This is a genomic window from Nocardia mexicana NBRC 108244, from assembly GCF_001613165.1.
GTDB lineage: Bacteria > Actinomycetota > Actinomycetes > Mycobacteriales > Mycobacteriaceae > Nocardia > Nocardia mexicana.
In genome coordinates, this window is record NZ_BDBV01000032.1 from 56,745 (window position 1) to 101,180 (window position 44,436).

Here is a 44,436-nt window from a genome sequence, read left to right on the forward strand (position 1 = left end):
GCCGTCGGCCATCGGCGGCACGGCCGTGGTGGTGATCGTGCCGCGGGACCTGATCACCCGCGCGGACGGGGTCGATCGGACCTCCGATCGGACGCTGGCGGCAGGCCCGCCCGCCTCGATCACCACACCCGCCTTCGAGACTCGCGAACTGCCGGTCGCGAATTCGGACGGCACGGCGAGCTTCGGCCGCGACGATGCGGCGTTCTTCGGCCGCGACGGCGACGAGTCCTCCGGCCGGGCTGCGATCTCGCGCGATGTTGCGGCAGCCGACGACACGGCAGCGGACAGCAGGGCGGGGCGGCACCGCGGCGCACCCGCGATCATGGAATCGCGACTGCCGAAACGCCGCCGCGGTAGCACGCTCGCCGCGGTACATCCCGAGGGTGTGCCCGCCGCGAACGGCGCGGCGCCTGCCGCCGCGCCTGTCACACCGGCAGTGTCGCCGCCGACGGCGTCGGCGATGGGCGCCTTCCAGCGCGCCGTCACGGGCCGCGACCCGGTCGACGAGCAGCCCGAGACCGGGCAAGCCGCGACCGGGAACGCCGTGGCCGCGCAACGAACAACCGAGCCAGCCGGGACCGACAACGCTCCCGCCGGCGGAGTGGAGAACGATCGATGACAACGTCCGCGCCGGCGCAGCTGGGCTGGCTGCTCGAGCAACTGCTGACCCGCACCCCGCAGACCCGGCACGCCCTGCTGCTGTCCAGCGACGGGCTGAAGATCTGCCACACCCAGGAGCTGTCGGTCGACCGGGCCGATCAGCTGGCCGCCATCGCCGCGGGCATCCAGAGCCTCTCGCACGGCGCGTCCGTCGAATTCGGTTCGGGGCGTAGCGGTGTGCGGCAGTGCATGACCGAGTTCTACGGCGGCATCCTGTTCATCGTCGAGGCCGGGATGGGCGCGCATATCGCCGTCATCGCCGCCGAGGAGGCCGACGCCGGGCTCGTCGGGCACAACATGCGCGAGCTGGTGGAACAACTGGGCGAGTATCTCGCGGCCGCCCCGCGTGGTCGGGGAACGCTATGAGCGAGCTTGCGAGTGAATCAAGAGGCCAGCGTGCATTACGAATGGCGGAGCCGAGCGCCAGCGAGGTGCAGCCATGAGTAGATCGGTCCGGGACGAGAGCCCGGACCGGCTGTACACGCTGACCGGAGGCCGCGCCAAGCCCGATTCGGACGCGTTCGATCTGGTCACTCTCGTTGTCAGCGAATGCGATCCGACCCCGGGCATGCAGTCGGAGCTGGTGGCCATCCTGGATATGTGCCGCGCCCCGACCGCCGTGGTCGAGATCGCCGCGGAGCTGCGCGTGCCGGTCGGCATCGCGACCGTGCTGCTGGCCGACCTGCTGCACGCGGGCCGGATCACCGTGCGCCATCCGCATACGGGTGTGCCCGGGAACCGCGGTGACACAGCGCATTCCGGTGACACATGGGTTTCGGTAACAGACGCCGCCACTTTGGAGAAGGTGCTCGTTGGACTCCGTCAGCTTTGATCAGCCACCGGCCCGGGCCGACGCGCCGCTGGACAGCACCGTCAGCCAGGGGCTGAAGATCGTCATCGTGGGCGGATTCGGCGTCGGGAAGACGACGATGGTCCGCTCGGTCAGCGAGATCCGTCCCCTCGACACCGAGGCGACGATGACGAATGTCGGTGTCGGCGTGGACGATCCGATCGGGGCGCCGGGCAAGTCGACCACCACGGTCGCCTTCGACTTCGGCCGCATCACCCTCGACGCCGAGAATGTGCTGTACCTGTTCGGCGCGCCGGGCCAGGAGCGGTTCTGGTTCCTGTGGGACCGCCTGTTCGGCGGCGCCCTCGGCGCCATCGTGCTGGTCGACCCCCGCCGCATCACCGACTGCTGGTACGCCATCGACCGGCTGGAACATCAGGGCACCCGATTCGTGGTGGCGTGCAACGACTTCGGCGGTCAGATATTTCATCCGGACGAGATCCGCGAGGCCCTGGACCTCGATCCGCAGGTGCCGCTGCTCGACTGCGACGCCCGCTCCCGGAACTCGTGCAAGCGCGTGCTGATCACCCTGGTCGAACATCTCCATACCGCCGCCCGCAATGCCGCCGCCCGCATCCCGGAGACCGCGTCATGACCACGCCCCGCCTCGATCCCGACGGTGTCGCTCGTTGCCCGGTGCCGCCCGAATCCCGGATGGTGCCGCTGAGCGGCCCGCGCTTCCACACCGACCCGCAGCACCTGTACGCCGAGATGCGTCGCGAGCACGGCCCGGTGGTGGCGGTGGAGCTGCCCGGCGGCTTCCCGGCCTGGCTGGTCATCGGCTACCGCGAACTGCACCAGGTGACCAGCGATCCGGAACTGTTCCCGCGCAACGTCGCCCTGTGGAACCAGTGGCCGAAGATCCCCGACGACTGGCCGCTGCTGCCGATGGTGGGGCGGCCCATGCCCTCGATCTATTTCACCGCGGGTACCGAGCACCGCCGGCACGTGGCCATGGTGGAACCGGCGCTGGAGTCGGTGGATCCGTTCGAGCTGCGGCGCACCTGTGAGGATCTGGCCGATCGGCTGATCGACGCCTTCTGCGGCCGCGGCGAGGCCGACCTGATGGCCGAATTCGCCGAGCCGCTACCGGTTCTCGCGCTGGCCACCATCCTCGGCTTCCCCGACGAGGAGGCGCCGGAGCTGGCGTGGGCCATGAAGAAGCTGGCCGACGGCGGCGCCGACGCGCAGGCGGCGTTCCAGCGCTTCAACGAGATGATGCGCCACATGGTGGCGACCAAGAAGGCCGCGCTGGCCAAGGGGCTGCCGGGCTCGGATCTGGTGTCGGTGATGCTGCGGCATCCGCAGCCGTTCACCGACGAGGAGTACGCGCTCGACCTGCAGGCCGTCATCGCGGCCGGTCATCTCCCCACCGCCGACTGGCTGGTGAACTCGCTGCGGCTGATGCTCACCGACGAGCGGTTCGCGGCGGCGTTCGGCGGCGGCCGCCGCAGCGTCGGCCAGGCCATGAACGAGGCGCTGTGGGAGGACACGCCCACCCAGATCCTGGCCGGGCGCTGGGCCGCGCGCGATGCCCGCTTGGCGGACAAGGTGATTCGCGCGGGCGACCTGCTGCTGCTCGGCCTGGCCGCGGCCAACGCCGATCCGCACGTGCGCCAGCATCTCGGCGACGCCGCCGAACCGGCGCACACCGGCAACAGCGCGCATTTCGCCTTCAGCCACGGCGAGTACCGCTGCCCGTTCCCGGCCCAGCAGATCGCGGAGATCATCGCGCGCACCGGGATCGAGGTGCTGCTGGACCGGCTGCCCGATATCGACCTGGCCGTGCCCGCCGCGAGCCTGGTCCGGCGGCCGTCGCCGTTCCTGCGCGGAATGACCTCTCTCCCAGTTCAATTCACTCCCGTTCGCGCGGTCGGAGGTATCCGGTGAAGTCGCAGTGCCCATTCGTCGTCGATCCGATGATCGGCGATCTCGCCGGGGAGACCGCGCACCTGCGCGACAGCGGCCCGATCACGCGGATCGAACTGCTCGGGGTGCCCGCCTGGACGATCACCGACCATGCGGTCGCCCGTCGGCTGCTCGTCGACCCGCGGCTGGTCAAGGATCTGGATGCCTGGTCGCTGTGGACCTCCGGGACGGTGACCCGGCAGTGGCCGCTGATCGGCATGATCGACGCCGGGCGGTCCATGTTCACCGTCGACGGCGCCGAGCATCGGCGATTACGGATCAAGACCACCCAGGCGCTCACCCCGCGGCGGCTGGAGGCGTTGCGGCCCATGATCGAACGGTTCACCGCGGAACTGCTCGACGATCTCGCCGCCGCGGGCGCCGGGGGCGACACGGTGGATCTGAAGGCGGTCTTCGCGTATCCGCTGCCGATGCGGGTGATCAGCGAGCTGATGGGGGTGCCGCGGTCCGACCACCCGATGCTGCTGGAGTCGTACAAGAAGTTCTTCTCCGTGCTGACCCCGCAGGACGAGCGGCTGCGGGTGATCGCGGACCTGGACGTGTACTACCGCGACATGGTGCGGGAGAAGACGGCCCGGCTGCGCGACGGTTCCCCCTCCGACGATCTCACCACCGCGCTCATCCAGGCCGACGAGGGCGGCGAGCCGCTCACCGAGGAGGAGGTGACGGGGAACCTGAAGGCGCTGGTCGCGGCCGGGCACGAGACCACCGTCAGCCTCCTGCTGTGCGCGGTGCGGGCCCTGCTGACCCACCCCGAGCAGTTCGACCGGGTCCGCGGCGGCGATATCGAGTGGAAGCAGGTGATCGAGGAGACCCTGCGCTGGGACGGCCCGGTGATCCACCTGCTGATGCGGTTCGCCACCGAGGACATCGCCGTGGGCGACACCGTGATCGAGAAGGGCGAGGGGGTCGTGATGTCGTACCGCGCGATCGGCCGCGACACCGCCGTGCACGGCGCCGACGCCGACGACTTCGACGCCACCCGCCCGACCGCGGGCCGCAACATCTCCTTCGGATACGGCCCGCACGTCTGCCCCGGCGCCGCGCTGGCCCGCCTGGAGGCGGCCGTCGCCCTCCCCGCCCTGTTCGCGCGCTTCCCCGAACTGCGGCTCGCGATCCCGGCGGGCGACCTGACGAACCTCCCGGTGCTCACCCAGAACGATATGGCGGCCTTCCCCGCGAAATTGACCTGAGTCACGGTCTGTGATCCCATCCCATACGGGCGATTCATGACAGACTTGCCCGCGTGAGTGGGCTTGCTGATTCTGCTGCCGGTGCGAACGACACGGGTGCGCCGCCGCCTCCGGATCGAGGGACGCTGATCGGGCGGGGCACGCTCTGGCTGGCGAAGTGGGCGGTGTGCATCGTCGCGATCGCGGCGGGCGGCTGGGTGCTGCAGATTCTCCTGGCCAAATTGTGGGTAGTGGTGCTGCCGGTGCTGCTGGCGATCGTGGTCGCCACGGTGCTGTGGCCGCCCACGCGCTTCCTGACCAAGCACGGCCTCCCGCCCGCCGCGGCCGCGTCGATCACCGTGCTCGGCTTCCTCGCGCTGTTCGCCGGTGTGGTGGCGTTGATCGTGCCCTCGGTGGTGGATCAGGCGCCGGAGCTGGCCGACCGGTCGACCGACGGCATCCACAAGGTGCGCGACTGGCTGCAGGGTCCGCCGCTGAAAATCGGTGACGAGCAACTGAATTCGGGCGTGGACGCGATCGTGTCCCGGTTGCAGTCCAGCTCCGAGCGGATCGCGACCGGGGTGTTCAGCGGGGTCAGCGCGGCGACCTCGGCGATCATCACGATGCTGCTGGTGCTGGTGCTGTCGTTCTTCTTCATCAAGGACGGCCCGAAGTTCCTGCCGTGGCTGCACGCCCTGTTCGGCAACCGCAGCGGGCGGCATTTCGAGGAGGTGCTGAACCGGGTCTGGGCCACGCTCGGCGGCTTCATCCGGACCCAGGCGCTGGTGAGCCTGATCGACGCCGTGTTCATCGGCGCGGGTCTGTTCATCCTGCACGTGCCGCTGGCGATGGTGCTGGCGGTGATCACCTTCATCGGCGGCTTCATCCCGATGGTCGGCGCGTTCGTGGCGGGGGCGCTGGCGGTGCTCGTCGCGCTGGTAGGCAACGGCGTCACCACGGCGCTGATCGTGCTCGGCATCATCATCGCGGTGCAGCAGCTGGAAGGCAATGTGCTGCAGCCGGTCCTGCAGAGCCGCAGCATGAAGTTGCACGCGGTGGTGGTGCTGCTCGCCGTCACCGCGGGCGGCTCGCTGTACGGGATCGTCGGCGCGTTCCTCGCGGTCCCCGTCGCCGCGGTCGGCGCGGTGGTGTTCCGGTACGTGGGCGAGCAGATGGACGTGATCGCCACGCCGTCACCGGATGCGGCGGACGAGGCAACGGCAGACGAGAGGACAGCGGACAAGGCGGTGCAGGATGGAGGCACGGCGATTACCGAGTAGGCCTCGCCCATACCCACGACACGGCTCGCCAGCGGTGTGGTCTCCCGTCATTCCCGCAAATTCCAGGATCATGACGCGAGACCGCCTCGTAACTACCCACCCGCGTGCGTGCGTGCGGAATGGGCTACCGGCCGGTCTCGCCGTCCTCTTCTTTGATGCGCCGCGAAATCGCTTGTACTGTCTTGTCTTTCAGTACTCGTTGCGGCCACACGATCGCCGTGATGAGCACGAGCAGTGGTATCCCGATGGCAATGGCCAGTCCGGCAGTCGTATTACTCATCCGTTGTCCCAGGCGAACACTCGCCATATCGGAGCATCTGATGGAAACCCGTTGCCCGGTGCGACGGATTTGACTTCGATGCGGTAGCGCGGCGTCCGTTGCTTCAGTGCGGCAACGAATCTCACGATCGCGTCGGCTCGGTCCGTGTACACGAGAGTGGGATGTTTCCGGCGCGGGCCGAAATCTACGTGCACGACCCCTTGCGACAGTCTGAGTGTGGCGGTCATCGTGGCCTCTTCTCGTTTGGTGTGGAAGGCAGATCGGGTCCGGGATTGCACTGCGACACCCGGTGGGCCGCCTGCCCTCACGTAGGGCGGGGCCAGGTGGCAACCACCGCACCCGAGCGCCATCTGTGACGCTAGAAGCCGCTGACTACGCGGCACATCGAAATTGCGGATGATTGCGAACAGCTTCAGAACAAGGCGCTGCAATAGCCGGTATTCGCTGGGAGCATTGCGGTGTCAGTTCCGATTCCGCAAGGAGAGCCCTCATGACCACCACACCCGTCCCATTACGGCTGCTCGGCTCCGGATCGAAAGACGGCGGCTGCCCTGCCCTGTACGCCGAAGACGACATCGACGCACTGATCGTGCAGGGCATCGCCGCCCGCAATGGCGGAGCCGTTCTCGTGCCACACGCTCTACTCGACTGGGCTGAACCCGGATCGCGCCTCACTGTCGAAACCACCGACACCCCCGGCACGGTGCTCGTCACCGGGATGCCGGTCACCGGCAATGTGAAGGCCCGGCTTACCTTGGACCCGGACGAAACCGCAGTGGAGGTACCCCGATGCGCGCTATAACCGGCGAACTTGCCGGAGAAGGCATCTACGCCGAGTACTTCCGCGCTGCATTTTCCAGCGCCGTCCACGTGGAAGTGCAGGACAACTACGGCGTGCCCGACGAATACGAGCCGCTTGCCCGCTGGCGCGACACCGGCGAGATCGTGGAAACGGACGGCGGACGCCAATGGGCTGCGCTGGTCGCCGAGACGACCGCACGCGGGGTCACGGTGGCGCGGGTGCGAGTCGTGACCGTGCCGCACAGTGAATACACGGGTTGGCTGCTGGCCGCCAGTGCTCCCAATGCTGCGGCGGGAGAGCAGATTCGCTGGCTACCTCGCCACTTGGCCGATACGCCACCGGCTGATGACTATTGGCTGTTCGATGAGTCCACGGTCGCGTTCAATACCGTCGACGGCGACGGCGACACCGTAGGACTGGCCGTGACCACCGATCCCGCAATCGCCGAACTCTGTGTCGCCGCATGGAATCGTTTGTGGAGCAAGGGAATCGACCACACCACCTATCTCGAGTCGGAGTACGCCACCCGGTGAATACGAGTGTCGGACAGGCCAGGGCGGCCCTCGGAGCGCGGTTGCGTGAGCTCCGCAGGGACGCCCACCTGTCCGGCAAAGCCCTTGCCACAGCGTGCGATTGGCACCCGGCGAAGACTTCACGAATCGAACTCGGTAAGCAACAGCCCAGCGAGGACGATCTACTTGCGTGGTGCCGCGCCACGGCGTCGATGCTGGTCTATGACGACCTCGTCGCCACACTTCGCAACATCCAATCGGCGTATTTGGAATGGCGGCGCGTCGTCGCGTCCGGCCGGGCGCACCGGCAACGCCAGTCCCTCGAGATCGAAGGCCGAGCCCGGCATATCCGGTGGTTCGAGAACTGGGTGGTTCCCGGCCTCCTCCAGACTCCGGCGTACGCGAAAGCGATACTCACCGAGTGCCGGGCGTTGGTGCCCGGCGGGCGCGACGACCTGGACGAAGCGGTCACGATCCGCATGGCCCGGCAACGTATCCTCCAGTCGGGCACGCGACGGTTCGCGTTCGTCATCGGTGAGGCCGCCCTGTGGCAGACGGTGGGAACTCGGACCGTCATGGTCGAACAGATGCACACCCTCATCCAGCACGCCGACAACCCCCGCGTTGATCTCGCCGTGGTCCCGCTATCGGCGAACGCGCCTGTCGGTTCTCATGGGTTCTCGATATTCGACCGAGTCCGGGTGATGGTGGAGACCATCTCCGCCGAGCTGACGGTCACCCGGCCGTCAGAGATCGCGGTGTACGACGATGCGTTCCGGATCATGCACGGCATGGCCCTGCACGGCGAGGCGGCAACCGAACTCATAGCGAAGATCGCCGAGTGGCACGAAAAGCACTGAACGCCCGCCTGAACGGCACGCAGTCGCGTCCGTCGGTGTTTGCCACTCAACACACCAATTACTACCCCGGTCATTCCGGCACGCATTGGCCGGGATCACAAGATATTGCCGTCGGCAACGGATGTCCGAATGAATTCTCAACTGGCGCAGATCATTCAGCGACGAGACAAGGACTCTGCGGCTTACACTCGCGGCGTGAGCATTCCCACAGAACCCATCGGCAGCATTCCGCGGCCCGCTGATCTGCTGGCGGCCATGACATCACACGGGGCGGGCGAGGTGGACGACGCCGCGCTCGCCGCGATCCAGGAGCGCGCGGTCTCGGACACCCTCGCGGCACTGACCTCCCTCGGCTCGCCGGTCGTCACCGACGGCGAACAGTCCAAGCCGAGCTTCGCCACCTACCCGATCGCCGGGCTGCCGGGCCTGGCGCCCGACGGCGCGGTCATCCCGTTCGCGGACGGGCATCAGCGCCAACTGCCGCGGCTCACCGCCGGGCCGTTCCGGTACCAGGTGTACGCGGAGAGCTACCTCCGTGCGGCACAACAGCATTCGCAGGTGCCGGTGAAACAGGCGGTGATCGCGCCGTCCGCGCTGAGCCTGCTGTACCCGGCCGACGGTATCGACGGGTACAGCCGCGAGCAGTTCCTGGCGGATCTGGCCGACGAGGCGGAGAAGGACATCCGCGGCTGTCTCGACGCGGGCGCGCACATGGTGCAGCTGGACTTCACCGAGGGCCGGTTGTCGCTGAAGCTGGACCCCAGCGGGGGAGTGCTCGACAGCTTCATCGAGCTGAACAACACGGTGCTGGAACGCTTCTCGGAGGCCGAGCGGGCGCGGATTGGCGTGCACACCTGCCCCGGCGGGGATCAGGACTCCACGCACAGCCTCGACGTCGACTACACGGCACTGCTGCCGAAACTGTTGCAGCTGAAGGCCGGTGCGTTCTACGTGCAGCTCGCGAGCGAGCCGGAGCCGGACAAGATCCTGGCGGTCATCGCCGAGCATCTGCCCGCCGCGGCGCGCATCTTCGTGGGCGTGACCGACCCCATCGATCCGCGGGTGGAGACCCCGGAGGAGGTTCGCGACCGGGTAGTGAACGCCGCCCGCTACCTGCCCGCCGACCGCCTGGGCACCTGCGACGACTGCGGTTTCGCGCCGTTCGCCGACGACGTGTCGACATCACGGGAGATCGCCTTCGCCAAGATCCGCGCCCGGGTCGCCGGAACCGCCCTGGCCGCAACGGAATTGGGGATCTGACGGTCCCGGCGTTCGCCGGGACGACGGAGATTCGCAGCGGGATGCGAGGTCCCGCTGCGATTGCTCCGTCGTGGTCAGTCCGTCGGCGCGGTGAGACTGACCGGGAGTGCGGTGAGGCCGCGGATCAACAGGCTCTTACGCCAGGACAATTCGCCGAATTCGCCGTCCAGCGCGATGTCCGGGAACCGGTCCAGCAGCCGCGTGAGCGCGACGGTGGCCTCCATCCTGGCCAGTGCGGCGCCGACGCAGAAGTGGATCCCGTGCCCGAAGGCCACGTGCCGGTTGTCCTCGCGACCGGCATGGATCCGGTCCGGTTCGGCGAAACGCTCCGGATCGCGGTTGACGGCCGCGAGGGAGATCATGATGAACTCGCCCGCGTCGATGTGCTGGTCGCCCAGCGTGATCGGCGCGGTGGTGTAGCGGGCCGTGGCCAGGTGGACCGGGCCCTGGCAGCGCAGCAGCTCCTCGAGGTAGGCGGGGATCTCGTCGGGATGCGCCCGCAGCCGCGCGGCCGTCGGCGGATCGCGCAGCAGTTCGAGCACCGCGTTGCCGATCAGGTTCACGGTGGTCTCGTGACCCGCCGCCAGCAGCAGCAACATCAGTGAGATGAGCTCCTGCTGATCGAGCCGGTCGTCGTCGTCCTTCGCGACGATGAGTTCCGAGAGCAGGTCGGCGCCGGGGTTCTCGCGGCGCGCGGCGATCAGCTCGGTCAGGTAGGTGAAGAACGCGATCCCGGCGGTGGTGCGCTCCTCGATGCTGGCCGAGTCGTTGACGATAACGGCTGTCCAGGAACGGAAGTCGTCCTTGTCGTCGTCGGGCACGCCCAGCAGTTCGCAGATCACCGCGATCGGCAGCGGAAAGGCGTAGCTGTCGAGCAGGTCCACGCCGTCCCGCTCGCCCATGGCGTCGAGCAGGTCATCGGCGATCGCGGTGATGCGCGGACCGAGGTCGCGGATCGCGCGCCCGGCGAACGCCGGGGCCACCAGCCGCCGCAGCCGCGTGTGCTGCGGCGGGTCCGCGAACAGCATGTTGTCGTTGATGGCGCCGTTGATCATCTCGGCCGCACCGTTTTTCGCCAGGACGGCCTGGCCCTCCGCGGACCCGACGTTCTTGCTGATGTTCGGCTCCACGAAGGCCTGCTTGGCCACATCGTGGTCCACGACCAGCCAGCCGAGCACGCCGTCCAGCTTGATCCGGTGGATGGGCCCGCGCTGCCGCAGTGTCCGGTAGACCGCATGCGGGTCCTGGTAGAACTCGTCGGTCAGCTCGAGGACCTCGGTGGCGGCCGTCACGAGCGGCTGCCGGTCGTCGCGGCGCCGGACGGGGCTGAATGAGAAGTAGATGTGCGGGGAATCGGGTTGTGCACTTGCCTCAATCCTTTCGATAATCGAACGGTTCGGCGTACGCGAGGGTCGAGCGGTTTTCGATCGCTACCTTGAACGGAGACCGCGAAAAATCGGACTTGCTACGCGTTCGGGACGCCCAATGTCCGCGTGCCCGAGCACTTTCCGCGCCGGGATTATTACACAGCAACCTCCTGGCTTCCCAAATCGCCTGGTGCCGTGCGGCGTCCGCCGGGCGATCAGGTTCGGGAAGGTGCAGGCCGGGAGGTCGGCACGGTCACCGGCGGGTCGACAGGAGCTTCCGGTGGGGGAGTGCGCCGCAGCCAGGACGGTGCCCACCAGCAGGCGTCGCCGAGCAGCTTCATGGTGGCGGGGACGAGCAGCATCCGCAGGATCACGGCGTCGATGAACAGTGCCGCGACCATGCCGACCGCGATGTACTGCATCATCACCAGATCGGAGAGGGCGAACGCGCCGGTGACCACCAGCAGGATCAGCGCGGCCGCCGTGATGATCCGGCCGGTGCGGGCGATGCCGGTGCGGACCGCCTCGGCGGTGGTGGCGCCCGCCGCCCGTGCCTCGACGATGCGAGCCAGCAGGAACACCTCGTAATCGGTGGACAGGCCGTAGATCACGGAGATGATGAGCACGAGGATCAGCGACATGATCGGCTGCGGGGTGAATCCCAGCAGCCCGGCGCCGTGGCCCTCGATGAAGATCCAGGTCAGTATGCCGAGCGTCGATCCGAGCCCGAGCAGATTCAGCAGGCCCGCCTTGAGCGGCAGCACCAGCGAGCCGAAGGTCAGTACCAGCAGCGCGGTGGTGGCGAGAAATACCAGCGCGATCATGAACGGCATCCGGTGCACGAGCGCGTCGATACTGTCCTTCTCCACCGCCGGTTGGCCGCCGACCATGACCGTCGTGCCGTTCGGCAGCGGCATCGAGCGCAGATAGTCGATGGTGGCCTCGGCGTCGGCTCCGGGCGCGAGCACGGTATTGGTGGTGAAGACGCTCGGTTGCGCCGGGCGCTTGAAGGGTTCGGGGAATGCCGCGGCCAGGCCGGGAGCCCGATTGGCCTGTGCCAGAACCGTTTCGGTGGTGGCGGAGTTGTAGGTGACGATGACGAGGTCGACCGGATCGATCTGCCGCAGGGGGAAGATCTCGTCGAAATGCTGCTGCGCCAGCCGAGTCGGATGCTCCGGGGGCAGGAAGCGTTCGCTGATGCTGCCGAAGACGATGTGCTGCACCGGGGCGATCAGGAGCAGCAACCCCGCGGTGACCGAAACCGTCACGGCCACCGGTCGTTTCATCACCCATCCGGCCACCCGGCCCCAGACGTTGTCCCGCTCCTCGCCGCGTGTCCCGATCCGGCGGAACCAGGGGATCCCCAGCCAGTCCACCCGGCGGCCGAGCACGGCGAGCATGGCGGGCAGCAGCGTGACGGAGGTCAGCGCGGCCAGCGCGACGGTGACCATGGAGCCGTAGGCGAACGAGCGCAGGAAGCCCTGCGGAAACACCAGAATGCCGCCCGCGGCGACCACGACGATGGTGGCGGAGAACAGGACGGTGCGGCCCGCGGTCGACACCGAACGCCGCACCGCCGTCGGCACCTCGCTGCCGTCGGCGAGCTCCTCGCGGAAGCGGCTCAGGATGAACAGCCCGTAGTCGATGGCCAGTCCCAAACCGATCATCGAAACGACCGGTGAGACAAACGAATTCACCTCGGTGACGGTGGTGAGCGCGCGAATGATCCCCCAGGCGCCGAGCACGGTGAGCCCGCCCACGATCAGCGGGAGGGCCGCGGCGACGACGCCCCCGAAGAGGAAGAACAGCAGCACCGCGACCGCCGGAACGGCGAACAGCTCCATCCGGCGCTGGTCGTGGGTCATGGTGTCGTTCAGCGCGCCCGCGACCGGCTGGCCACCCGCGATCTCCATATCGATGCCCGGAATGGCCAGGGCATCGGCGATTTTGCGGTAATTGCGCATCTGCGCGGTGTCGTCGGCGCCCTTGACTCCCAGCGAGGCGAAGGCGTGGTTACGGTCCGCGGAGCCGAAGAGATCGGGCAGGGCCATACCGGTTTCGGTCTGCCAGTACGCGGCGTTGATCCGGTCGATCTGGTCCGGAAAACGCTGCGGCAGCCTGTCGAGACTCTGCACGATCGTGCGGCTGAAGTCGGGGTCGTCGACGGTCTTGCCCGGCGGCGCGTGGAAAAGCAGGATCACATCGGCACTGTGATCGGTCCCGAAGACCTGATCCCTCAACTGCGCCACCCGCACCGATTCCGACGAGGGATCGTCCCAGCCGCTGGAGCTCAGGCGGTCGCCGAGGCCGAGCCCGTACGCGCCGAGCGCGAGGAGTCCGAGCACGGTCACGCCGATTACCGTGAATCGCCGCCGTACCACGGTATCTGCCCAGTACCTGAACTCGGCGAACAACCGTCGCCTCCCTCACTGCCGATGCGCGGATCGGCTCGCAACCTACCAACCCCGGCGGTGGCGCCAGGAGGGAAAACCCGAGTATTCCGAACCAGCACAATGAAAGCCCGATGCCATTGTGAAATTCACCGAAATAATCATCGGTGAATGATGCCTTTCCCTGGTCGGCAGGTGTCGACTAGGTCGTATCACAGTCGGGGACAGGTGATTTCGGCAGACTTTACAAAATGCCCGGCGAACCGTGTCGGCATTGTTATGTGTGGACCATGCTTGGCCTCATCGGCCAGCTCGCTGGGCCTCTATCGAGCACGTCGCAGGACAGAGCGGCGATCGGAAAACCGGAAGCACGGAGGGATGTGCGTGTCGGATATCGCAATTGTGGGTATCGGCTGTCGATTTGCGGGTGGAATCGATTCGCCCGACACGTTCTGGGACTTCGTCGTGGACAAACGCGACGGCGTCGTCGAGATTCCAGCGGACAGGTGGGACTACCGCCGCTACTACGACCCGGAACCACGCACCCCGGGCCGCATGTACACCAAGCGCGGCGCGTTCATGACGGTCGACCCGTGGGAGTTCGACCCGGACTTCTTCGGGATCTCACCCCGCGAGGCCACGGTGCTGGATCCGCAGCAGCGGCTGATGCTCGAGGTGACCTGGGAGGCGCTCGACGACGCGGGGATCGCGGGGCGCACGGCCGGTGAGTCGGTCGGTGTCTACGTCGGCGGGTTCGTGGTGGACCAGTCGGTGATCGGCGTGGTGGGCCCGGCCCTGTTCCACACCGATATGCACACCCCCGCCAGCGCGTCCTACACCATGCTGTCCAACCGAATCGCCTACGCGCTCAACCTGGTCGGGCCCGCGCTGACCGTCGATACGGCGTGCTCCTCGTCGCTGGTCGCCTTCCACCTGGCCTGCCAGGCGCTCGACAACGGCGACTGCAAGGTCGCGCTGGCGGGCGGGGTCAACGTGATGCTGCAGCCGGAGACGTTCGTGCTGATGTGCAAGGGCGGCTTCCTGGCCACCGACGGCCGCTGCAAATCCTTCGACGCCGGCGCCGACGGATACGGCCGCGGCGAGGGCGCGGGCATGGTCGCGCTGAAGAAGCTCGATGACGCGGTGGCCGACGGCGACCGCATCTACGCCGTGGTCAAGGCCACCGGCTCCAACCAGGACGGGCGCACGACCGCGATCACGGTGCCGAATGTCGACTCCCAGGAGTCGCTGGCCCGAAGCGTCTGCACGCGTGCGGGTCTGGCGCCGGATTCGATCACCTACCTCGAGGCGCACGGCACCGGCACCCTGGTCGGTGACCCCGTCGAACTCCGGGCGCTCGGACGGGTCTTCGGCGCGCCGTCCGGGCGTACCGGAACCATCGGTGTCGGGTCGATCAAGGCCACGATCGGCCACACCGAGGCGGCCGCCGGGGTCGCCAGCGTGATCAAGGCGGCGCTGGCGATTCACCACCGCACGGTGCCGCCGCAGGGCTGGCTCGACAAGCCCAATCCGGACATTCCGTTCGACGAGCTGGGGCTGCACGTGCAGGTCGACGCCGAGCCGCTGGCCGCGGAGGCGGGCCCGATGACCGTCGCGGTCAACGGCTTCGGCTACGGCGGCACCAATGCGCACGCGATCCTGCAGGAGTACGGTGCCGCGCCGGTGGCCCCGAACGCCGAGCCCGCGCGGCACTTCGGGATTCTGCCCATCTCCGCCCGGAGCACCGGCGGCGCCCGCGCCCTGGCGGGCCGCTTCGCCGACCTGATCACCTCCGGCGCCGATCCGGAACGGCTCGCCGAGGCGGCGTGGACCCGGATGGCGCATCATCCGTACCGCACGGGTGTGCTCGTCGGCGATACCGACGAGGTGATCCGGGAACTGCGGGACTATGCGGCGGGGGACGGCCGGGACGCGGCCCGCGCCATCATCTCCCGCGGCGCGGAGCCGGTGTTCGTGTTCTCCGGCATGGGCCCGCAGCACTGGCGGATGGGGCGCGAACTGCTCTCCGCCGGAGGCATTTTCGCCGATACCGCGGAGCGGATCGATGCGGAGTTCCGGGACGTCGCGGGCTGGTCGATCATCGAGGAGCTGCGGCGCGACGAGGACGAGTCGCGGGTCACCCACACGGAGGTGGCGCAGCCCGCCAACTTCCTGGTGCAGGTGGCGCTGGCGAGCGAGCTCGCCGAGTACGGCATCACCCCGGCCGCCATCGTGGGCCACAGCGTGGGCGAGGTGTCGGCGGCGTACGTGAGCGGCATGCTGTCGCTGCCGGACGCGGTGCGGGTCGCCTACCACCGGGCCCGGCTGCAGGCCACCACCGCCGGATCGGGCGGCATGCTCGCGGTCGGGCTGACCGCGGAACAGGCGCGCGAACTCGTCGGTGACGATCCCGGCGTGGATATCGCGGCGATCAACAGCGCGAGCGGCGTCACCCTCTCCGGCGACGCCGCGCGCCTGGACGAGATCGCCGAAAAGCTCACCGAGGACGGCACTTTCGCCCGGCGCCTGCGCGTGGAGGTGCCGTACCACAGCCGGTTGATGGATCCGATCCTCGACGATCTGCGTACCGCGCTGGCCGAGCTGTCGCCGAAGATCCCGGAGATACCGCTGTATTCGACCGTCACCGGCGGCCGGGTCAGCGAGGGCGACTGGGACGCCGACTACTGGTGCGCGAACGTGCGCCAGCCGGTGCGGTTCGCCACGGCGATCACCGAACTCATCGGCGCGGGCAGCCGGGTGTTCCTCGAGGTCGGCCCGCATCCGGTGCTGTCGGGCAATATTCGCGAGGCGCTGCTGGGCGCGGACGTGAACGGGACCACGGTGCCGACCCTGGACCGCACCCAGTCCGATCTCGACAGCATTCGCCGCACCCTCATCGGCCTGCACGCTGCCGGGGTGCTGGATCGCGAGCTGCTGTTCCCGGCGGACCGCCCGGCCACCGCGCACGTACCGCTGCCGCGCTACCCGTGGCAGCGGGCCCGATTGCATTCCGCCCTGCCGCTTTTCGAGCAGGCGCGGCTGGGCACGCCGGGCACCTACGCCATGCTCGGCGACCCGGATGTGGAAGGACGCCCGGACTGGCTGCTGCAGGTCGGGACCGAGCTGCTGCCGTGGCTGGCCGATCACGTGGTCAACGGGATCCGGATCATGCCGGGCGCCGCGTACCTGGACGCCGCGCTCAGCGCGACCGCCACCCGCATCGGCGCGAAACGGGTTGCGCTGGAACAGGTCCGGTTCGTCGCGCCGCTCATCATGGGCGCACCCGACGTCCCCCTGGTGGCGATGACCGTGGAGGAGGCGAGCGGGCGCTTCCAGATCCGGTCGCGCAGCGCGACGGGCACGGCGTGGACCGTGCACGCATACGGGCGGACGCTGACCGGCAGCCACGAGCAGACCAAGGCGGCGGTGCCCAGCATCGACGTCGGCATCGATATCGATCCGGAGATGTTCTACTCCGGCCTGGCCGCGGCCGGGCTGCAGTACGGCCCGTCGTTCCGGCGGGTGCGATCGGTGCGGGTCGGCCGGGACGCCGTGGTGGCGACGGTCGACGGGACGATCGCCGCGGACTCCGGACATCTCGCGCACCCGGCGGTGGTCGACGCGGCCATGCAGAGCGCCGCGCTGCTGTTCGCCGAGGAGCGGATCGACGAGGGCGTCATGGTGCCCGTCGGGGTGGCGGCGGTCCGGCTGCTCGCGGAACTCCCCGAGGAGATCACCGTGGTCGCCCGGCGCAGCACGCACGCGCGGCTGCGCGCCGACGTGGACCTGCTCGACGGCGACCAGAACCTGGTGATGCGGCTGACCGGGCTGCAGATCGGCGCGCTGAAACCCGGCGACGATCCGCTGCACCGGATGGCCGACTTCTACTACCACGAGACGATGGAGGAACGCGAGCCGCTCGATCGCGCCGCGCTGGCCGAGGCCGGAACGGCTGCCACCGTGGTCGTGGCGCTCGGATCCGGCGACCGCGCAGGGGAACTCGCCGCCGCGATCCCGGGATCGCGATTGTACGTGGCGGATTCGGCCGGGCCGAATCTGGAGACCGACCTGATCGCGAACCTGGAGGCCGCCAAGGCGGAGGAGAAGAAGCGGCTGCACGTGTGTGTCGTCGCGGGCGCCGCCGACGCGGACGATCTGGCGGCCCTGTGGACGCTGAAGCGGATCGCCGTGGCCGTGGCCGGATTCGCGAACCCGGAGGCGGAGGGCGAGACGCCGCAGACGGTCTTCGGCGACGGTTCCGTGCACGCCACCCTGGTGACGGAGCGGGCATTCACCCTGCCCGACAGCGCGATTGCGCCGAACCCCGAACAGGCGGCGCTGGCCGGTGCGCGCCGGGTGCTGCTCAACGAGCAGACCCCGCTGCGCTGGCGGCTCATCGATGTGGAACCGGGCACGGCCGTCTCCGAGATCGTCACGGAACTGGGTGTGCCGGGCGCGTTTTCGCTCGACAACGTCGACGAGGTGCTGCTGCGGAACGGCAAGCGCTGGGCCCCCGTGGTGACCAAACCCATGGAGGAACGCCTCGAGATCCTGGACACGCCGGAGCCGCTGACCGATCCGGAGGTCAACTTCGAGCTCGAACTGCCCCGGACCCGGCTGCTGTCGGCGCTGGCCTGGCGCGAATGTCCGCGCCGCGCACCGGGACCCGGCGAGGTCGAGGTCCGCATGCAGGTCATCGGGCTGAACTACAAGGATCCGCTCAAGGTCATCGGCCTGCTCGGCGAGCGCGAGCTGGCGCCGACCTACTTCGGCACCGTGCCCGGGATGGAGGGCGCCGGAACGGTCGTGCGGGTCGGGGAGGGGGTCGACGACCTCGCGCCCGGCGACCTGGTCGCGGTGGCGTCCAAGGGCATGATGCGGCGCTACGCCCTCGTCGACCGGCAGCTGGTGGTCGCGCTGCCGCCCGACGCCGACCCCGGATACTGCACGAGCACAATCGCATTCGGCACGGCGGAATACGCGCTGCTCGATCTGGCCCGGCTCGAACCGGGCGAGACGGTGCTGATCCACGGCGCCGCGGGCGGCGTCGGCACGGCCGCCATCCAGGTCGCCAAGGCGATCGGCGCGCGCATCATCGGCACCGCGAGCACCGACGAGCGGCGGGCACACGTGCTGGCGCTGGGCGCCGACCACGCGGTGAACTCGCGCTCGCTCAACTTCGTGGACGACGTCCTGGAGCTGACCGACGGCAAGGGCGCCGAGGTGGTGCTCAGCAGCGCCCCGGGCGAGATCCTGCGCCAGAACTTCAATGCCGCGGCGGAATTCGGGCGCATCGTGGAGGTCGGCAAGGCCGACATCTACACCGGCGGCCTGCTGGAGCTGGCCAATTTCGACAAGAACCTGTCGTACTTCTCGATGGATCTGGACCGCCTGGTGGCGGTGCGTCCGCAGCGGCTGGCGCGCCTGCTGGAGCGGGTGTACGAAAAGGTCTCGGCGGGCACCTACACGCCGCTGCCGTACCAGATGTTCGACACCCAGGACGTCGGCAAGGCCTTCGAGGAGACCATCCGGTCGACCCGGCTCACCCGGATCGCCCTGCGCATGGACTCACCGGAACCGCCCGTCCGGCCGTACCTTCCCGAGATCGAAATACACGAGGACGCAAGCTATCTCGTCACCGGCGGCTTCGGTGGATTCGGGCTGGCCACCGGCCGGTGGCTGGCACTGCGGGGCGCGCGGCGGCTGGTGCTGCTGGGCCGCAGCGGCCCGACCACCGAGGAGGCGCGGCGGCAGCTCGAGGCCTGGCGCACGGTGGGCATCGAGGTGGTCGAGGAACTCGTCGACGTGACCGACGCCGCGGCCGTGGCCGAGGTGGTGGCGCGGGCCCACAGCGCCGAACACCCGCTGCGCGGTGTGTTCCACGCGGCCGGGGCCGTGGCAGACAATCGGATCAGCAAGATGGAGTTCGAGCAACTCGACAGGGTCTATCGGCCGAAGGTGCACGGCGCGCGCATACTGCACGACGCGATCGCCGACGCCGGCATCACGCTGGACATGTTCGTCCTCTATTCCTCCGGCGGTTCGATGTACGGTATCTACGGCCAATACAACTACTGCGCGGCCAATGTCGCGGTCGAGACGATGGCCGAGGCGTGGTCCCGGGCGGGCGAGCGGGCGCTGTGCATCGGCTGGGGGCATCTGTCCGGGGCGACGGGCGGCATGGCGGCCGACGAGACGGCCCTCAAGTACCTCGATCTGGTGGGCTTCGGCCCGATCGATATGTCCGACGCCACCGCGTACATGGAGCAGACGCTGCGGCTCGGGGCGAGCCGCGCGGCGATCATCCCGACCGACTGGGCCAAGCTCACCGGCACCTTCCCGCAGCTGACCCGCACCGGCCGCACCATCTCGCTGGCGCAGGCCTCCGCCAAGGACACCTCCGAACTGGCCCAGCTGCGAGCCGAATTGGCCGCGATGGAGGACACCAAGCGCGGGCCCTACGTGGCGCGCAAGATGGCCGAGGAACTGGCTGTGGTGATGGGGGTGCCGGTGGAGTCGATCGACATGACCGTGCCCGTGCCCGAACTGGGGCTGGACTCGCTGATGGCCGTCGAACTCGGTGCCCGCGTCACCAAGACCCTCGGCATCGACCTGATGTCGCTGCAGATGGGCCGGTCGTTCAGCCTGGAGCAGGCCGGTCCCAAGGTGGCCGAGCTGATCCTCGCCCACGAACCCGACAAGCCCCAGCCGCTGCCCGAGCCGGGGATGGTGGCGGCGGACGGCGCCGGGGCTGTGTCCAACGGAGCCGGGACCAACGGCACCGCGACCAATGGGTCCGGGCACGGAAGTTCCGGGGGCGACCAGCACGGGGGCACCGCAGAAGGGAACGGGTCGTCGCCGGACAACGCGGTCGCCGAGGCGGCGGCAGCACGGCAGTGATCGTCGCCTACCCGGGCGCCCCACCGTCATCCCGGCGAACGCCGGGACCGCATCTCACCATCGACGAATCGAGGTATCGCCGTGGTCGATTTCGGCCTGATCGATGAATGGGAGCCCGCCCCCGGGCGGCTTGTCACCTGGGTGGCCTCACCCGAATCGGTGGAGCTGGCCAGGCAGGCTCCCGTGCACCACTCCCCGCCGTCCCACCAGCAGGAGCAGTATCTGCGCCTGGCCGACCGGCACTCCGCCGCCGAATTCCGTTTCTCCGGCCTGTGCCTGGTGACGGCCGAGATCCCGACCGCGGACCTGGACCGGGAGGCGATGACGCGGGTCATCAACGCATTCCTGTTGCGGCACGACACCTTCCGGACGTGGTTCTCCATCGATTCCGGCGGAGCCGTGCGGCGACACCTGGTCCCGGCCGACGCGGTCGACTTCGTCCCGGTCGACTACGGGCGAATCGATGATGCCGAGGCGATCCGCGAACACGTGCAGAAGACCACTCCCGGCCCGTTCCAATGGGATTGCTTCACCTTCGGCGTGATCGAGCACGGCGAGTCGACCACCGTCTACCTGGCGGTCGACCACCTGCACACCGACGGCCTCGGGCAATACCTGTCGTGCTTCGACCTCGCCCAGCTCTACGCGAACGAGGTCTGGGAGGACACGGGCGAATTGTCCCCGGCCGCCAGCTATCTCGACTACTGCGTGATGGAGCGCGAGTACACCTCCCGGTTGACCCTCGCCTCGCCGGGCGTCCGGAAGTGGCTGGAGCTGATCCGCGGCAACGACAACGAACTGCCCAGCTTCCCTTTGGATCTCGGGAAGCGGAAGGACGGGTACAACCGCAGCGCGCATCGCAGCATCCAGCTGCTGGACGAAGAGGGGGCGCTCCGCTTCGAACGCGTCTGCCGCGAGCACGACGCCGAATTCGTGGGCGGCGCCTTCGCCGCGGCCGCGCTGGCCGAACGCGAACTCACCGGCAGCGACTACTACTTCGGCATGACGCCGATCAGTACCCGCACCACGGCCGCGGAGCGCTCCTCGGTCGGCTGGTACGTGACGCTCGTCCCGGTGGCGTTCCCGATGGGCCCCACCACCCCGGTCACCCGCGCGCTGACCATCGCCCAGCGCGCCTACGAGAACGGTTTACGCCTGGGGCCCACGTCGTTTCACCGCGTCGTGGAACTGCTGCCGAGCGATTCCGAGATCAAGGCGCGGCCGGGCTGGTCGACGCCGATGATCTCCTATGTCGACGCCCGCGACTTCACCGGGCACGAGTTCTTCGACGAGGTGACCGCCGGTGTCTACGCCAACCGCGCCGCCTCCGAGGAGGTCCTGATCTGGATCAACCGGCTGCCGACGGGGACCTCGCTGAGCGTCATCTACCCCGACACCCCGGTCGCGAACGACTCGGTGGAGCGCTATGTCGCGGCCGTGCACGCGGTGTTCGCGGAGATCGCTAGCTGACCAGTTCGAGCACTCCGCGGGGCGCGGACGGCATCGGCTGGGTCGGGAAGCCGAACCGCACCAGCCGATGCGGCGGCGCCGCCTCGAAATGCGCCACCGACGGCGGCAGCAGCCCGCCGATCATCTTGTCCAGCAAGGTGTTGACCTGCGCGAAGCCCGGCCGCAGCAGCACCTGCCAGCAGGGCACACTGCCCGCCGGGACCTCCACGGTCGTCTGCTTGTCCACCTTCGACGTCAGCGGCCAGTGCAGCGAGAAGGCCAGCCACAGCTCGAGCGATTCGGTGGCCCCCTCGGTGAAATCCAGCCCGCGCAGCAATGTCATGCCGCCGAGCAGCGGCATGACATTCGGCGGGAACGGCGCGATGTCACCGCTGAGCCGCACGTGTGTGGTATCGACGAAATGTGCCTCCTCCCGCGATACGACCGTATCGCCGGATCGTGTTTCGGCGTAATAGTCCTGCGCGCACAGCCATTCGCCGTTCCGCTGAAATCGCTGTTCGATCGTCAGCGTGAGATTGTCCGTGCCCACGTCGGCCTCGGTGGTCGAGCGGTAGCCGCGGGCCTCGCGCGCCACCACGGTGGTCAGCTCGTGCCGCTGCGGCCGGTCCGCGATGCCGACGGCGTAGACGGATTTCTCGCCGTCGGGAATTCCCGGGTCACGGAAAGCGGTGCGCACCAGTCCTCCTTGCGATGTCGGGATAGCGGTATTGAATCGGCTGGCCGCCGCGCGGAACGACCGAACCCCGAATCCCTACGACACTTCACAATTCGTGGTGACGCGAAAGTAGCTGTGGCACAAACCGTATTCGCCGTACCCGGTCAGCTCGCGGCGGCCGCGAATCCGGTGCGCAGGTCGGCGAGGATATCCTCGATGCCTTCGATGCCGACGGCGAGCCGGACCAGGCCGGGCGTGACCCCGGCGGCGAGTTGCTCCTCGGGGGTGAGCTGGGAGTGCGTGGTGGAGGCGGGGTGGATGACCAGCGAGCGGACATCGCCGATATTGGCGACGTGGCTGTGCAGGGTGAGCGCCTCCACGAATCGTTTTCCCGCGTCCACGCCGTCGGCGAGTTCGAAGCCGATGATGGCTCCGGTTCCCTTGGGCGCCAGCTGCTGCCCGCGTTCGTACCACGGCGAGGACGGCAGTCCCGCGTAGGACACCGAGGTGACTTCGGGCCGCTCCGTGAGGAATTCGGCCACCGCCTGCGCGTTCCGCACGTGCCGCTCGACCCGCAGGCTCAAGGTCTCCAGCCCCTGACTGATCAGGAAGGCGTTGAACGGGGAGATCGCCGAGCCGAGGTCGCGCAGCAGCTGCACCCGCGCCTTGAGCGCGTAGGCCGGGGCGCCGAGATCGGCGAAGACCACGCCGTGATAGCTGGGGTCGGGCGTGGTGAAGCCTGGGAAGCGGGGGTTGCCGTCGGCGTCGGCGCCGGTCCAGTCGAAGGTGCCGCCGTCGACGATCACGCCCGCGATGGCGGCGCCGTGCCCGCCGAGATATTTCGTCGCCGAGTGCACCACGATGTCGGCGCCGTGACGCAGCGGCTGGATCAGGTACGGCGTGGGCACGGTGTTGTCGACGATCAGCGGCACCCCGGCGGCGTGCGCGACCTCGGCGACCCCGGGGATGTCGAGGATGTGGTTCTGCGGGTTGGAGACCGTCTCGCCGTACAGCGCCTTGGTATTCGGCCGGATCGCCGCGCGCCACTGTTCGAGGTCGTCGGGATCGTCGACGAAGCCGACCTCGATCCCGAGCTTGGGCAGCGTGTAGTGGAAGAGGTTGTAGGTGCCGCCGTAGAGCCGCGGGCTGGACACGATGTGGTCGCCGGCCTGGGCGAGGTTGAGGATCGCGAACGTCTCCGCGGCCTGCCCCGACGCCAGCAGCAGCGCCGCCACACCGCCCTCGAGCGCCGCGATGCGCTGCTCGACGGCGTCCTGGGTGGGGTTGACGATGCGGGTGTAGATGAAGCCCGGCTCCGCCAGGCCGAACAGGGCGGCCGCGTGCTCGGTGTCGCGGAAGGTGTAGGAGGTGGTCTGGTAGATCGGCAGGGCGCGCGCGTTGGTGGTGTCGTCGGGCACCTGACCCACGTGGACCTGCTTGGTCTCGAAGGTCCAGTCCCGGGTGGGGTCCGCCGGTGCGGTGGAATCGGTCATACGCCGGAACGGAACTACATTTCGCCTGGCCGGGACATTGTTTTAATCGGCAGGATTCCATCGTCGGGGCCGGGCGCGCGTGCCGTGATACGCTCGGCGTGATAATCACAGTAGGAAATACGCTGGGGCGGAACGGGTTCGGCGTCGCGCTGCCGAAATGCTCCGGGCGGGACGGGGGAGATGGTGAGTACCGATGAGTTCCGATCACGGGAGATCGACGCGACCCGGCCCTCGGGTGCCCGGATGTACCACTACTACCTGTCCGGCGAGGCGGTCTTCGCGGTCGACAAGGTCTTCGGGGAGCGCATCTTCGAGGTGTTCCCGTATGCCGACACCTGGGCGCACCACAATCGGGACTTCCTGCAGCGCGCCGTGAAATTCATGGTGCGGCAGGGGATTCGGCAGTTTCTCGATATCGGGTCGGGCTTGCCCACGGTGGGCAATACACACGAGGTCGCGCGCGCGGTCGCGCCCGAGTCGCGAATCGTCTACGTGGACAACGACCTGGAGGCGGTCAACCGCGCGCACGAACTGCTGCAGCGGCAGGATGCGCTGGACCACACCGCCGTCATCGAGGCGGACCTGCGATTCCCCGACCTCATCCTGGACCACCCCGACACCCGGCGGTTGATCGACTTCGACCGGCCGCTCGGCCTCATGATCGTCAGTGTCTGGCCGTTCGTCCCCGACGGCGACGGTCCGTACGAGTTGATGGCGCGGCTGCGGGACCGGCTGCCGAGCGGCAGCTACGTGGCGATGAGCCACGGATCGCTCGAGGACGCGGGCGCCGAGGTGCGGGAGCGCATCGTCGCGCTGACCGACCTGTACCGGGAGACCTCCGATCCGGCCGTGACGCGCAGCCGCGCCGAATTCACCGCCTTCTACGAGGGTTTCGAACTCGTCGACCCCGGCATCGTCTACGCCCCCGACTGGCGCCCGGACGAACCGGTCGACCTCGCGGACCCCGCCCGGCCGTGCAATTTCGCCGCGGTCGGCTACAAACCCTGAGCGCGCGGTTCCCGACACCCCGGCACGTTGTTGTCAGGCGGTCGGGAGCCGAATTATGCTCGCGCAGTGGAACGTTTCCGCGGTCACCTCGTCGTGGTGCTGTGGATCGTCGCCATCGCCGTCGCCTACTTCGTCTCCGCCCAGATCGGCCTGCGGTCGGCACTGGTCGTGGCGCAGGTGACTCCGCTGTGGCCGCCGACGGGGATCGGGGTGGCCTGCCTGCTCCTGCTGGGCCCGCGGGTATGGCCGGGCATCGCGCTCGGCGCCTTCGCGACCAATATCGTTATCGGGCCGACGCTTCCGGCCGTATTCGCGATCACGGTCGGCAATACGCTGGCGCCGCTGCTCGCGTACCTGCTGCTCGAGCGGGTGGGATTCCGCCGCGGATTCGATCGGCTCGCCGATGCGCTCGCCCTGGTCTTCCTCGGCGCCCTGGCGGGCATGCTGGTCAGCGCCACGATCGGCAGCGTCACCCTCGTACTCACCGATACCATTGCGGTACAGGAGTTCTGGGCATCCTGGTCGGTATGGTGGACCGGCGATGCGATGGGCGTGCTGACCATCACGCCGCTGATACTGCTCGCGACCACGGCACGAAAACCCGCGACCTGGCGCCCGCTGCGGATCGCCGAGGCGGTGGTACTGGTCACGGGCACGTTCCTGGTGGCCGTCGCCGCCACGCTCGTCCTGCCGAATCTGCTGTTCCTCGTCTTCCCGCTGCTGATCTGGGCCGCGCTGCGATTCCACCTGGCGGGCGCCATGCCCTGTGCGCTGATCGCCTCGGTGGTCGTGATCGGCGCTGCCGCACAGGAGTTTCCGGCGTTCGACGGACTCGAACTCACCACCAGGATGATCGTGGTGCAGGCATTCAACGGGTCGGTCGTGCTGACCGCCCTGCTGCTCGCGACGATCACGGCACAGCGCGACCGCGCCCGGCGCACGGTCGACGAGGCGTGCGCCCAGCTCACCCAGGCGGTGACCATCCTCGCCTCCGCTCACCCGCTGGCGGGGATGACCGAGGTGCTGCGGCGGACCGGGTCGGTGGATTCGGGATGAGATGATCTCGAACGCCAGCGTCGATCCGGGGTCGGCCGTTACCCTGAGTCGATGCGATCCCGGTTCCGGCGGTGCGTGGTAGCTGTGCTCGCTGCTGCTGCGTCGACCCTGCTGATCTGCACACACGCCGCGGCTACCCCGCCGATGCGGTCGGCCGCCCTACCCGCGCTGGGTTCGGATTTCCTCTGGGGCGTGGCGAGCTCCGGATTCCAGTCCGAAGGCCATGCGCCCGACAGCAATTGGACGCGCTACATCGCCGGAAACCCCTCCTACGATCGGTTGCAGGATTCGGTCGACTTCACCGATCGCTACGAGTCGGACATCGACCTGGCGGCGGCGCTGGGCGTGCGGGTGTTCCGGGTCGGTATCGAATGGGCCCGGCTGTCGCCCGCGGCGGGAACGTGGGACGACAACGCCTTCCGCTTCTACGATTCGGTCGTCGACAAGATCGTGCAGGCGGGCATGCGGCCGATGATCACGCTGGATCACTGGGTGTACCCGGGCTGGGCGGTCGATCAGGGTGGCTGGCGCAATCCGGGCATGGTCGGCGATTGGCTCGGGGTCATGCGCGTGGTGGTCGACCACTATGCCTCCCGAAACCCCCTGTGGGTCACCGTGAACGAGCCCGCCGCCTACATCCAGCACGAGATGCGCCGCGGAGCCGCCGACTGGGGCGAGATGCAGGACAAGATCGTGCAGGCGCACAGCGGGATCTACGACTACATCCACCAGAAGCAGCCCGGCGCCGAGGTCACCGCGAACGTCGGATACGTGGCCGGTTCCGAACACCAGGTCAACGGCGCGTTCATCGATCGCGTCGCCGACCGTCTCGACTATGTCGGTGTCGACTACTACTTCGGCTACGACCCGGTGCAGTCGATGCTCGGGACCATCGTGCGCAGCAGTGGATCGGCGATGCCGGACCTCCCGGGGCCGCGCATCTGGGAGATGCCGCTGCGCACGGAGGGCATCTACTATGCGCTGCAGCACTATTCGCGCCGCCTGCCGGGCAAGCCGCTCTACATCGTCGAGAACGGCATGCCCACCGAGAACGGCGCGCCCCGCGGCGACGGCTACACCCGCACCGATCATCTGCGCGACACCGTCTACTGGATCCAGCGCGCCCGCGCCGACGGCATGAACGTCATGGGCTACAACTACTGGAGCCTCACCGACAACTACGAATGGGGCAGCTACACACCGCGATTCGGCCTCTACACCGTGGACGTGCGCACCGACCCGACCCTCACCCGCCGCCCCACCGACGGCGTCGGCACCTACACGCAGATCGTCGCCGCGGGCGGCGTTCCCGACGGCTACCGGCCCACCCGCGCGCCGTCTCTCTGCGTATTCGTCGACCCACCGGACAGTTGCGCGTCCCCGGTCGGCGCACCGTAGTTTGTGGTTCCCGCGCGGCGGCCGACTCGCCGGCCGCCGACCTCCGATCCGGACGGCCGAGGAAGTCCGTGGCACGGAGCTAGGAGCCGGTATGCCCGGTGTCGGGGCCGTCGCCCTTGCCGCTGAACGGAGGTGCGGGTGCGACCGGTGGTCCCGGTGGCGTCGGGACCGGGGCGGGCGCGGGAGTAGTCACTCCCGGATACATACCGCCGGGGCCGAGTTCGGTTCCGGCGGGCGGCGGGGGCGGATACGCGGGTGCGGGCGCAGGCGCGGGCGGCGGCGGGGGAGCAGGCGCGGGCGCGGGAGCGGGTCCCTCCGACCCGCTCGACTGCCGCCACCGACCCAGCTGTTCGGCGCCCGGGCCCTCCGATGATTCGGATTCCACGCTGTGACCTGCGGCCGGGACGGCCGTCGACAGTCCGGAGGCCGCGGCGCCGATGGCCAGCATCGTGGAAACAATTCGAACAATTCGTTTACTTCCCATGGCTGTGGCCCTTTCAAGAAGTGAAACAAGGCTATTGAAATCAACCGGCCCGATATGGTTCGATGCGATTCGATTAAGCGAACCGTAGCGGCCTTTCAATTCATTCGCAAAACGACATGCGAGGGTGCGGAATTGAACGGATTGAAATCCGTTCCAAGCGAATATAGTCGCCTGACCGGGTGCTTGCGTCGCACCTACCTATTCGGACGACTGATTAATTGCCGCGAGAATCCTGAATAGCCTTCTGTATGCGGCGCATCGATGGTTGGCGCGATAACCGTTGTCGCCAGGGTGTCCGACATCACCGCCCAGTTATTTGCTGATAGGTAACTGACGTGGTGAACTGCTCGGTGATCGGACGGCACACCAGCGCGGTGGAGGTAACCGTCGATGGTCGGCGAGCCGGAGGTGGAACGGGATGAGAGGTGGCGACGTGGCCAGGACGGATGCGGTCGCGCTGACCTACTTCGTGGGAATCTCGGCGCCGGGCAACTTTCGCCGGCCGTGGTGGTGCCTGGCCGATATCGGGACTCCGGCGGCGGTGGCCCGCGAACTGAACAGGCTGGCGAGGCAGCTCGACGGTGTGCCCGCGGAGCCGCTGTGGTCGCCCGGATTGTGTTGGTGCCATTGGGATGTCCGGTCGGCCGAGGGCCGGATCGCCGAGTACTTCGTGGGGCCCGTGGCGCCGGACCGCCTGCCCGGCGAGATGCGTGCGATGGCCGACCGAATCGTCCGCGAACCGGCTCAGGAGGCCGAGCGGGCGTACTCGGCGGGCGTCAGGCCGTAGGCCTTCTCGAAGGCCCGGATGAAGTGGCCGCCGGTCGACGGTCAGCCCGTTCCCGACGGAACCCGTAGTGTCGGCGGCGGTTCGTCACGCATATGTTCAGCTCGGGTGACGCTGTGATTCACGCGCGGGTCGCGCCGGGCTTCCTATGCTTCGACGTAAGGCGATGGCGGACTTCGTACGACGGGTGAGGATCTGTTTTGGCAGCGCGACAGGGTTCGAGCAGCGACGAGGTGCGGCCCGAGGTACTTCGATTGAGCCTGTTGGGGCCGGTCGAGGTGCGGTTGGGTGAGCATCGCCTGGAGATCGCGGCGCCGCAGATGATGGCGGTGCTGGTCATCCTGGCGGCGGAGCCCGGGCGCACGCTGTCGACGGTGCAGCTGGCCGCGCGTCTGTGGGGTGATCGACCGCCGTCCTCGGCGATCAGTGGCCTGCGCAATCACGTGAGCGCCCTGCGGCGCCAGTTCGATATCCACGGCCACGCCGGCGCGGGGGCGGAGTGGCTCGCCTCGACCCGCGGTGGCTACCGGCTCGGCCTGCCGGTGGAGTCCGACGCCGGTCTGGCCGAGGGCCTGATCGCGGCCGCCGAATCCGATCGCAACTCCGGTGCGGCCGACGCGGCGAACGAGAAACTGGCTGCGGCGCAGCAACTGTGGCGCGGCGACCCGCTGGTCGGGCTGCCCGGACCGTGGGCGGAAACCGAACGAGCCCGGCTGCGCAGGCTGCATTCGGTCCTGGACGAGGCCGCGATCGTCGTCGCGCTGGATCGCGGCCGATACGCGGCCGCCGTGTCGGAGCTGGAGGCGCGCGTCGCCTCCGACCCGCACGGCGAGCGGTGGCACGAGATGCTGATGATCGCGCTCTATCGCAGCGGGCGGCGGGCCGAAGCGCTCGAGGTATACCGGAATGCGCGCCGGTTGCTGGCCGACGAGCTCGGCCTGGAGCCGGGCCCGCGGCTGGTCCGATTGCATCAGGAGTTCCTGTCGTCCGCGCCGCCGGTCCCGGAGAGCACAGGCGAGCAGCCGGAGGAATTGCCGTCCGGCGAACAGGATTTCGATCCCCCGGGCACCGCCCCCGCGCAGCTGCCCCTCGATATCGCCGATTTCGTCGGGCGCGCGGAGCTGGTCCGGGAATTGACCGAGCTGCTGGGCGCGGACTGCGGCAATCGTCCGGTGGTCGCGATCACCGGGATGGGGGGAATCGGAAAGACCACGCTCGCAGTGCATCTCGCACATCGCGTGCGAGAGAACTACCCGGACGGGGCCCTGTACCTCGACCTCGGCGGGATGGACGAGCATCCGCGCTCGACGGATATGCTGCTCGCGGTCGCCTTTCGCTCGATAGGCGTGCACGCCGGTGAGCTACCGCGGGATCCCGCGGAGCGAACGGACCTGTGGCGCAACACCATAGCGGGCAAGCGCATCCTCCTCGTGCTGGACAATGCGCGCGATGTGGACCACGTCACCCCGCTGCTGCCGGGCCCGGGCTCGGCGGCCGTGCTGGTGACCAGTCGTTCGAGTCTGGCGGAACTGTTCGGTGCGCGGCTGCTCCCGCTGGATGTGTTCACCGACGATGAGGCGTGGACGCTGCTGGAGCGCATGGTGTCGGCGCCGCGGCTGTCCCGGGAACCGGATGCGGCGCAGGAGATTCTGCGTGCCTGCGGCCACCTGCCGCTCTCGCTGCGCATCACCGGGGCGCGGCTCGCGACCCGGCCGGCCTGGCAGCTGGCCGCGGTCGCCGAGCGCCTCGCGGACGAGCGCGGGCGGCTGGCCGAACTCGCGGTCGGCAATACCAGTGTGGAGCTGGTGTTCCTGGCCAGTTACCGCCGACTCGACTCCGAGCTGTCGCGGGCGTTCGTCCTCGTGGCGTTCTCCGACGCGCCCCACCTGTCGGTCGACGCCATCTCCGCCCTGCTCGACCGGGATCGGCCCGAGGCCGAGCGGCTCTGCGAAACCCTGGTGGACCTGGGCATGCTGCAGTCGCCGGACTTCGGTCGCTACCGATATCACGATCTGGTGCGGCTGTTCGCCCGCGGCGTCGCGGATCCGGCGCAGCAGGCGGAGTGGCCGGCAGCATTGCACAGGCTGGTCGATTTCTATCTGGCCAGCGCGAAAAACATTGTGGAACTGCGCGATCCGGGCATGGGCGCCGACTTCTACGCCGCCACCGCCGCGGCCGGGCAGCGGTTCGGCGACGAACGCCGGTGCACCGCTTGGGCGATGGCCGAACGGTTCGGGCTGGTGGCGCTGTACCGGCAGGTCGCCGATCGCCCCGACGCCCGGACCCGAACGCTCGCAGTCGATCTCGCGCTGTCGCTCGCGGTGGGCGGGGATGCGGGCGAACATCTGTCCCGGGTGGCGCCGGCACTCGAGGTGCTGGCCCGGGCGGCCGAAGCCGACGGAGATCGGCGGACGATGGGCCGGGCGCAGCTGGCCGCCGCCATGGCCCGGCTGGTCGGCACGGGGGATCTGGGCGCCGCGCGCACACTCCGCGACGCCGGCGCGGTCCTGGAGGAGGCGGGGGATCGGTCCAGCGCCATCCTCGCGGAGCAGATGCTCGGCACGGTCATGGACTACCGGGGCAAGGTGGACGCGGCGGTGGAGCACTACCGGCGTGCGGTCGAATTGGGCAGGCAGGCCGGGATTCGGTTCGGCGAGGGGATGAGCTGGGCGACGATCGCCCGGGTCTGCTGCGACGCCGGGCGCTGGCCCGAGGCCGCTGAGGCCGCCGAACAGGCGCTGGTCATCGCGCGACAGGTCGGCAGCCTGCGGGTCGAATCGATGGCGTTGCACGAGTTGGGATTCGCGACGCTGCAGCGCGGTGATCCGGTCACCGCCCGCGAGCTGTGCGAGGAGGCGCTCGAGGTCGCCCGCCGGGACGGCCGCCGCCATCAGGAGGGGTGGGCCCTGGCCCGGCTGGCCGAGGTCGCGCTCTGCAGCGACGACGCCGAGGCGGCCGTGCCGTTCGCCGAGGAGGCCGTGCGTGCGCTCACCGAGGTCTCGGCGGCGGTGCGGCGCCTGCGGGCGATGCAGGTGTACGGATGCGCGCTGACCGCCGTGGGCTGTGCCGACGAGGCCGAGCCGATCCTGGACAAGGTGGCGCAGGCGAGCCGGCGTCTCGGCCTCCCCGTTCCCGACGTGTCGTGGCGGGGGCATCCGCTCGTCGACTCGGTACCGGCGGGAGTAACTGCGCGCCAAGGGAACTGATGCGCAGGTGAACTCCGCCTCGGCGCGGTCACCTGTGGTGCGGTTGTTGTTCACATCGAATTCGCCTACTGTCCGAAGAGATTTCGGAATCCCCCGGGTGCCCGTCGGGAATTATGCCCTTCTTATGTCCGCCTTATTTCGAGGTTATCCGCGTCGTGTTCGAATCTGTTCGGCGGCAACAGCACTCGGCGCAATGCCGCGTAACGGCCGGACCTACGATGCGGAGGGCCTCCGATGGCGAACGAACGGCTGCGAGCCGACGCCGCGATGATGATGGAAGCATTGTCGGAACAGATGCTGGGCATCGCGAAAATTCAACGGGACCGCTCCCGGCTCACCGCCTCCGCCACCGCGTGCGAGAAACGAATCACGGTGACCGTCAACGCCGATGGCATTCTCGTCGACACCCGGTTCGACGACGATATCGGCGAATTGACCTATGAGGAGATCGCGGCCGCGATGACCGAGGCCGTGCAGGCGGCCGCACAGAAGGCGAACGAAGAGTGCCGCCGGCTCATGGAACCGTTGCGGGAGCGCAAGTCTCGGCTGCCTCGCCTGTCCGATCTCATCGAGGATGCGCCGGACCTCGGGTCCGTCGTGCCGGTCGCGCCGCCCGCCTCGGTGGCCCCGCCGAACTCACGGGAGCGGTGGGACGACGAGGACACGGGCTTCGGCGATGCGGTGCGATACGAGGGACGCCGGTCGATGGTCAGCGACCACGACGACTGAGATCTACCACGAAGACCGCGAGGAGTGCCGGCGATGGCTGACGGAAAAGACGACAAACCGAAGATCGACGATACGACCAAGAGTCAGGTCGACGACTGGTCCGGACTGCGCGGGAAGGCGGACCGGCACGAGCTGAAGGTCGACCTGCTGAAGGCCGATACGAAGGCCTTCGCCGCGGCGGCCCAGGCATGCCACGACATGATCGGAAAACTGGAGTGGTACCAGGATTTCATCAAGGGTCAGGGCATGACGACCATGCGCCGATTCTCCGACGAGTACGGCGGCGAGGAGCTGACGCGACGCTTCAACGACAAGGGTGTCCACGTCATCGAGGCGATGGATACCCTGAAGAAGATCATGGAGGATATGGGTGACACCTTCATCAGCGCGTGTAAGCAGTATCTGAAAACCGACGATAAGTCGGCGGAAGACTTCAAGAAGATCGGCGACCTGGCCAAGGTCGATTCCATTCCGCCGAAGGGGCCCCGGCCGAACGATTTCACCCCCTCTCATACCGGAGACCATCCGACTGCGCCGAAGCCGCCGCCGAGTGCGGACAGTGGCATCGGTATCCAGGTCACCGACGCCAGCGGTTGGTCTTTCAAACGATTCCACGAATTCCGGAAGGCGCTGGAAGGGAGCGATTGGACGGCGAATGGCGCCGGTGTTCAATACGTCTGGGTGGCCGAGAAGATCAAGGCAGATCTCACCGACCTGAACACCGCGCTCCAGAAGGTCACCAAGGAAATGTGGACCGGTAACGGTGCGGACCAAGCCACGAACGCGATCAAGCGTTTCACCGAAGGTTCATTGACTTTCGCCACCAGCCTCGACAATTTGGGTGCCGATCTGAAGTACTGCGCAAAATGGATTTATGCGATGTACAACGATACGCCCGGACAAGAATATGCCGAGCCCTCCTGCAAGGAGGATGACTATCTGGCAGGTTATCGCGCAACGTACAAGGCCGTCTACGAGCCGGGTATCGCCGGTGCCGTTGCCGCGATGCCCGCGATCACCGTGACCGGTACCGTCACTCAACCGGCACCGCCCCCGCCGCCGCCGGGTGACAAGGGGAACGGCAATGGCAACAACAACGGCAACGGCAACAATAACAACGACAAGAACAACAACAATGGCAACGGGAACAACAACGGCAATATCGACAAGAACAGCCCCGATTACAAGTCGGGCTATCAGGACGGCTACAACCAAGGCCTGAAGGACGCCGGTGGCAAGAACGGCGGCCAGGGCAACGGTCCGGGTGGTGGTCAGGGCAATGGCCCGGGGGACGGCACCGGTCAGGGGAACGGTCCGGGTGATGGTTCCGGGAAGGGGAGTGGTCCGGGTGGCGGCTCCGGCCAGGGGAACGGTCCAGGGGACGGCTCCGGCCAGGGGAACGGTCCGGGCGACGGCTCCGGGAAGGGGAACGGTTCGGGTGATGGATCCGGTCGGGGGAACGGTCCGGGTGATGGTTCCGGGAAGGGGAACGGTCCGGGAGGCGGCTCCGGCCAGGGGAACGGCAGCGGTCTCGACAAGAACAGCCCCGAATACAAGGGCGGCTACGAGGACGGCTACAAGAAGGGCCTCGGAGACGGCAAGGGCGGCGACGGGAACACCGAGGGCGCGAATCCCTACGGCGGTGGCACCAACGGGAACAACGGCAACCAAGGCGACGGGAACGCCCACAAATCACCACAGCCGAACCACAATGTTCCCAAGAGCCCCCCGCCCCCGGGCTCGTCGAAGTCACCGAAATCGCCCCAGGACCTGCTCAACGATTTCCTCCAGGGCAAGAATCCGCTGAAGGACCTGAACCCGGAGACATTGCAGAAGATCGGTTCGGATCTGCTCGGCGGCCTGAACCCGGAACTGCTGAAGCAGATGACCCCGGAGGCATTGCAGAAGCTGGGCTCCGATCTGCTGCAGAGCATGGACCCGCAGGAGCTGCAGAAGTTCGGCAACGACATGCTCGGCGGACTCGGGCCCGACGCGCTGAAGGACCTGAACCCGGAGGCGCTGCGCAATCTGAGCCCGGAAACGCTGCAGAACCTGGGGCAGACCCTGGGCGGCGGGGGCCAGGGCGGCGCGGACTTGCTGAAGACATTGACCGACGGGATCAAGGGCGTCGTCGAAACCGTCACCAAGGCGGGCACGGAAGCGATTGCCGGGCTGGCGAACTTCGGCATGGTCGGTATTCCGGGCATCGCGGATCCGCAGGATCTCGGCAGCTCGGCCGGTGCGCTCCCCAATGATCTGGTGTCCGCTCTCGGCGGCGGTGGCGCCGGACTCCCCGGGGGCGGCGGCGACGGCGGAGGCGGCGGCGTGCACTCGCAGATCACCGCCTCCACTCCGGCCGACTCGTCGAAGTTGTTCCCGCGGGCGGCGATTCAGACCGGGAACGAGGTGACACCGGCGACGCCCGCCGGGCCGCCCGGAAACAGTCCGGCAGGTGGTATGCCACCCGCGGGCGGCATGGGCGGTGGCATGGGCGGGCAGCACGGCGGCCAGGGCCACAAGCGCGGCAAGTTCCTCGACACCGCAAGCAATTTCGACGAGATCGTCGGGCCGGATGTGGATCGGGTGCGGCCGGTGATCGAGCCGTGACTCAGCAGTGGGAGTTCTCCTCGCTCGCGTTTCTCGTGTTGTGCGACCGCTACCGCAGTGGTTCGGTGCCGCGTCCGCTGCTGTTCGAGACCGACGAGGACGTCACGGTCGACGAGATGGACCGTCGCAGGCGGGACATGTGGGAGAGCTTGCAGGACCGGCTGGACGGCTCGTTCGACGGCGTGATCGAGGTGATGCGCGCGCCGGAAGTGTACGTGCAGGTGCGTAGCTGGGACGAGCACGACAGGAGCAACAAGGACAAGCAGCTCCGTGTGCACATCGCGCGATCGGGTGCGCTGGGATACGTCTTCGAGCAGGCGCCGGGGAAGCTGACCTGGGATTCGCCGATGGTGACGGTCACCGAGTGCGATCCGAGCGACCTGGGCTCCAAGGTGGTCGCGTCGCTGCCATCGGTGGCAGCCGGGCGGCTGCCGGACATTCCGGTCGTGACCGATCCGGCCGAGCACATCACCCCGGCCTGGCGGGACAGCCTCATCTGGGACGATGTCGACGAGCGGCCGGTTGCTCAGACGCAACGGTTCTTCCAGCAGCCTGCCGACCTCACCGGGGCGATCGCCGTGGTTCAGGGGCGATCGAAGTACGGCCCGCGCGGGATTCTCGAGACGAACCTGATGTGGCGGGACATACCCGGCGACGGGCGGTACGTGATGTCGCTGGACGAATCTCCGGTCGCCGTCGCCACCGGGCCCCGGGAGCTGGCGGTCCGGATCCAGCGCGATATCGACCAGCTGCTGGAGCGTCTCGAAACCCATTGGGAGTCAGGGCGACCAGAGGACCGGTACTGAACTTCATCCGGTCCTTCGAGAAGGTCTACGGCCGCCCGCCCGCCGAGTACACTCGCGCGCTGTGAAACCGCGTGCCCCAGTGGGTGTTTGATGGGCATTGTTATGTGGCGGTCACCGCACGGTAAAATTGGGGTGAGCGCCGCATGCCAGGGGCGGTGCATAGGCTCGATCGAAGGTCGGTGAGGGTTTCCGGTGTCGGTATCGATGTTCGACGAGGCGTTGCCACGCGGTGAATACGACGGTGTCGGCCTGCGGGTCGGCGCGATCGTCGATCGCGGCGGGGAGATATTGCTGTTGGAGCCCGACAGCACCGGGCCGATTCGCCCCACCCGGAAGCTCCCGGGTGCCACGGTGGAGCCGGGCGAATCCGTCACGGAGGCGGTGATCCGCGGGGTCGGCCACGAGACGGGATTGCTCGTCACCGGCATCCGCCATCACGTCGGCGACTTCGACTACCTGTCCCCGGCGGGAAAGCCGGTGCGGCGTCTGCACTTCGCCGTGGAGGTGGCGGCCACGGGGCCGATCGTGCTGGCCGAGCATGCCGGGTACGTGTGGGCGCCGCTGGACGGCGACCTGTCCGTCACCCCCTCGATCCGCAAGATCCTCGATACCTACCAGGCCCTCGTGTACGGCTGACCGGAGTCTTCAGCGATGTGGCGGTCGATTCGATGAGAGCGGCCAGGTCCACGGGACATTCGAGGTGGGCGGCGTGTCCGGCCTCCGACAGCGTGCGCATGCGCACGCCGAGGTGAGCAGCCAGCGTACGCACCGAATCATGTCGTGGCGGAGGAGAATTCGATCCGACCGTCAGGGTGACTCGCCCGGGGGCGGCTGGTAGCGCCGGTTCGAATCCACGGAACATCGCGAACTCCGCGCGGATCGTGTCGAGGGAGGCGTGCGTGTGGTCCGATACCCAGTGCGGACCGTAGAGCGCCCGGCCGAATCCCTCCACCCCGCCCGTGGCCAGCGCGGCGGTAACATGGTCGAGCAGCCCGGGAGCCAGCGAACCGGCCGCGGGCTCGTGCAGGAGGGCCCCGGCCAGGGGAACGCCGCGGGCGGCGAGCACGAGCCCGAGCGTCGCGCCGCCGCTCACCCCGGCGACGAACGCGTCGGCGCACAGCGGTGCCAGATAGGCGATCTCGGTGTCCATGTCACCGGATTGCGGCCGGTCGGGGCACAGCACCTCGGCCGACCCGCGCAGCGCGGCCGCGGTGGCGGCCCACACCCGCGAGTCGGTCGCGGCGCCGTGGATCAGCACGATCCTCATACGGCGGCGGGCGTCGCGCCGAACGCGGCGAGCACGTCCGCCGAGGCGGCGACGGCGCCGAAGATGCCGCCCTGCATGCTGATCATGCTGAGCGCCGCCTCGTGATGCCGCCGCTCGGTGGCGCCGGTGCAGTCCGACAGCACCAGGCATTCGTAGCCACGGTCGTTGGCCTCGCGCATGGTGGTGTGCACGCACACATCGGTGGTGATGCCGGTGATGATCAGGTGCGTGACACCGTTCGTGCGGAGCAGCAGATCGAGGTCGGTCGCGTAGAACGCGCCCTTGCCGGGCTTGTCGACCACGGGTTCGCCCGGCAGCGGCGCGACCTCGGGCACGATCTCCCAGCCCGGTTCGCCGCGGACCAGGATCCGGCCGCACGGCCCGGTGCTGCCGATCTCCGCGCCCGCCCGCGCCGAACGCCAGCGCTTGTTCGCGGGGAGGTCGCTGAGGTCCGGGCGATGGCCCTCGCGGGTGTGGACGACGGTCATCCCGGCATCCCGCGCCGCGGCGAGCACCCGGGCGGTGGGTTCGAGCCCGGCGCGGGTGAGCGACAGGTCGTAACCCATCTGGTCGACGTAGCCGCCGGGCCCGCAGAAATCGACCTGCCAGTCGATGAGCAGCAGCGCGGTGCAGGCGGGATCGATGCCGCCGTCGTAGGGCCAGGCGTACGGGGTGGCCGCGGTGAGGGGCGGAAATGTCATGCGGGGCAATCCTTCTGGTCTCGTGCGGTCAGGGCGGAGGCGGCGGTGAAGAGCAGCGCCGCGGTGACGAAGCCGACCACGGCGTCCGACAGCCACGGCGCGAGGCGATGGGCGAGCAGTGCGACGGCGGCGCCGCCCGCCCATCCGGCGAACGGCTGCCAGCGGACGGCGCGGCCCGGCGCGGGCGAACCCAGCCTGGTGCGCGGCAGGACGAGCTGGTCGAGGATCACGACCGCGCCGATCGGCGGCACGATCACGCCGAGCAGGTTCAGCCACTGCTCGAAGTAGGTCCAGATTCCGGCCACCGCGAGCAGCACCCCGACGGCGCCGAGGATCAGTGTGAGCGTGCGCATCCGGCCCGCGGTGAGCTGACTCCAGCCGACCGCGCCGTTGTAGAGGCAGTGCGCGCACACCGAGCCGAGGTTGATGAAGACGAAGGCCACGGCCAGCGGCACCAGCACGCCGCCGTGGTCGATCAGCAGCCCGAGGAAGTTGCCGCCGTCGGTGCCGGGATCGGTGGCGCCGCCGAGCGCGACGACCAGTCCGCCGACGAGCAGGGCGATCGAATTGCTCACCGGGAACGCGGAGGCCGCGGCCAGGAATCCCTCGCGCCCGGTGCGGGACCACCGGGTGAAATCCGCTGTCATCGTGCCGGAGTCGATGAAGGACGCGATCACCAGCGTCACCGCGGCCCCGAAACTCAGTGCGGCACTTTCGGCCCCACCGGAGTATCCGAAGGGCGATCCCGAACCGTCCTGCGCGGCAAGGTAGATCGCGACGGCGCCCAGCACGATATACACCGGCGCCGCGATCACGCCGATCACCGACAGCGCCCGGATCCCCAGCAGTGTCAGCGCGATGAAGCCCAGCCCGGCCGCCAGCGTGGTCGGCTGTTCGGGCCACCCGAGGCTGTCGTGCAGGATCGCCCCGGCCATGCCGGTCTGGAACGCGAACCAGCCGATAACGATCGTGGCCAGAAAGGCGGACGGCACCGCCGCGGCCTTGACGCCGAAGGTCCGCGCGGCGGTCAGCGCGAAGTTCTCACCGGTCCGCCCCGCCAGGTAGCTGAGGGATCCGACATACAGCATCAGGCACAGGTTGCCGACCGCGATCGCCAGCAGCCCGCGCCAGAACCCCAGCGAGTAGACGATGAGGCCGCCGAAGATGGCGCAGGTCAGCACCATCGGAAAACCGAACCAGACCGCGGCGACCGACGGGAGGCGGCGGCGATGGTCCCGGGGTACCGGAGTTGTTTCGAATTCCTCTATGTCCCAGGATGTCTCGGCTGTGCTCGCGGTCGTGGTCATGGTCGGTCGCTCCTCACCGGAGTGGGTAGTTCGTAGATCACCGTGATGCTCCCGCCGCCGGACGGGCCCTGGTGTTCGGCGCCGCCCGAGACGTACACGGCGCCATCGCCTTTGAGGGCGGACAGCAGTCCGCCGACGGCGGCCCGGGCATGCCGGGTCGCGTTGACGTCGGAGTCGGTGAGCATCGTGTGCCGCAGGCCGCGCACCGTTCCGGCCGGATCGGCCTCGGCCTTCGCGAAGATCTGCCGGATCGTGCCGCCGTCCGCCCGGACCCGATCCAGCAGCGCGGTGACCGACGCGATGTCGAGTGCGTCGGCCATCTCGCCGTGCAGGGCTCGCAGCGGGTTCGCGGCCGAAGTACTCTCCGCGACAACGAGAATGTGACAGTCGTCGAGTTCGGCGCCCGCGCTGGTGGAGGCGCGGGCCGAGGATACGTGGCTGGCGCCCGACAGTGCGCGCAGTGCCGTGGGCCGATCGCATTCGCCGAGCGCCAGGGCGATCCCGAGGGCGCTCGCCGCGCGCGAATGCGCCATGGATTCGTAGGTGTCGGTGGCGACCGGCACGCCGCCCGCCGCCCGGATCGCGGTGATCTTCTCCGAGGTCAGCAGCGGGCATTTGACGATGACCAGGTGGGTGTCGGCGGGCCCGGCCCCGAGTTCGGCGAGCAGCTTCGCGACCGTCTCGCCGACCGCGTCCACCTGGGCCTCCCGGCCGACCTCCGCGGGCGTGAGCACCCGGGTGCGGCCCGCCGCGGCGACCAGGCCGCGATCGAATCCGGGATGGCGCCGGTCGTCGCGGACGAACAGGTTGACGTGCGGGCTCAACACCCCCTCGGTGCCGCCGGAGAACACCGTGACCGCCGTCGCGAGCAGGCGCGGCTCCCACGCCGCCGCGGCGAGGGTGCGGCTGAAGTCGTTGACGCAACCATTGCCCTCGGTCTTGCCGATGACGGCAACCAAATCCTCGGCGGCGCAACCCGTTCGATCGAGGGCGGCGAGAGCCTCCAGGTCGCCGGGACCGGCGGTCGGGACGGTGAGCAGCGAGATCCCGGTCATGCGGGAACCTCCTCGATCTCCGGTTTCGGTTGTGGTGCGGCGGAACTCGGCGGCGTGCGCCGGAGGGCTCGGGGGACCGTGAGGTGATTGAAGATCAGGTTCAGCACGAACGCGACGAGCACCGTGCTCGTGATCGCCCCGCCGAGAACGATTTTCGCGGCGGACGGCAGCTCGGCATAGATCTGCGGCGCGACGATCGGAATCATCCCGACACCCATCGCGAGGGAGACGATCAGCAGGTTGTCGTTGCGGGCGAGTTCGGCCTGCGCGATGGTGGCGATGCCGACACCGGCCACGGTGGCGAACATGACCAGGCTCACCGCGCCGATCACCGGGCCGGGCAGGCTCGCGACCACCTCGCCCATCTTCGGCACCAGCCCGAGCACCACGAGGAACACACCCGCCACCGCGGTCACCGCGCGGCTGACGACGCCGGTGATCCGCACCAGGCTCACGTTCTGCGCGAAAATGGTGTCCGGGAACGAGGTCAGGAATCCGGCCAGCAGCGCCGAGGCGCCGTCGGCGGCCAGCCCGCGCGCCAGCTGCGCGCGACCGGCCGGTTGCCCGGTGGTCTCGGATATCGACAGCAGATAGGCCGTCGATTCGGCGTAGATCACCAGCATCACCAGGCACATCGACGCGATGCCCGCGATCGGGAACTGGGGCGCGCCGAAGACGAACGGATCGGGCAGGCCCAGCCATCCGGCGGAACCGACACCTCCGAAGTCCGTCATCGACATTCCGGCCGCCGCCAGCGTGCCCAGCACCAGCGCGACCAGGACGGCGGACTGCGCGAGAATGCCCCGGCCGTAACGCATCAGCGCCACGATCACCACGATCACGCCGACCGCGAGACCGAGCCGGGCGCCGTCGGGACTGCGGTCACCGAAGACCATGGTGACGGCGTTGCCGATGAGCGACAGGCCGATCATGGTGATCGCGGCGCCGCGCACGATCGGCGGGAAGAAGCGCAGCAGCCGGGCGAACGGCACAGCGATCAGGAGACCGAAGATCCCGGCCGCGATCATGGCGCCGTACACCGCCGACAGGCCGTACTCCTGGCCGATCAGGATCATCGGGTTGACCGCGGTGAACGAGGCGCCCGCCACCACCGGCATGCGGGCGCCGAGCAGCTTGCCGACCCCGACCGCCTGCACGATCGTGACGACGCCGGCGACCAGCAGGTCGGCATTGACCAGCGTCGCGATCGTGGTCTTGTCGAGGCCCAGCGCGGCGCCGAAGACCAGGGGAACGGCGATGCACCCGGTGTACATCACCAGGACGTGCTGAAGGCCGAAAACCACGGTGCGCCAGGGCGATAGGGGGTTCGGTGGTGCGGCGGGCGGGGATTCGGAAGCGGGGGACTGGGAAGGCAAGGGAGCAACCTCCGGAGAGCGTGAAGCTGGTCCCTAAGTTGTATACAAAACGTGTTGCTGTGACGTTTCCACGGATGTTCTATGCGTAACAAACCGCTAAATCGGCAAAGTTTGTATACGAACTAGCGGAGCCGCTGCCGCCTTCTCGAGCGCGGCACTAGCGCTGGTCGAGTTCGATGAGCAACTGCTCGTCCTTCGCGATGTGCTCGCTCATGAGATACCCGGCCTGGACCGGCGACCCGCTCAGAATGGCCTGTGCGATCGCGGCGTGGTCGCTCCAGGAATCGTGCGTGCGCTCCCGCAGGTGCTGATCGAAGATCCACGACACCCGCTGTAACAGCGGCTCCAGCATCAGCCGCAGCTGATGGTTCCCGGCGGCCTCCACCACCAGGGTGTGGAACCGCAGGACCAGGGGCGGCAGCTCCGCGTGCGCCAGATTCATCGCGGCCGACCGCCCCGACTCCACCACGCGTGCCAGGTCCTCCGCGACCGCGCCGCCCCGCCGCTCCGCCGCCAGCTGCGCGGCCAGCACCTCCAGCCCGCGCCGGATCTGGATCAGTTCCAGCGCCGCGGATCCCGTCGCCGCCGACACCGTGGCGCCGCGGTAGCGCACGAGGGTCACGAACCCTTCACTCTGCAACTGCGACAACGCTTCCCGCACGGGGACGCGGGATACGCCGAACCGGGTCGCCAGGTCGGCCTCGCGCAGCCGGTCTCCCGGCGCGAGGCGCCCCGCGAGGATCTCCTCGCGCAGCGTCTGCGCGATCACCTCCCGTGGCGCGTCCTCGGGCATCTCGCGAGCGATGGTCACCCGGCGAGCTTAACCGGATCGGCTCGTCCGGCCGGTCAGCCGTGCTCGAGGATCGACAGGTACAGGCGCGTGGCCACGGTCTCGGCGTCCTCGGTCCGCGGATCGGTGTATGTGTGTGCCCCGGGCAGGTTCGCCGCGTGCGTCCGGGCGGCGTCGGCCAGCACGCCCATGAGCCCGGACGAGCGCTGGATCGGGGCCTTCGCCGCCCAGGCCAGGTGCTCGATCGGCCGGGGCAGCTGGTCCCGGCAGGCGATGCGCAGGGCGAGCTTGTCCGCGGGACTGCCCTGGTGCTCGCCGAAAAGCGCCGTGGGGGAGAAGCGTTCGGCGAGCTGCCACCACCGGACGGTCTGGAAGACGTGGATCATCCGGTCGGCGTAGTGGTCCAGCAGCGCCGGGTGGAAGTGCGGGACCAGCCGGTCGTACCGGAAATTGGCCGCGGACTCGGTGCGGATGATGCGATCCATCTCGTCGCGTGCCGCGGCCGAAGCCGGTGCGTGGGTGAGCTTCCGGCCTCCGGCGAGGATCGCGTCGGCGCCGGAGCCGCTGAGGATCGCGCCCAGGTCCGGGATCTCGTCGAAGCTGCGCCGCGCGGCGAGCAGCGGGATTCCGGCCGTGACCTCCCACAGCTCGGAGGTGCCGAGACGGTGCACGACATCGCGAGCCAGATCCACCACTTCGTCCGGACGGAGCCGAATGATGTCGTGCCGCAACCCCAGCGCTGCCGCGGCGGCGGCCGCGTTCGCCTCGTCGGACTGTCCCTCGGTCACGATAGTGACGGCGACGGGCCGGGCCCCGAGCGCGACGGCCACCGCGGCGAGGTAGATGGAGTCGACGCCGCCGCTGAGCAGCACCGCCGGGGTGCCGCCGAACTTGTCCAGGACGGCGGCGGTGCGTGATCGCGTCTCCTCGGCGATCACCCGTGCCGCGTGTTCCGGATCGGTCAGGGTGCGCGCACCGGGATTCGGCTGCGCGATATCGCCGAGCAGGTCGGCCACGTGCTGCAGCGGCTCCGAGGTCTGAGGCGCCAGGGCGGTTTCGTCTATCACGGCCGCTCCGGGGTGCCGGAGCGGCTCGGATGTCTGGGGCGCCAGGCCGATTTCGTCTGTCAAGGTCGCTCCGGTGTGCTGCCACGGGGGCTGTCGATCGAGGGTGCGGCCGTTCAGCCTAGCAATGAGATTCACATTCTCCATTTGGGAGAATAAGATAGCCAAGATGACGGTACGGACGGAACCGGTCGTGCTCGCCTTCGAAGAGCGCGAGTACACGCTCGAAGACCTGGAGCAGCTCGCGGCCGGGCTGGCCACCGAACTCGGGAGCGGCGGCGTGCGGGCGGGTGCCCGCGTGGCTCTGATGTCGTCGAACCGCCCGGAGTTCGTCGTTGCCGTGCTGGCGATCTGGAAGCTGGGCGCGGCGGTGACGTTGATCAGCCCGGCCTGGAAGCGGGCCGAGGTCGAGCACGCGCTGCGGATCACCGGCGCCGCACACGGGGTCGGCGACCATCCGGTGCTGGCCGAGCTGGTGCCGATGCGGCAGCTGGACGACCCGATCACGCCGCTGCCGCGGACGTTCCCGCACCCCGATCCCGGGGCGGACGCCGTGCTCGTCTTCAGCTCGGGGACAACGGGTTTCCCCAAGGCAGTCCGGCACACCCACGCATCGCTGGGCGCCGCCATCCGGCAGTGGCGGGAGACGCTGGCCCTGACGTCCTACGACCGGATGCAGATCGCTACGCCGGCGTCGCACATCCTCGGCCTGCTCAATATCGTCACGGTGCTGGATGCGGGCGCGTGGATGCGGCTGCATCGCCGGTTCGATCTCGATCGCATGCTGCGGTGCATCCAGTCCGACCGGATCACCGTCGAGATGGCGGTGGCGCCGATCGCGCTGGCGCTGGCCTCGCATCCGGATATCGAGAGCTACGACCTGTCGTCACTGCGCTACATCATGTGGGGCGCCACCCC

General features: G+C 68.7%; 36 protein-coding genes (1 of these 36 cut by a window edge). 23 read left to right on the forward strand and 13 right to left on the reverse strand.

Going from position 1 to position 44,436, the window contains the following annotated elements:
* The 7 genes from NM1_RS41035 to NM1_RS13275 all read left to right on the forward strand — a co-directional run.
* A protein-coding gene (locus tag NM1_RS41035) for a sensor histidine kinase (RefSeq protein ID WP_246011597.1) crosses the window boundary here: on the forward strand, positions 1-619 show its 3' end. Its footprint begins 1,013 nt before the window's first position; only the last 619 of its 1,632 coding nucleotides appear in the window; its start codon lies off the left edge, out of view; its stop codon occupies positions 617-619.
* Positions 616-1,026, forward strand: a complete 411-nt coding sequence (locus NM1_RS13250) for a roadblock/LC7 domain-containing protein (protein ID WP_068018994.1) — start codon at positions 616-618, stop codon at positions 1,024-1,026. Before NM1_RS41035 ends, NM1_RS13250 begins: the two co-directional genes overlap by 4 nt.
* A gap of 73 nt (positions 1,027-1,099) precedes the next feature.
* The gene (locus NM1_RS13255) at positions 1,100-1,492 is read left to right on the forward strand and encodes a DUF742 domain-containing protein (protein ID WP_068018997.1); all 393 of its coding nucleotides are present in this window, start codon (positions 1,100-1,102) and stop codon (positions 1,490-1,492) included.
* Positions 1,473-2,105, forward strand: coding sequence for a GTP-binding protein (locus tag NM1_RS13260; RefSeq protein ID WP_068019000.1), 633 nt, complete (start codon positions 1,473-1,475; stop codon positions 2,103-2,105). The genes NM1_RS13255 and NM1_RS13260 overlap by 20 nt, the downstream gene beginning before the upstream one ends.
* Positions 2,102-3,400: a cytochrome P450 family protein gene (locus NM1_RS13265; protein WP_068019003.1), complete on the forward strand. Its 1,299-nt coding sequence runs from the start codon at positions 2,102-2,104 to the stop codon at positions 3,398-3,400. The genes NM1_RS13260 and NM1_RS13265 overlap by 4 nt, the downstream gene beginning before the upstream one ends.
* Entirely contained in the window at positions 3,397-4,632 is a 1,236-nt protein-coding gene (locus tag NM1_RS13270) for a cytochrome P450 family protein (RefSeq protein WP_068019007.1), read from the forward strand. The genes NM1_RS13265 and NM1_RS13270 overlap by 4 nt, the downstream gene beginning before the upstream one ends.
* Positions 4,633-4,685: 53 nt before the next feature.
* On the forward strand, positions 4,686-5,891 hold the full coding sequence (locus NM1_RS13275) for an AI-2E family transporter (protein ID WP_068019010.1): 1,206 nt from the start codon (positions 4,686-4,688) through the stop codon (positions 5,889-5,891).
* Between the two features lie 124 nt (positions 5,892-6,015).
* On the opposite strand, the gene NM1_RS42210 is transcribed toward NM1_RS13275, so the two are convergent.
* Complete coding sequence (locus NM1_RS42210; protein WP_157123899.1) at positions 6,016-6,171, reverse strand: hypothetical protein; 156 nt, start codon at positions 6,169-6,171, stop codon at positions 6,016-6,018.
* A gap of 490 nt (positions 6,172-6,661) precedes the next feature.
* On the opposite strand from NM1_RS42210, the gene NM1_RS13285 reads away from it, so the two are divergent.
* From NM1_RS13285 to NM1_RS13300, 4 genes are all read left to right on the forward strand, one after another.
* The gene (locus tag NM1_RS13285) at positions 6,662-6,973 is read left to right on the forward strand and encodes a hypothetical protein (RefSeq protein WP_068019016.1); all 312 of its coding nucleotides are present in this window, start codon (positions 6,662-6,664) and stop codon (positions 6,971-6,973) included.
* Positions 6,961-7,506: a DUF6879 family protein gene (locus tag NM1_RS13290; RefSeq protein ID WP_068019018.1), complete on the forward strand. Its 546-nt coding sequence runs from the start codon at positions 6,961-6,963 to the stop codon at positions 7,504-7,506. The genes NM1_RS13285 and NM1_RS13290 overlap by 13 nt, the downstream gene beginning before the upstream one ends.
* Positions 7,503-8,345: a helix-turn-helix domain-containing protein gene (locus tag NM1_RS13295; RefSeq protein ID WP_068019021.1), complete on the forward strand. Its 843-nt coding sequence runs from the start codon at positions 7,503-7,505 to the stop codon at positions 8,343-8,345. The genes NM1_RS13290 and NM1_RS13295 overlap by 4 nt, the downstream gene beginning before the upstream one ends.
* A 195-nt stretch (positions 8,346-8,540) precedes the next feature.
* Positions 8,541-9,605 (forward strand): cobalamin-independent methionine synthase II family protein, encoded by a 1,065-nt coding sequence (locus tag NM1_RS13300; RefSeq protein WP_068019024.1) that lies wholly within the window; start codon positions 8,541-8,543, stop codon positions 9,603-9,605.
* A gap of 74 nt (positions 9,606-9,679) precedes the next feature.
* Here the strand turns inward: NM1_RS13300 and NM1_RS13305 are convergent, their stop codons facing one another.
* Both NM1_RS13305 and NM1_RS13310 read right to left on the reverse strand, forming a co-directional pair.
* A complete protein-coding gene (locus NM1_RS13305; protein WP_068019027.1) occupies positions 9,680-10,897 on the reverse strand; it encodes a cytochrome P450 family protein in 1,218 nt (405 codons plus the stop codon).
* Positions 10,898-11,187: 290 nt separating this feature from the next.
* Positions 11,188-13,386 carry an MMPL family transporter gene (locus tag NM1_RS13310; RefSeq protein WP_084519545.1) on the reverse strand — a complete coding sequence of 733 codons (2,199 nt, stop codon included), beginning with the start codon at positions 13,384-13,386 and terminating at the stop codon, positions 11,188-11,190.
* 360 nt (positions 13,387-13,746) lie between these two features.
* On the opposite strand from NM1_RS13310, the gene NM1_RS13315 reads away from it, so the two are divergent.
* Positions 13,747-20,262, forward strand: coding sequence for a type I polyketide synthase (locus NM1_RS13315; protein ID WP_084519572.1), 6,516 nt, complete (start codon positions 13,747-13,749; stop codon positions 20,260-20,262).
* A gap of 81 nt (positions 20,263-20,343) precedes the next feature.
* Positions 20,344-21,732, forward strand: coding sequence for a condensation domain-containing protein (locus NM1_RS13320; protein WP_068019029.1), 1,389 nt, complete (start codon positions 20,344-20,346; stop codon positions 21,730-21,732).
* Here NM1_RS13320 and NM1_RS13325 read toward each other — a convergent pair.
* A complete protein-coding gene (locus NM1_RS13325; protein WP_068019031.1) occupies positions 21,725-22,408 on the reverse strand; it encodes a hypothetical protein in 684 nt (227 codons plus the stop codon). The genes NM1_RS13320 and NM1_RS13325 overlap by 8 nt on opposite strands.
* 143 nt (positions 22,409-22,551) lie before the next feature.
* A complete protein-coding gene (locus NM1_RS13330; protein WP_068019033.1) occupies positions 22,552-23,880 on the reverse strand; it encodes a bifunctional o-acetylhomoserine/o-acetylserine sulfhydrylase in 1,329 nt (442 codons plus the stop codon).
* Positions 23,881-24,060: 180 nt separating this feature from the next.
* On the opposite strand from NM1_RS13330, the gene NM1_RS13335 reads away from it, so the two are divergent.
* From NM1_RS13335 to NM1_RS13345, 3 genes are all read left to right on the forward strand, one after another.
* Complete coding sequence (locus tag NM1_RS13335; RefSeq protein WP_068019037.1) at positions 24,061-24,888, forward strand: SAM-dependent methyltransferase; 828 nt, start codon at positions 24,061-24,063, stop codon at positions 24,886-24,888.
* A 66-nt stretch (positions 24,889-24,954) separates the two neighbouring features.
* Positions 24,955-25,944 (forward strand): MASE1 domain-containing protein, encoded by a 990-nt coding sequence (locus NM1_RS13340; RefSeq protein WP_084519548.1) that lies wholly within the window; start codon positions 24,955-24,957, stop codon positions 25,942-25,944.
* 51 nt (positions 25,945-25,995) lie between these two features.
* Positions 25,996-27,342, forward strand: coding sequence for a family 1 glycosylhydrolase (locus tag NM1_RS13345; RefSeq protein WP_068019043.1), 1,347 nt, complete (start codon positions 25,996-25,998; stop codon positions 27,340-27,342).
* Positions 27,343-27,421: 79 nt separating this feature from the next.
* On the opposite strand, the gene NM1_RS42215 is transcribed toward NM1_RS13345, so the two are convergent.
* The gene (locus tag NM1_RS42215; RefSeq protein ID WP_157123902.1) at positions 27,422-27,790 is read right to left on the reverse strand and encodes a hypothetical protein; all 369 of its coding nucleotides are present in this window, start codon (positions 27,788-27,790) and stop codon (positions 27,422-27,424) included.
* 469 nt (positions 27,791-28,259) lie between these two features.
* Between NM1_RS42215 and NM1_RS13350 the strand changes: the two genes are divergently transcribed.
* The 6 genes from NM1_RS13350 (at position 28,260) to NM1_RS13375 (ending at position 36,594) form a co-directional block, all read left to right on the forward strand.
* Entirely contained in the window at positions 28,260-28,613 is a 354-nt protein-coding gene (locus NM1_RS13350; protein WP_147289105.1) for a hypothetical protein, read from the forward strand.
* Positions 28,614-28,810: 197 nt separating this feature from the next.
* Positions 28,811-31,816, forward strand: a complete 3,006-nt coding sequence (locus tag NM1_RS13355; RefSeq protein WP_147289106.1) for an AfsR/SARP family transcriptional regulator — start codon at positions 28,811-28,813, stop codon at positions 31,814-31,816.
* 234 nt (positions 31,817-32,050) lie between these two features.
* Positions 32,051-32,545, forward strand: coding sequence for a YbaB/EbfC family nucleoid-associated protein (locus NM1_RS13360; RefSeq protein ID WP_068019051.1), 495 nt, complete (start codon positions 32,051-32,053; stop codon positions 32,543-32,545).
* Positions 32,546-32,578: 33 nt separating this feature from the next.
* Complete coding sequence (locus NM1_RS13365) at positions 32,579-35,152, forward strand: hypothetical protein (RefSeq protein ID WP_068019054.1); 2,574 nt, start codon at positions 32,579-32,581, stop codon at positions 35,150-35,152.
* Positions 35,149-35,958: an ESX secretion-associated protein EspG gene (locus NM1_RS13370; RefSeq protein ID WP_068019057.1), complete on the forward strand. Its 810-nt coding sequence runs from the start codon at positions 35,149-35,151 to the stop codon at positions 35,956-35,958. The genes NM1_RS13365 and NM1_RS13370 overlap by 4 nt, the downstream gene beginning before the upstream one ends.
* A 192-nt stretch (positions 35,959-36,150) precedes the next feature.
* Positions 36,151-36,594: an NUDIX hydrolase gene (locus tag NM1_RS13375; RefSeq protein WP_084519556.1), complete on the forward strand. Its 444-nt coding sequence runs from the start codon at positions 36,151-36,153 to the stop codon at positions 36,592-36,594.
* Here the strand turns inward: NM1_RS13375 and NM1_RS13380 are convergent.
* The 7 genes from NM1_RS13380 to NM1_RS13410 all read right to left on the reverse strand — a co-directional run bounded on the left by NM1_RS13380 (position 36,539) and on the right by NM1_RS13410 (position 43,521).
* Entirely contained in the window at positions 36,539-37,225 is a 687-nt protein-coding gene (locus tag NM1_RS13380) for an alpha/beta fold hydrolase (RefSeq protein WP_068019060.1), read from the reverse strand. The genes NM1_RS13375 and NM1_RS13380 overlap by 56 nt on opposite strands.
* On the reverse strand, positions 37,222-37,926 hold the full coding sequence (biuH, locus tag NM1_RS13385) for a biuret amidohydrolase (protein WP_068019062.1): 705 nt from the start codon (positions 37,924-37,926) through the stop codon (positions 37,222-37,224). Before biuH ends, NM1_RS13380 begins: the two co-directional genes overlap by 4 nt.
* Entirely contained in the window at positions 37,923-39,233 is a 1,311-nt protein-coding gene (locus NM1_RS13390; RefSeq protein WP_084519558.1) for a cytosine permease, read from the reverse strand. The genes biuH and NM1_RS13390 overlap by 4 nt, the downstream gene beginning before the upstream one ends.
* Positions 39,230-40,288: a cyanuric acid amidohydrolase gene (atzD, locus tag NM1_RS13395; protein WP_068019064.1), complete on the reverse strand. Its 1,059-nt coding sequence runs from the start codon at positions 40,286-40,288 to the stop codon at positions 39,230-39,232. Before atzD ends, NM1_RS13390 begins: the two co-directional genes overlap by 4 nt.
* Positions 40,285-41,592: a nucleobase:cation symporter-2 family protein gene (locus NM1_RS13400; RefSeq protein WP_068019067.1), complete on the reverse strand. Its 1,308-nt coding sequence runs from the start codon at positions 41,590-41,592 to the stop codon at positions 40,285-40,287. Before NM1_RS13400 ends, atzD begins: the two co-directional genes overlap by 4 nt.
* Positions 41,593-41,821: 229 nt before the next feature.
* Positions 41,822-42,475 (reverse strand): GntR family transcriptional regulator, encoded by a 654-nt coding sequence (locus NM1_RS13405; RefSeq protein ID WP_068019070.1) that lies wholly within the window; start codon positions 42,473-42,475, stop codon positions 41,822-41,824.
* Between the two features lie 35 nt (positions 42,476-42,510).
* Positions 42,511-43,521, reverse strand: a complete 1,011-nt coding sequence (locus NM1_RS13410) for an asparagine synthase-related protein (RefSeq protein WP_169814255.1) — start codon at positions 43,519-43,521, stop codon at positions 42,511-42,513.
* Between the two features lie 166 nt (positions 43,522-43,687).
* On the opposite strand from NM1_RS13410, the gene NM1_RS13415 reads away from it, so the two are divergent.
* Positions 43,688-44,436 (forward strand): class I adenylate-forming enzyme family protein (locus tag NM1_RS13415; RefSeq protein ID WP_157123904.1); only part of this gene is annotated, 749 nt, incomplete at its 3' end.

Excerpts from the sequence above, each read along its gene's own strand:
- biuH (WP_068019062.1), bottom strand. The coding sequence starts at position 37,926 with ATGACATTTCCGCCCCTCACCGCGGCCACCCCGTACGCCTGGCCCTAC.
- NM1_RS13335 (WP_068019037.1), top strand. The coding sequence starts at position 24,061 with ATGGTGAGTACCGATGAGTTCCGATCACGGGAGATCGACGCGACCCGG.
- NM1_RS42215 (WP_157123902.1), bottom strand. The coding sequence starts at position 27,790 with ATGCTGGCCATCGGCGCCGCGGCCTCCGGACTGTCGACGGCCGTCCCG.
- NM1_RS13360 (WP_068019051.1), top strand. The coding sequence starts at position 32,051 with ATGGCGAACGAACGGCTGCGAGCCGACGCCGCGATGATGATGGAAGCA.
- NM1_RS13330 (WP_068019033.1), bottom strand. The coding sequence starts at position 23,880 with ATGACCGATTCCACCGCACCGGCGGACCCCACCCGGGACTGGACCTTC.
- NM1_RS13390 (WP_084519558.1), bottom strand. The coding sequence starts at position 39,233 with ATGACCACGACCGCGAGCACAGCCGAGACATCCTGGGACATAGAGGAA.
- NM1_RS42210 (WP_157123899.1), bottom strand. The coding sequence starts at position 6,171 with ATGAGTAATACGACTGCCGGACTGGCCATTGCCATCGGGATACCACTG.
- NM1_RS13285 (WP_068019016.1), top strand. The coding sequence starts at position 6,662 with ATGACCACCACACCCGTCCCATTACGGCTGCTCGGCTCCGGATCGAAA.
- atzD (WP_068019064.1), bottom strand. The coding sequence starts at position 40,288 with ATGACCGGGATCTCGCTGCTCACCGTCCCGACCGCCGGTCCCGGCGAC.
- NM1_RS13265 (WP_068019003.1), top strand. The coding sequence starts at position 2,102 with ATGACCACGCCCCGCCTCGATCCCGACGGTGTCGCTCGTTGCCCGGTG.
- NM1_RS13290 (WP_068019018.1), top strand. The coding sequence starts at position 6,961 with ATGCGCGCTATAACCGGCGAACTTGCCGGAGAAGGCATCTACGCCGAG.
- NM1_RS13365 (WP_068019054.1), top strand. The coding sequence starts at position 32,579 with ATGGCTGACGGAAAAGACGACAAACCGAAGATCGACGATACGACCAAG.
- NM1_RS13345 (WP_068019043.1), top strand. The coding sequence starts at position 25,996 with ATGCGATCCCGGTTCCGGCGGTGCGTGGTAGCTGTGCTCGCTGCTGCT.
- NM1_RS13250 (WP_068018994.1), top strand. The coding sequence starts at position 616 with ATGACAACGTCCGCGCCGGCGCAGCTGGGCTGGCTGCTCGAGCAACTG.
- NM1_RS13255 (WP_068018997.1), top strand. The coding sequence starts at position 1,100 with ATGAGTAGATCGGTCCGGGACGAGAGCCCGGACCGGCTGTACACGCTG.
- NM1_RS13380 (WP_068019060.1), bottom strand. The coding sequence starts at position 37,225 with ATGAGGATCGTGCTGATCCACGGCGCCGCGACCGACTCGCGGGTGTGG.